Origin of the sequence: Bacillus sp. LJBS06 (assembly GCF_016924995.1) — a bacterium.
In the GTDB taxonomy this organism is placed as follows: Bacteria; Bacillota; Bacilli; order Bacillales; family Bacillaceae; genus Bacillus; species Bacillus stercoris.
This window is the reverse complement of record NZ_CP070483.1, coordinates 3,605,151-3,662,821: the sequence shown is the minus strand read 5'-3', so window position 1 is coordinate 3,662,821 and position 57,671 is coordinate 3,605,151. Positions and strand designations below refer to the sequence as shown.

At 42.8% G+C, this 57,671-nt stretch carries 57 protein-coding genes and 2 pseudogenes (2 of these 59 cut by a window edge); 34 read left to right on the top strand and 25 right to left on the bottom strand.

What is annotated here, in order from left to right:
• Together JQX68_RS18590 and JQX68_RS18585 are read right to left on the bottom strand one after the other, a co-directional pair.
• Positions 1 to 2,443: the 5' portion of a DEAD/DEAH box helicase gene (locus tag JQX68_RS18590; protein ID WP_148343273.1), read on the bottom strand. Its footprint begins 326 nt before the window's first position; the window shows 2,443 of its 2,769 coding nt (coding positions 1–2,443); it begins with the start codon at positions 2,441 to 2,443; its stop codon lies off the left edge, out of view.
• Complete coding sequence (locus JQX68_RS18585) at positions 2,430 to 4,040, bottom strand: SWIM zinc finger family protein (protein ID WP_014665653.1); 1,611 nt, start codon at positions 4,038 to 4,040, stop codon at positions 2,430 to 2,432. Before JQX68_RS18585 ends, JQX68_RS18590 begins: the two co-directional genes overlap by 14 nt.
• Before the next feature lie 202 nt (positions 4,041 to 4,242).
• Between JQX68_RS18585 and JQX68_RS18580 the strand changes: the two genes are divergently transcribed.
• From JQX68_RS18580 to JQX68_RS18500, 17 genes and pseudogenes are all read left to right on the top strand, one after another.
• Complete coding sequence (locus JQX68_RS18580; protein WP_003242876.1) at positions 4,243 to 4,386, top strand: YwzD family small protein; 144 nt, start codon at positions 4,243 to 4,245, stop codon at positions 4,384 to 4,386.
• 233 nt (positions 4,387 to 4,619) lie between these two features.
• Positions 4,620 to 5,366, top strand: coding sequence for a protein-tyrosine kinase activator TkmA (tkmA, locus tag JQX68_RS18575; RefSeq protein ID WP_205440373.1), 747 nt, complete (start codon positions 4,620 to 4,622; stop codon positions 5,364 to 5,366).
• The gene (gene ptkA, locus JQX68_RS18570; protein ID WP_040081589.1) at positions 5,356 to 6,072 is read left to right on the top strand and encodes a tyrosine-protein kinase PtkA; all 717 of its coding nucleotides are present in this window, start codon (positions 5,356 to 5,358) and stop codon (positions 6,070 to 6,072) included. Before tkmA ends, ptkA begins: the two co-directional genes overlap by 11 nt.
• Before the next feature lie 47 nt (positions 6,073 to 6,119).
• Positions 6,120 to 6,884 carry a tyrosine-protein phosphatase gene (locus tag JQX68_RS18565; RefSeq protein ID WP_014665650.1) on the top strand — a complete coding sequence of 255 codons (765 nt, stop codon included), beginning with the start codon at positions 6,120 to 6,122 and terminating at the stop codon, positions 6,882 to 6,884.
• Positions 6,885 to 7,078: 194 nt separating this feature from the next.
• Positions 7,079 to 8,401, top strand: coding sequence for a UDP-glucose 6-dehydrogenase UglF (gene uglF / locus JQX68_RS18560; RefSeq protein ID WP_103031136.1), 1,323 nt, complete (start codon positions 7,079 to 7,081; stop codon positions 8,399 to 8,401).
• A gap of 213 nt (positions 8,402 to 8,614) precedes the next feature.
• Complete coding sequence (locus JQX68_RS18555; RefSeq protein ID WP_014665648.1) at positions 8,615 to 9,400, top strand: YwqG family protein; 786 nt, start codon at positions 8,615 to 8,617, stop codon at positions 9,398 to 9,400.
• Between the two features lie 58 nt (positions 9,401 to 9,458).
• A pseudogene (locus tag JQX68_RS18550) lies at positions 9,459 to 9,569 on the top strand (hypothetical protein); the annotation flags it as partial.
• 219 nt (positions 9,570 to 9,788) lie between these two features.
• Positions 9,789 to 10,211, top strand: a complete 423-nt coding sequence (locus tag JQX68_RS18545) for a YwqH-like family protein (protein ID WP_147772628.1) — start codon at positions 9,789 to 9,791, stop codon at positions 10,209 to 10,211.
• Between the two features lie 8 nt (positions 10,212 to 10,219).
• Positions 10,220 to 10,480, top strand: a complete 261-nt coding sequence (locus JQX68_RS18540) for a YwqI/YxiC family protein (RefSeq protein ID WP_003227825.1) — start codon at positions 10,220 to 10,222, stop codon at positions 10,478 to 10,480.
• Between the two features lie 18 nt (positions 10,481 to 10,498).
• Positions 10,499 to 12,310 (top strand): ribonuclease YeeF family protein, encoded by a 1,812-nt coding sequence (locus tag JQX68_RS21900; RefSeq protein WP_147772627.1) that lies wholly within the window; start codon positions 10,499 to 10,501, stop codon positions 12,308 to 12,310.
• A 7-nt stretch (positions 12,311 to 12,317) separates the two neighbouring features.
• Complete coding sequence (locus JQX68_RS18530) at positions 12,318 to 12,836, top strand: hypothetical protein (RefSeq protein ID WP_014665644.1); 519 nt, start codon at positions 12,318 to 12,320, stop codon at positions 12,834 to 12,836.
• 13 nt (positions 12,837 to 12,849) lie between these two features.
• Complete coding sequence (locus JQX68_RS18525; protein WP_021480772.1) at positions 12,850 to 13,059, top strand: hypothetical protein; 210 nt, start codon at positions 12,850 to 12,852, stop codon at positions 13,057 to 13,059.
• A 131-nt stretch (positions 13,060 to 13,190) separates the two neighbouring features.
• A pseudogene (locus tag JQX68_RS18520) lies at positions 13,191 to 14,207 on the top strand (T7SS effector LXG polymorphic toxin); the annotation flags it as partial.
• Between the two features lie 13 nt (positions 14,208 to 14,220).
• Positions 14,221 to 14,772 carry an SUKH-4 family immunity protein gene (locus JQX68_RS18515; protein WP_147772626.1) on the top strand — a complete coding sequence of 184 codons (552 nt, stop codon included), beginning with the start codon at positions 14,221 to 14,223 and terminating at the stop codon, positions 14,770 to 14,772.
• A gap of 113 nt (positions 14,773 to 14,885) precedes the next feature.
• Positions 14,886 to 15,437: a hypothetical protein gene (locus tag JQX68_RS18510; protein ID WP_040082499.1), complete on the top strand. Its 552-nt coding sequence runs from the start codon at positions 14,886 to 14,888 to the stop codon at positions 15,435 to 15,437.
• Between the two features lie 76 nt (positions 15,438 to 15,513).
• Positions 15,514 to 16,167: a hypothetical protein gene (locus JQX68_RS18505; protein ID WP_014665639.1), complete on the top strand. Its 654-nt coding sequence runs from the start codon at positions 15,514 to 15,516 to the stop codon at positions 16,165 to 16,167.
• 106 nt (positions 16,168 to 16,273) lie between these two features.
• Positions 16,274 to 16,990: an endonuclease V gene (locus JQX68_RS18500; protein ID WP_069150457.1), complete on the top strand. Its 717-nt coding sequence runs from the start codon at positions 16,274 to 16,276 to the stop codon at positions 16,988 to 16,990.
• Positions 16,991 to 17,074: 84 nt separating this feature from the next.
• Here JQX68_RS18500 and JQX68_RS18495 read toward each other — a convergent pair whose 3' ends face one another.
• Positions 17,075 to 17,956 carry a LysR family transcriptional regulator gene (locus tag JQX68_RS18495; protein WP_147772625.1) on the bottom strand — a complete coding sequence of 294 codons (882 nt, stop codon included), beginning with the start codon at positions 17,954 to 17,956 and terminating at the stop codon, positions 17,075 to 17,077.
• A 122-nt stretch (positions 17,957 to 18,078) separates the two neighbouring features.
• On the opposite strand from JQX68_RS18495, the gene JQX68_RS18490 reads away from it, so the two are divergent.
• Together JQX68_RS18490 and JQX68_RS18485 are read left to right on the top strand one after the other, a co-directional pair.
• A complete protein-coding gene (locus JQX68_RS18490; protein ID WP_147772624.1) occupies positions 18,079 to 18,624 on the top strand; it encodes a flavodoxin family protein in 546 nt (181 codons plus the stop codon).
• A complete protein-coding gene (locus tag JQX68_RS18485; protein WP_014665635.1) occupies positions 18,621 to 18,842 on the top strand; it encodes a hypothetical protein in 222 nt (73 codons plus the stop codon). The genes JQX68_RS18490 and JQX68_RS18485 overlap by 4 nt, the downstream gene beginning before the upstream one ends.
• Before the next feature lie 26 nt (positions 18,843 to 18,868).
• Here the strand turns inward: JQX68_RS18485 and chrA are convergent, their stop codons facing one another.
• Genes chrA through chrS form a run of 3 tightly spaced genes read right to left on the bottom strand, consistent with a single transcriptional unit; the run spans position 18,869 to position 20,480 of the window.
• The gene (gene chrA / locus JQX68_RS18480; RefSeq protein WP_147772623.1) at positions 18,869 to 19,405 is read right to left on the bottom strand and encodes a chromate resistance efflux protein ChrA; all 537 of its coding nucleotides are present in this window, start codon (positions 19,403 to 19,405) and stop codon (positions 18,869 to 18,871) included.
• The gene (chrB, locus tag JQX68_RS18475; RefSeq protein ID WP_071581647.1) at positions 19,402 to 19,989 is read right to left on the bottom strand and encodes a chromate efflux transporter subunit ChrB; all 588 of its coding nucleotides are present in this window, start codon (positions 19,987 to 19,989) and stop codon (positions 19,402 to 19,404) included. Before chrB ends, chrA begins: the two co-directional genes overlap by 4 nt.
• Positions 19,990 to 20,003: 14 nt before the next feature.
• Positions 20,004 to 20,480 carry a chromate efflux transcriptional regulator ChrS gene (gene chrS, locus JQX68_RS18470; RefSeq protein ID WP_014665632.1) on the bottom strand — a complete coding sequence of 159 codons (477 nt, stop codon included), beginning with the start codon at positions 20,478 to 20,480 and terminating at the stop codon, positions 20,004 to 20,006.
• Positions 20,481 to 20,692: 212 nt separating this feature from the next.
• Here chrS and ggt point away from each other — a divergent pair, with 212 nt between their 5' ends.
• The gene (ggt, locus tag JQX68_RS18465) at positions 20,693 to 22,270 is read left to right on the top strand and encodes a gamma-glutamyltransferase (protein ID WP_147772622.1); all 1,578 of its coding nucleotides are present in this window, start codon (positions 20,693 to 20,695) and stop codon (positions 22,268 to 22,270) included.
• A gap of 2 nt (positions 22,271 to 22,272) precedes the next feature.
• On the opposite strand, the gene JQX68_RS18460 is transcribed toward ggt, so the two are convergent.
• The 3 genes from JQX68_RS18460 to JQX68_RS18450 all read right to left on the bottom strand — a co-directional run bounded on the left by JQX68_RS18460 (position 22,273) and on the right by JQX68_RS18450 (position 24,114).
• Complete coding sequence (locus tag JQX68_RS18460) at positions 22,273 to 22,617, bottom strand: DUF4181 domain-containing protein (RefSeq protein WP_014665630.1); 345 nt, start codon at positions 22,615 to 22,617, stop codon at positions 22,273 to 22,275.
• Positions 22,618 to 22,774: 157 nt separating this feature from the next.
• Positions 22,775 to 23,392: a flavin reductase family protein gene (locus JQX68_RS18455; RefSeq protein WP_147772621.1), complete on the bottom strand. Its 618-nt coding sequence runs from the start codon at positions 23,390 to 23,392 to the stop codon at positions 22,775 to 22,777.
• A 173-nt stretch (positions 23,393 to 23,565) separates the two neighbouring features.
• Positions 23,566 to 24,114 (bottom strand): CotG/ExsB N-terminal domain-containing protein, encoded by a 549-nt coding sequence (locus tag JQX68_RS18450; protein WP_147772620.1) that lies wholly within the window; start codon positions 24,112 to 24,114, stop codon positions 23,566 to 23,568.
• A 141-nt stretch (positions 24,115 to 24,255) separates the two neighbouring features.
• Here JQX68_RS18450 and cotH point away from each other — a divergent pair, with 141 nt between their 5' ends.
• The 3 genes from cotH (at position 24,256) to JQX68_RS18435 (ending at position 27,344) form a co-directional block, all read left to right on the top strand.
• Positions 24,256 to 25,344 carry a spore coat protein CotH gene (gene cotH / locus JQX68_RS18445; RefSeq protein ID WP_147772619.1) on the top strand — a complete coding sequence of 363 codons (1,089 nt, stop codon included), beginning with the start codon at positions 24,256 to 24,258 and terminating at the stop codon, positions 25,342 to 25,344.
• 127 nt (positions 25,345 to 25,471) lie between these two features.
• Complete coding sequence (locus tag JQX68_RS18440) at positions 25,472 to 26,608, top strand: spore coat protein CotH (RefSeq protein WP_147772618.1); 1,137 nt, start codon at positions 25,472 to 25,474, stop codon at positions 26,606 to 26,608.
• A 58-nt stretch (positions 26,609 to 26,666) separates the two neighbouring features.
• A complete protein-coding gene (locus JQX68_RS18435; protein ID WP_069150449.1) occupies positions 26,667 to 27,344 on the top strand; it encodes a DUF2642 domain-containing protein in 678 nt (225 codons plus the stop codon).
• Positions 27,345 to 27,398: 54 nt separating this feature from the next.
• On the opposite strand, the gene JQX68_RS18430 is transcribed toward JQX68_RS18435, so the two are convergent.
• Positions 27,399 to 28,727, bottom strand: a complete 1,329-nt coding sequence (locus tag JQX68_RS18430) for an arsenic transporter (RefSeq protein ID WP_069150448.1) — start codon at positions 28,725 to 28,727, stop codon at positions 27,399 to 27,401.
• A 210-nt stretch (positions 28,728 to 28,937) separates the two neighbouring features.
• Complete coding sequence (gene alsR / locus JQX68_RS18425; protein ID WP_147772617.1) at positions 28,938 to 29,846, bottom strand: acetoin biosynthesis transcriptional regulator AlsR; 909 nt, start codon at positions 29,844 to 29,846, stop codon at positions 28,938 to 28,940.
• Positions 29,847 to 30,002: 156 nt separating this feature from the next.
• Between alsR and alsS the strand changes: the two genes are divergently transcribed.
• The 3 genes from alsS (at position 30,003) to JQX68_RS18410 (ending at position 33,171) form a co-directional block, all read left to right on the top strand.
• Complete coding sequence (gene alsS, locus JQX68_RS18420; RefSeq protein WP_040081612.1) at positions 30,003 to 31,715, top strand: acetolactate synthase AlsS; 1,713 nt, start codon at positions 30,003 to 30,005, stop codon at positions 31,713 to 31,715.
• 61 nt (positions 31,716 to 31,776) lie between these two features.
• Positions 31,777 to 32,544 (top strand): acetolactate decarboxylase, encoded by a 768-nt coding sequence (gene budA / locus JQX68_RS18415; protein ID WP_014665621.1) that lies wholly within the window; start codon positions 31,777 to 31,779, stop codon positions 32,542 to 32,544.
• 99 nt (positions 32,545 to 32,643) lie between these two features.
• Positions 32,644 to 33,171, top strand: coding sequence for an NAD(P)H-dependent oxidoreductase (locus JQX68_RS18410; RefSeq protein ID WP_147772616.1), 528 nt, complete (start codon positions 32,644 to 32,646; stop codon positions 33,169 to 33,171).
• 37 nt (positions 33,172 to 33,208) lie between these two features.
• Here JQX68_RS18410 and JQX68_RS18405 read toward each other — a convergent pair whose 3' ends face one another.
• The 8 genes from JQX68_RS18405 to JQX68_RS18370 form a co-directional block, all read right to left on the bottom strand.
• Positions 33,209 to 33,505: a DUF3892 domain-containing protein gene (locus JQX68_RS18405; RefSeq protein ID WP_147772615.1), complete on the bottom strand. Its 297-nt coding sequence runs from the start codon at positions 33,503 to 33,505 to the stop codon at positions 33,209 to 33,211.
• 155 nt (positions 33,506 to 33,660) lie between these two features.
• Positions 33,661 to 34,197: an SH3 domain-containing protein gene (locus tag JQX68_RS18400; protein ID WP_147772614.1), complete on the bottom strand. Its 537-nt coding sequence runs from the start codon at positions 34,195 to 34,197 to the stop codon at positions 33,661 to 33,663.
• A 109-nt stretch (positions 34,198 to 34,306) separates the two neighbouring features.
• Positions 34,307 to 35,224: a ribose ABC transporter substrate-binding protein RbsB gene (rbsB, locus tag JQX68_RS18395; protein WP_069150446.1), complete on the bottom strand. Its 918-nt coding sequence runs from the start codon at positions 35,222 to 35,224 to the stop codon at positions 34,307 to 34,309.
• 12 nt (positions 35,225 to 35,236) lie between these two features.
• Positions 35,237 to 36,205, bottom strand: a complete 969-nt coding sequence (gene rbsC / locus JQX68_RS18390; RefSeq protein WP_147772613.1) for a ribose ABC transporter permease RbsC — start codon at positions 36,203 to 36,205, stop codon at positions 35,237 to 35,239.
• 1 nt (position 36,206) lies between these two features.
• Complete coding sequence (rbsA, locus tag JQX68_RS18385; protein WP_147772612.1) at positions 36,207 to 37,688, bottom strand: ribose ABC transporter ATP-binding protein RbsA; 1,482 nt, start codon at positions 37,686 to 37,688, stop codon at positions 36,207 to 36,209.
• A 15-nt stretch (positions 37,689 to 37,703) separates the two neighbouring features.
• Positions 37,704 to 38,099 carry a D-ribose pyranase gene (gene rbsD / locus JQX68_RS18380; protein ID WP_014665613.1) on the bottom strand — a complete coding sequence of 132 codons (396 nt, stop codon included), beginning with the start codon at positions 38,097 to 38,099 and terminating at the stop codon, positions 37,704 to 37,706.
• The gene (gene rbsK / locus JQX68_RS18375) at positions 38,096 to 38,977 is read right to left on the bottom strand and encodes a ribokinase (protein WP_041521433.1); all 882 of its coding nucleotides are present in this window, start codon (positions 38,975 to 38,977) and stop codon (positions 38,096 to 38,098) included. The genes rbsD and rbsK overlap by 4 nt, the downstream gene beginning before the upstream one ends.
• A complete protein-coding gene (locus JQX68_RS18370; RefSeq protein WP_147772611.1) occupies positions 38,970 to 39,959 on the bottom strand; it encodes a LacI family DNA-binding transcriptional regulator in 990 nt (329 codons plus the stop codon). Before JQX68_RS18370 ends, rbsK begins: the two co-directional genes overlap by 8 nt.
• A 783-nt stretch (positions 39,960 to 40,742) precedes the next feature.
• On the opposite strand from JQX68_RS18370, the gene pgsB reads away from it, so the two are divergent.
• From pgsB to pgdS, 5 genes are all read left to right on the top strand, one after another.
• Entirely contained in the window at positions 40,743 to 41,924 is a 1,182-nt protein-coding gene (gene pgsB, locus JQX68_RS18365; RefSeq protein ID WP_003227883.1) for a poly-gamma-glutamate synthase PgsB, read from the top strand.
• 14 nt (positions 41,925 to 41,938) lie between these two features.
• Complete coding sequence (gene pgsC / locus JQX68_RS18360; protein ID WP_003227889.1) at positions 41,939 to 42,388, top strand: poly-gamma-glutamate biosynthesis protein PgsC; 450 nt, start codon at positions 41,939 to 41,941, stop codon at positions 42,386 to 42,388.
• An 18-nt stretch (positions 42,389 to 42,406) separates the two neighbouring features.
• Complete coding sequence (gene pgsA, locus JQX68_RS18355) at positions 42,407 to 43,549, top strand: capsular polyglutamate synthetase PgsA (protein ID WP_069150442.1); 1,143 nt, start codon at positions 42,407 to 42,409, stop codon at positions 43,547 to 43,549.
• 14 nt (positions 43,550 to 43,563) lie between these two features.
• Entirely contained in the window at positions 43,564 to 43,731 is a 168-nt protein-coding gene (gene edmS / locus JQX68_RS18350) for an extrachromosomal elements maintenance protein EdmS (protein ID WP_014665607.1), read from the top strand.
• A gap of 140 nt (positions 43,732 to 43,871) precedes the next feature.
• Complete coding sequence (gene pgdS / locus JQX68_RS18345; protein WP_147772610.1) at positions 43,872 to 45,113, top strand: gamma-DL-glutamyl hydrolase; 1,242 nt, start codon at positions 43,872 to 43,874, stop codon at positions 45,111 to 45,113.
• Between the two features lie 232 nt (positions 45,114 to 45,345).
• Here pgdS and ywtE read toward each other — a convergent pair whose 3' ends face one another.
• Together ywtE and tagT are read right to left on the bottom strand one after the other, a co-directional pair.
• Entirely contained in the window at positions 45,346 to 46,206 is an 861-nt protein-coding gene (gene ywtE, locus JQX68_RS18340; protein ID WP_147772609.1) for a 5-amino-6-(5-phospho-D-ribitylamino)uracil phosphatase YwtE, read from the bottom strand.
• A 156-nt stretch (positions 46,207 to 46,362) separates the two neighbouring features.
• Complete coding sequence (tagT, locus tag JQX68_RS18335; protein ID WP_014665604.1) at positions 46,363 to 47,331, bottom strand: polyisoprenyl-teichoic acid--peptidoglycan teichoic acid transferase TagT; 969 nt, start codon at positions 47,329 to 47,331, stop codon at positions 46,363 to 46,365.
• A 332-nt stretch (positions 47,332 to 47,663) separates the two neighbouring features.
• On the opposite strand from tagT, the gene JQX68_RS18330 reads away from it, so the two are divergent.
• Positions 47,664 to 49,037 (top strand): sugar porter family MFS transporter, encoded by a 1,374-nt coding sequence (locus tag JQX68_RS18330; protein ID WP_040081624.1) that lies wholly within the window; start codon positions 47,664 to 47,666, stop codon positions 49,035 to 49,037.
• 36 nt (positions 49,038 to 49,073) lie between these two features.
• Here the strand turns inward: JQX68_RS18330 and JQX68_RS18325 are convergent, their stop codons facing one another.
• The 3 genes from JQX68_RS18325 to gerBA are packed head-to-tail and all read right to left on the bottom strand — an operon-like array spanning position 49,074 to position 52,755.
• Positions 49,074 to 50,198 (bottom strand): spore germination protein GerBC, encoded by a 1,125-nt coding sequence (locus tag JQX68_RS18325; protein ID WP_147772608.1) that lies wholly within the window; start codon positions 50,196 to 50,198, stop codon positions 49,074 to 49,076.
• Positions 50,195 to 51,298 carry a spore germination protein GerBB gene (gene gerBB, locus JQX68_RS18320; RefSeq protein ID WP_147772607.1) on the bottom strand — a complete coding sequence of 368 codons (1,104 nt, stop codon included), beginning with the start codon at positions 51,296 to 51,298 and terminating at the stop codon, positions 50,195 to 50,197. Before gerBB ends, JQX68_RS18325 begins: the two co-directional genes overlap by 4 nt.
• 5 nt (positions 51,299 to 51,303) lie before the next feature.
• Entirely contained in the window at positions 51,304 to 52,755 is a 1,452-nt protein-coding gene (gene gerBA, locus JQX68_RS18315; RefSeq protein WP_040081628.1) for a spore germination protein GerBA, read from the bottom strand.
• A gap of 264 nt (positions 52,756 to 53,019) precedes the next feature.
• Here gerBA and manA point away from each other — a divergent pair, with 264 nt between their 5' ends.
• Together manA and lytD are read left to right on the top strand one after the other, a co-directional pair.
• A complete protein-coding gene (gene manA, locus JQX68_RS18310; protein ID WP_014665598.1) occupies positions 53,020 to 53,970 on the top strand; it encodes a mannose-6-phosphate isomerase, class I in 951 nt (316 codons plus the stop codon).
• A 129-nt stretch (positions 53,971 to 54,099) separates the two neighbouring features.
• The gene (gene lytD / locus JQX68_RS18305) at positions 54,100 to 56,742 is read left to right on the top strand and encodes a beta-N-acetylglucosaminidase LytD (protein WP_147772606.1); all 2,643 of its coding nucleotides are present in this window, start codon (positions 54,100 to 54,102) and stop codon (positions 56,740 to 56,742) included.
• A 38-nt stretch (positions 56,743 to 56,780) separates the two neighbouring features.
• Here the strand turns inward: lytD and JQX68_RS18300 are convergent, their stop codons facing one another.
• Positions 56,781 to 57,671: the 3' end of a CDP-glycerol glycerophosphotransferase family protein gene (locus JQX68_RS18300; protein WP_205440650.1), read on the bottom strand. The gene runs 969 nt beyond the window's last position; the window shows 891 of its 1,860 coding nt (coding positions 970–1,860); its start codon lies off the right edge, out of view; its stop codon occupies positions 56,781 to 56,783.

The window sequence follows — 57,671 nt, the reverse complement described above, 5'->3', positions numbered from 1 at the left end:
TCCTCTGGAATTTCTCAACGAGTGTATCCCGCTCCTGCTTGGAGAGACTCCCGTTTAAAAATTGCACAGGTTCCCCGAACGTTTTTTCAAGCAGCCGCTTCATCATGTTCCCCATCTGAATGTATTGCGTGAAAATCAGGCAGCTTTCGTTTTGGGCGCGGATCGCTGTCATCAGTTCCAGCAATTTTTCGAGCTTGACTGATCTGCCAGCCAGCAGCTCGGTTTGCTCTTCCTTTAAATAGAGCGCGGGATGATCGCATATTTGCTTAAGCCGTCCGAGCATGCTAAGGATCAGTGCTTTTCGCTGCATGCCGGTCAGTGATGTCATATGGTCAAACGTGTCTTTGACAAGCTGCTCATAAAGTGATGCCTGTTCGGCTGACAGCGGGATAAATTCTTTTTCTTCCAGCTTCTCAGGAAGATTAAGCGCGACCTCTTCATCACGTTTGGTCCGTCGGAGAAGGAATGGCCGGATTAACTGCTGAAGCTGTCCAATTCTCTTTTCGTCCCGGTCTTTTTCAATCGGCAGCACATAGCGCTTATGGAAGCCTGTCAAACTGCCGAGGTAGCCTTTATTCATGAAGTCAAAAATGGACCACAGCTCAGTCAGACGGTTTTCCATCGGCGTGCCGCTCAGCGCGATATGATGAAGCCCCTTCAGCTTTCTGATTGCACGTGATTGCTTTGTATGCGCGTTTTTAATATTTTGCGCTTCATCAAGGCAAATCGTGTTCCAGGTCACAGAAGAAAGCTCTTCAGCATCGGCATGTGACAGCCCGTATGAAGTGAGCACCACGTCTGCGTTTTCGTAATGAGCGGCGAAATCATCACCCTTTATACGGCGCGGCCCATAATGGAGCGCGACAGACAGATCAGGGGCAAAGGTTTGAAGCTCCCGCTGCCAGTTGCCGAGTACGGATGTCGGCGCGATAATCAAATGAGGCGTTTTTTGCCGGCCGCTTTCCTTCACGTGCAGAAAATAGGCGATCATTTGAATCGTTTTCCCAAGCCCCATATCGTCTGCCAGACAGGCGCCAAAACCGCTTTCCCGCAGAAATAGCAGCCAGTTCATGCCGTATTTCTGATAAGGGCGGAGTGTCCCTTGGAAAGAAGGGCTGACTTCGTGCTCCGGCAGGTTTTCTGCGGCAGTGAGCTTTCGAATCAGTGACCTGAGCTGTTTGGACAGATCAAATTGAATACCGGCAAAAGCGGATGTATCAATCAGATCTGAATCCTCAAGCCCGCCTTCCCCCTGATCCATTAGTTCGCGCGCCAGAATATCAGACATGTGGAGTCCTTCCGATTCCGCTTTTTCCATCAGGCGTTTCATCTGTTTGATAAACTGCGGATCGATTTTTACCCATTGCCCCCGTATATTAACGAGGCGCCTGTTGCTGGCGACGAGCTCATTAAATTCAGCCTCGGTCAGCTCGATTCCATTTGTCGCAAACCGCCAATTGAAATCAAGCAGCGCATTCATGCCGACAAATGACTCGCCGCGCGGGGCCGACGACACTTTTGCCTTCAGCATCATGTTGCTGTCTCTGACGATCTGCCACCAGGATGGGAGCAGAATTTCAACGCCCATATCGACAAGCGTCTCACTTGCTTCTGATAGGAAGATCCAGGCTTCTTCCTCAGAGATCAGCGTTGTCCCTGAATCAAATGACAGCCACGGAACAGTTCTGTGAAAGCGGTCCTGCTCACGCGCAATTTTATCGCTGTACGCCTGCCACGATTTTTTGAGGCTCTTCAGCCCGTCAAAAAATTCTACAGCACCGCTCTTTTTATCACGTAAAAACATTTCGATTTTCCAATCGTCTCCGTCAAAGTCCGGTTCATTTAAGCGCAAGCCGACTGTAAATGGAGATTGATCGTCAATCCAGCCAATCCCCTCCAAAAAATCCTCTTCATCAAGAAAATGGCCGCGGAATGTCGTAACCGCAGGCGATTTCTCCTTGATGTGTTCCCATTTCTCCCGCAGGTCATCGTCATATTGGATGTAATCCTGAACGGCAGCGGAAAACCATTCCGCAGTAAAGCCTTCCAATATATTGTCGCGGTCCTTCCAGCGAAAAACACCGTTTGTCCATGCTTCATAGTCAGGCATAAAATCGCCGTCTGCGATAAATTCATAGATGGTCGATGCCGCCTCGATCAGCGGCTCCGTTTCTTTTGTAAGCTGCACGGAGCTGAATGAGTTGAACGAGTTTTTGCCGAGAAGCTCTACAGTCATCCATGGAGATAGCAGAACAGCAGTCGTCCCGATGAAGCTGACATCCTCAAGAAAAGTTCCATAAAATGAGGATTCATGCCATTGGAACAAATGCTTTTTCATATGGGTGTAGGGAAGAGGCTGCTCATTCTCATCAAAGGCCGAGAGCGTAAATGATCCATCTTCCATTTGTTCGACGTGGATGAGAATTTCTTTAAGACTCGCCATCAATCAACTTTCCTTTCTGCAGTTCTTCTTGAAGCGCGCGCAGGCGCTTGTAATGTGAGCTCAGCTGCTGAATATACCGCTCCCACACCTTCAGCTTCTTCGCTTTTCTGTACAGGGTGCGCAGTTTTTTCAAATACCGTGCGGCTTCCTTGTACGAGCTGCGGTTCTTCTGATCGATAAAAAAGGACACTTCTCTATGGTAAGCGGGTATAAGCGCCTCTGGGTCGCTCGCTCCAATTTCCTTCAGCATGATTTTATCCATTTCATTGATGGAAAAGCCGACAAGGCTGTGAATTTCAATCCACTCGGCATAGCGTTTTTTTTCATATAAATGATGGCTGTATTCTGTGAACGTATACGGCAGACAGCCCGCGGCATAGCGTTCAAACAGCGCTTGATCATTGGTTTGCTTCACATAGGCATTCAGCAGAAGGAACAGCTCGCCGATCACATCGCGAATCTCTTTAAACGGCTTATCCAGCTTCGTATAACCCATCGCAATCGGTTCAATTTGCTGGTACCATGTTTTAAGCCGTTTCCAGTCCTTCTTGGCAGTCATTTCACTCAGCCATTGGAACGTATAAGGGAGCGCTTCCGGCGGGAATTGATCAACTTCCGCAAAAATAACGTCATCATTCTTTTGCAGGAACTCCAAATGCAGGCGCCCGAATTGCAATTCAGGAGAAAAACGCCGTCCTGCTTCATTTTTCAATATCTCCTGTTCGCGTGTCACCCATTTTGGACGCGAAAGCAGCGCACTCCAAATTTCACCAAAGACACGGATGCGTTCATATTGGAAAATTTCTTCTTTCAACAGCAAATGCCGGATAACATCCGGTGTTTTATCCAAAAATGGATCGAGCGCAAAAGACAGTGCGTACGTTTTTAATTTATCAATAGAGCTGTAGATTGTATCCATCAGCTGTTCAACGTACGGATTGAGGGAATAAAAATCTTGTTCGGGGTTCAGCTTGCCTGCTTCGATCAATGTGAAGATGCGAAGCCAAACCGCAATCGCAGAATGAATCTGATACAGGCTTTTCAGCTCCGGTTTGTTCGGCGCATGTTTTTTTAATGCGGACAGGTAGCCGTAATAGAGGCCCTGCATGTTTTGGCTGCCTTCTGGCGTGCGTGCCTGCCAGAGAGAAAACTCTGAATCAAAAAAAGTGAGCCAGCTTGAAAGCGATTCTTCATTCGGCAGCACCTTTTCCTGAAACTGGCGGCGGACGAGCTCCTTGCTTTCCTCAAGCTTTTCCCTCTCCAGCCAATACTCTGTAAAAGTACCCACTCGCTCGAACATTGCATATACATATAAAAACACAGCCAGCATATGGCGGCAGATTCTTCCGGACGGACATGAACAGCCGCTTTTGACTATGACAAACAAGTTCAATGTGACCCGCACAGGCACAACATCCTGCACGTAAGCCGTAATTTCCGTCGGACTCACTGCTTGTAAACGATAGACTGAATCCTGCCGATATAAAATAAGGGCTTTTTTGATCAGCTGAACATTTTCCTCATTGTAAGGAAGAAGTTCCTTTAACTGTTCAGCAGATGCCAGCACATCGTCTTTGGAAATCATATTCTGAAGCATGATTATCGCTCCTAACCGAGTCACGTAATAAAAAGATCCAATTTCTCTATTATATCGCAACACATCGGCCTTAAAAAGTTTTTCCTAAAAAAGGACATAAAAAATGGGATGTGTCGAATGATGTATTAGAGATTGCAAATTGATAACCGGCATCATATAATAATCGTGTTTTCAACTTATGGAAGCTGAAAGGAAAAAAAAGATGAGTGAAAAGAAATTGAATCAAGAAGAATTTCTGAAAATTTTGATGCATGCACATGAAATTGGTGAGCAGTCATCTGAAATGACGACGAAGGAAATGCTTGAAAATTTGATTTCTCATATTAAAAATGGATATGCAACATAAAAATCCCGCACGCCTTTTGCGGGATTTTTTTATGCGAGATGACGTGACTGCCTGAATAAGAGAAAAAGAGGCAGCAGTGTCAAGACAGTTGGTGAAGCGCTTACATAAAATGAAGGAACATAACGTTTTGTAAAATAATGTCGAATTATGTCACGTGAAAAGCTTTAGAAATGCGGTTTCAACGTTGTATAATCGTAGATGGAAAAGGATGTTATAAGAGATTTGGAGGTATCATGGGAGAATCTACTAGCTTAAAAGAGATATTATCAACGTTAACAAAACGCATACTTTTGATTATGATTGTAACCGCAGCTGCCACTGCTGCAGGCGGACTCATTAGTTTCTTCGCACTTACACCCATCTATGAAAATTCAACTCAGATTCTAGTCAATCAATCGAAAAACGACCGAAAAGAAGTCCAATTTAACGATGTTCAAACCAACCTTCAGTTAATCAATACGTACAATGTCATCATTAAGAGCCCTGCCATCTTAGATGAAGTCATTAAAGAAATGGGCCTGTCGATGACATCCCAAGAACTGAATGACAAAATTACCGTATCCAGCGAACAGGACTCCCAAGTGGTCAACATATCGGTCAGGGATGAAAACGCGGAAACAGCGGCTCATATTGCCAATACTATAGCATCTGTTTTTCAAGACAAAATCACATCCATTATGAATGTTGATAATGTCAGCATTTTGTCAAAAGCCGAGGTATCAGAACATCCGTCGCCTGTATCGCCAAAGCCGCTTCTAAACATCGCCATCGCGTTTGCGGCCGGATTGGCGGGAAGCATCGGACTGGCCTTCCTGCTTGAGCATTTGGATAATACGATCAAATCGGAAGAGCAGCTCGAATCCCTGCTGGACATACCTGTTTTAGGGACGGTTTCCACCATTGCGAATGAGCAGAAAACAGCAAAGGCCATACAGGGTTTCAAATCTGAAAAAGCGGGGAGTGGACATTTTGGCGCTTAGAAAAAGCAGAGGCTCTTGGATGCGCAGGAATGTCATTGCAATGACAGAACCGAAATCCTTGAACTCTGAACAATATCGGACGATTCGCACGAATATCGAATTTGCTTCAGTGGACCGGCAAATGAAATCAGTTATGATCACATCGGCTTGTCCGGGGGAAGGGAAATCAACAACGGCCGCCAATTTGGCTGTCGTATTTGCCCAACAGGGAAAAAAAGTGCTCCTGATTGATGCTGATTTGCGGAAACCAACAGTACATACGGCCTTTTTTCTTGAAAACACGGTTGGCTTAACATCTGTTTTATTAAAGAAAAGCTCAATGGAGCAAGCTGTGCAAGCCTCAAATGAAAAACATCTTGACGTGCTGACGAGCGGCCCGATCCCGCCAAACCCGGCCGAGCTTCTCTCCTCGAAGTGGATGAAGGAGCTTGCTGACGAAGCGAGTGTGGCATATGATATGGTGATTTTTGATACGCCGCCTATTCTTGCCGTAGCAGACGCACAGATTTTAGGCAACGTGGCAGACGGTTCTGTTCTGGTTATTTCAAGCGGAAAAACAGAAAAAGAACAAGCCGCAAAAGCGAAAGAAGCACTTGAATCGTGCAATAGCAAGCTCCTTGGAGCGATCATGAACGGCAAAAAGCTTTCAAAGCACTCTGAATACGGTTATTACGGAAACAAAGACAATTTCATGCAAAATAAATAACGTGCATCGTGCCCGTTATTTATTTTTGTGAAAAAGGGGGCTAGGACATGATCGATATTCACTGTCACATTCTTTCGGCAATGGATGACGGGGCAGGTGATTCAGCTGACAGCATAGAAATGGCAAAGGCCGCTGTTCGTCAGGGAATCCGGACGATCATTGCGACACCTCATCATAAAAACGGTGTGTATGAAAATGAGCCAGCTGCAGTCAAAGAAGCAGCAGATCAGTTAAACAAACGTTTAATCAAAGAAGACATCCCTTTACATGTGCTTCCGGGACAGGAAATCAGAATCTACGGCGATGTGGAACAAGACCTTGCGAAACGCCAGCTTCTTTCGCTGAATGACACAAAATACATCTTGATTGAGTTTCCGTTTGATCACGTTCCCCGATATGCGGAGCAGCTTTTTTATGATTTGCAGCTGAAAGGATATATTCCGGTTATCGCCCATCCTGAACGCAACAGGGAAATTCGCGAAAACCCCTCCTTGCTGTATCATCTTGTGGAAAAAGGAGCAGCATCTCAGATGACTTCAGGAAGTCTTGCGGGGACCTTCGGCAAGCAGCTGAAAGCATTTTCTCTCCGGCTAGTTGAAGCCAATTTGATCCATTTCGTAGCCTCAGATGCCCATAATGTGAAAACGAGAAATTTTCACACTCAAGAGGCCCTTTATGTTTTACAGAAAGAATTCGGCCCGGACTTCCCTTACATGCTGACGGAAAATGCGGAGCTTCTCCTGCGGAACCAGACCATCTTCAGACAGCCTCCGCAGCCGGTCAAAAGAAGAAAATTGTTTGGTCTCTTTTAACAGCCGATTCTCATTTCACCACTTTCTTTTTGAGAGCGATATAATAGTGTATTGTATGATTGAATCACATTTCAGAAATCTGTACAGGCTGTACCCGACAGGCTATGCGGGAGATCATTCGCATTCATGATAGGATGTTCTCATACGATATTACGGAAGCTGCAAAGCAGCAATTTAACTGTTGGAGGGAAACAATGAATATTACAGTCATCGGAACAGGCTATGTCGGTCTTGTGACAGGTGTTTCTCTTTCTGAGATTGGACATCATGTAACCTGCATTGATATTGACGCTCACAAGATTGATGAAATGAGAAAGGGCATTTCCCCCATATTTGAACCTGGTCTTGAAGAGCTGATGAGAAAAAATACAGCTGATGGACGGCTGAACTTTGAAACGAGCTATGAGAAAGGCTTGGCACAGGCAGATATCATTTTTATAGCGGTCGGCACTCCGCAGAAAAGCGACGGACACGCCAATCTGGAGCAAATTACAGATGCGGCCAAACGCATCGCACAGCATGTCAAACGAGATGCCATTGTGGTAACGAAAAGCACAGTGCCCGTCGGGACAAACGATTTGATTAATGGACTGATCACTGAACATCTAGCTGAGCCTATCAGTATATCGGTCGCATCCAATCCGGAATTTTTGCGTGAGGGGTCGGCGATCTTTGACACGTTTCATGGAGACAGGATCGTGATCGGAACAGCCGATAAGAAAACAGCCGATACGCTTGAGGAGCTCTTCCGTCCGTTTCAAATCCCGATTTACAAAACGGATATCAGAAGCGCTGAGATGATCAAATATGCCTCAAATGCTTTTCTGGCCACTAAGATCAGTTTTATAAACGAAATTTCGAATATATGTGAAAAGGTCGGCGCCGATATCGAAGCGGTCGCCTACGGGATGGGACAGGATAAGCGGATCGGGAGCCAGTTTTTAAAAGCGGGCATTGGCTACGGCGGTTCTTGTTTTCCAAAGGACACAAACGCCCTCGTGCAAATTGCCGGCAATGTCGAGCATGATTTTGAACTGCTGAAATCGGTTATCAAAGTCAACAACAATCAGCAGGCGATGCTGGTTGATAAAGCGCTGAACAGGCTCGGCGGGGTGACGGGAAAAACGATTGCCCTTTTAGGCCTGTCATTTAAACCGAATACGGACGATATGAGGGAAGCGCCGTCAATTGTCATTGCAGACCGTCTCGCTGCGCTCGACGCCCGTATTAGAGCCTACGATCCCATTGCAGTTAGCCATGCAAAGCATGTTCTCCCGCAAGCTGTTGAATATAAAGAGACGATCGAGGAAGCTGTCAAAGGGTCCGACGCCGTCATGATTTTAACCGACTGGTCTGACATTAAACAATTCCCGTTAGAGGCTTATCCGGATTTGATGGAAACGCCGCTCATATTTGACGGCAGAAACTGCTACACATTGGATGAAGCTTTGGCTGCAGGAGTGGAGTATTATTCTGTCGGACGAAAGGCGGTTGTGCCGTCAGGTTTAATTCAATAATTGAAAAAGAAAGGCTGGTTGCGCACCAGTCTTTTTTTCGTCTATTGCGGGGTGCTGAATACATTTGCTACTATTTAACTATTGTTTGGAAAAGTATGCAGAATTAGGGCTTCTTTACACAATCGTTTGATAAAACATTAGAAGAAACGGAGAAAACCAGAAAATAAAATCTTTCAAAAATTATTGGAGATGCCGGAAAAGGAGAGTCATCTGATGAATCATCTGCCTGAAAAAATGAGACCGTACCGCGAATTGCTGGAGAAATCAGCGAAAGAATACGTAAAATTGAATGTCCGAAAAGGGAAAACAGGACGATATGACAGTAAAATTGCCGGTGATCCCTATTTCCCCAAGCATGAAACATACCCGACTGATGAAAATGGACAGCCGATGAAGCTTCTGGCGCAGATTAATTTCTCGCACATTCCCCAGCTTGACGGCTATCCTTCTTCGGGTATCCTGCAGTTCTACATTTCTGTTCATGATGATGTTTATGGCTTGAATTTTGACGATCGATGTGAACAAAAGGATTTCAGAGTGATCTATTTTGAAAATATCATAGAAAACGAAGACGAGCTTGTTTCTGATTTTTCATTTATTGGCACAGGCGAATGTGATTTTCCGATTTTATCAGAAGCAGCAGTTGAGCCTGTGAAATCTTCGGAATGGGTCCTGCCGACAGATTTTCAATTTGAGCAGTATACGGGCATGGAAATAATGGAGTTCTTTGGCCAGTTCGGAGAGGATGAAGAAGACGTTTATAATGAACTGGCTGAAAACGGATTTGGCCATAAAATTGGCGGATACGCTTCTTTTACCCAGCATGATCCGCGGGAATACGCATATAAAGAACACACCATCATGCTTTTGCAAATTGATTCAGACGATGATATCGATTCAATGTGGGGAGACGTCGGCATCGCCAATTTTTTCATCACACCTGACGATTTAAGAAAAAAAGACTTTTCAAACGTTCTGTACAACTGGGACTGCAGCTAATACAAGCTTTTGATCCAAAGGGTCATACCTGATCAGAAGCGGAAATAATATAAGCCAAATGACAAAATCAGACGTGGCCGAACCGATGAAGAACATAAACATGAACATGAACAGAGGCAGATCAACAACATCTGCCTCTTTCAAGTGCCTTTATTACTATGACTTTAGATATTTCCATTTTGTAAAACGCTTTTATTAGCTGTATAACGAACAAAAACAAGAGCATATACCTATGTTTTAAGAGTGTTATAAGCCTAAATTAAGCCGTTTACCCTATTTAAGCCGCCTTCTGGCTATTTTAAAATATAATATATGGAAATAAAGTATGGAAAAGTCTATCTTCATCAGCCCCTCCATACGACTTTTTGAGTATTAAGAGGTGATTCAGATGGGTTATGAAAGTATGCTGGCGAATATCAAAAGTTCGCTTAACGGAAAAATTTCCGACGTGGAAGACAAGATCGAAAAGCTGAAAAAAGCAAAAAAGGACATAGACACACTGCAAGAAGAGGCAATCACTGAAATCAAAGAAATTGTAAAACCAGAATTGGGCAAGCACTGGACGGGAACAAAAGCGGATGATTTCGACAAGGGAAGAGAAGAGGCGAAATCGGAAGCATCCAAGATTGTGAATGATAAATATAACGAGTATATGGCTTCGATTCAGATGGAGATTATTCATTTGGAATCTAAGAAATTTCTCTATGACAAAGAATTAAAGCTAGCGAATTTTGCTGGTCATACTCTTGCTAAGGGTGAAGAATTCTTGGAGGATGCTGTTAATCAAATTAAATCTATTAAATTGTGGTGATCATTTTTATGTCAGAAATTAAATTGAAATACGATACTGTAATCAAAACATTAGATTCTGTCAAAGATGCGCTTGCTGACGTATCAATCGGCGCCGCGGGGTCCAATGGAAAAAACAAACTCGATTATACGAAAAAATATCATGAGCGTGAGGAGAACATCAAAACCATGCTCGGAGATTACAAAAAAGCGGTACAGAAAAATATTGAGGATACAAAGGATAACGTAGATTCACTCAAAGAACAGGACGAGGCGATAGCTGTAAAATAGAACAGAAAGGGCAGTGCGATGAGTAAAGTATTTGAATCAAAATCTTTAATCGAAGAAGCGAAGAGCAGAAAAAAGCAATATGAGACGCTTGAAGAGCAGCTGAATACGCTGAAAAAAGCGTTTCAGGGAGTTGCCGATTTAGGCGACAATTTTAAAGGAAAAGGCGCGGATAATATTAAAGATTTTTTTCAGGGGCAGGCGGAAATCGTAGACAGCTGGCTGACGCTTGTCTCTGCTCAAATTGCGTTTTTAAATGGCATTTCAGGAGATATTAAAGATCAAGAACTGAATGATTCATATGTGGAAACTTCTTTTTTGGATCATGAGCTGCCCAATGGAGACCTGAAAGCCTCAGAGATAGTCTCCGCCCATAAAGAAGAAATCGATTCTATTTTGTCAGGCATCAGCGATATTATTGACCTCGACATGTATACGCTTGACGACTATGCAGATAAGATGGGCGATGCCCAAAAAATCAGACGTGACACGATCACAGCTGTCGATAAGCTTGATGAATCCCTGACAACTGAATATCAAAATTTAGAATCTCTAGACAAAGCAGTGCTCACCAAATATTCCGTTCTCATGCAGGCCACCAGCAACGGGAAGAGCGCATCCCCTATGTACTATGACAAAAAAGCCTTCCACAGCAATGAAGTCTACAAAAGCGTCATTGAATTAGAAAATCAAGGAACAACCTATATCGATGCAAAAACCCAGCAAGCAGAAGCAAGACGTCTCCAGGAAAAAGCCGAGGAAGAAGCAAACAAACCATGGTACGAAAAAACATGGGATGGAGTTTGCAACTTTACTGGAGAAGTCACTGGCTATTATGATTATAAAAGAGCAACCGAAGGCGTTGATCCGGTTACCGGAGAAAAACTCTCCACCGCAGAACGTGTGACAGCAGGAGCTATGGCCGCTGCCGGATTTATCCCAGTTGTCGGCTGGGCAGGCCGGGCCTTCAAAGGCGGAAAAGCCATCTACAAAACCGGAAAAGCAGCTATCGCTGCTGAACATGCTTTAGACGCCTACAAAACAGGCAAATCCTTAGACATTCTCAAAATGACAGAAATGGGTGCATACGGCCTTGTTGCGTCAAACGGATTCTCAGAAGCTGTCACAGGACGGGATATGTTTGGAAACAAAGTGTCTGAGGAGAAGCGGAAACAGGGGGCGCTCGAAGCGGCATTGAGTTTGGTTGGTGCAGGGGCACTGGCGAAGTCGGTTGACAATACGTTATCGATGGGAAGAAATCTTGACAAGAGTTATTCTTTTTCTAAAATTAAGCAAAGTGGTCATATAAATAAAGAACAGATTGTTACTTCGACTGGCCATACATTTGACTTAAAGCCAGAGAAGAAACAATTATATACGAAAAAAGTGAATAATGATAAGTTACAATCAAGTGAAAAATCTGTCGATCCTCTTGAACACTCAGTAAGTTATTACAGAGTTCAAGGAGGAGGAGCAGGAAATAAAACAAGTCAGTATAGAATTAAAGTAAATAGTGACGGAAGCATTACTATTCCTATTAAAAATGCTGATTTAAACATAAGTGCTTACAATTTAGAACACGCTAAATATTATCGAGATGTAGCAAGACCAGGCGGAGAAATTGTAGAATTTAAGGTGCCTAAAGAGGTTGATGATTTAATTAAGGAGACAGTCATTGATCAGTATGGATATACTAAAAACCCTCGTAACCAGGGAAGGACTGCTCCAAAGCTTGTTGATCCTACCACACCAGGAGTTAGTTATGAACTTCCGGCGGAACCATGGATAGAGTGGTTAGAGGAATATGGGCATTCCGCCAAAAAAATAGAATGAGAAAGTGGTGTTTTCGTTGTTATTAAAACCGGAGTATGCCCAAAATATAATAGTCGGGGTAAAGGCTTCTTCTCAATTCTCATGGTATCTAACAGAAAGAGATGTTTGGATACTAGATATCATGAAATATAAAGAAGCCTATGAAAAAAACGGGTTTAGTTTTGATATGGACTTTGCTCTTTCTCTAAGAAATAACATTTTAGTTGTAAATGAAGATAATTATCGTCTTTATTTAAAAGAATATACTGACTACATTATCCCGTCTTCAGAATTAAAAAAGTTAGTTGAACATCAGGATTATGAAAGTACTATTCTAGAATTAAGGCCATCATTATATATAGACTTTAATCAAAAAATGCTTCTTTCGCTGTATCCTGAGTTATTACCTTTTGAAAATTATGTTCCTAATAATTGGACAGGGGTTCGGGAAGACTTTACTAGTTATATTCCTGAAGAGGATAGATACTGGATTTTTGATGATGTAAATTATATAGACAAAGTTTTTAATGAGAAAGAAAGAGAGTAAAGGAGAAAATAAAATGTCAAAAGATGATAGCTTGGTAATAATAAATGAAAGTTTTAAAAAGGAGGGTAGTGAAGAAGATATAGAAGGATTAACAATAATGATTGATGGGGTTATAAAGCAGGTTTTTAATAAAATTAGAAATGAAAGAAATTATAACAGTAATAATGAAGTTATGAGAGATATTATATTTGAAGGAATTAATAGTATTGTTAAAAAATCTTAAGGCATTATTAAAAACAAATAAACGCTTCGAGTTGGTTTGATTTTCTACCTTGATTGGCACTGAAGCCTTTCAAGGTTTTTTTATTAGATTGTTGTCTTCTGTTTTATATAGCGTAAATAAGTATAGGCTTTGAACGCGTCATAGCCAGCGCCATGGCCGCAGCCAGATTCATATCGGTCGTTGGCTGGGCAGGCCGGGCCTTCAAAGGCGGAAAAGCCATCTACAAAACCGGAAAAGCAGCTATCGCTGCTGAACACGCTTTAGACGCCTACAAAACAGGCAAATCCTTAGACATTCTCAAAATGACAGAAATGGGTGCATACGGCCTTGTTGCGTCAAACGGATTCTCAGAAGCCATCACAGGCCGGGATATGTTCGGAAACAAAGTGTCTGAGGAGAAGCGGAAACAGGGGGCGCTCGAAGCGGCATTGAGTTTGGTTGGAGCCGGTGCATTGGCGAAACACATTGATAAAGGCATCCCGCTTGCAACCCATTCAAAAGTTCAAACAGCTAACAAGACATTAGAAAAAGTAAAACAATTCAAAGTCCCAACAAACGTCCGCGTGTACGCAGAACGCCCTGTAACTCCGGATGGCTTCACATTCGGAATCCCGACAGTCCGTGTCGATGTGGAAAAGACGGCTGTTAAGGATCTTGGGATTGTGAAGATGGCGAGTAGATGGAGTAATGATGGTGAATATGATCGGATTAGAGGATATAAAGGCAGAGATCTTTCAAAATACGATGATAAGTATTTAATTGATCCTAGGCTTGTAGTAGAGATGAATTTTAAGGGGAAAGGCAAATCTGGAACAAATGCAGCTGGCTGGGAAAGAAATGCGAAAAAATTCTTCAACACGTTACTTAAAAATAATCCTGAGTTTTGGAGTGCTGAAAATACTGCTAATATTAAAAGAGGAAGAGTTCCAGTAGTTGATGAGCAATTTATAAAACATTTTCCACAGTATGCAGATTATTTAAAAGACCCTATGAGGCATCATCATATTGGAGAAGGAGGTCAAGCAGCAGCTTTACCTAAAAGCTTGCACCCTGGATATGGCGGTATTCATAATGTCGAAAAAGAATGGGGAATTACCGGAGTAGATGATCAAATTGCAAATAGACTAGAAACATTCGGAAAAGAATGAGGAAGGTGACAAGATGTTATTACCAGAAGAATTTAATAGAAACTGGGATGTTAATAAAAATGGTCCGTTATTAAAGTTTCCATATGATGATCTAATAGAGGTTCCTTTTTCAGAGAATTTTAAGCAATTTTTATCTATAGGGGGCTTACCTGAAACACCCCCACCTTATTTGGATTTTACTTCCTCTCAAACATCATTTAAACCAATAACTAGTATTTTTGATATGTCTGAAGCATTTCGAAAATATTGGTTGTTGGGATCCACTGGTTCTGGAGATCCAGTGTGTATCGTTGAAAGTAACGAGAGAATCGTTTATTTAGATAATGGTAATGAATATAAAGAAGTATTTATTAACTCTTCAATAAATCAATTTGCTGAATGTATATTACTTTTCTCAGAAATGATTGATAAGGCTATACACATAAATGGTGAGGATGCATTTATTGATAATGATATTCCGGAAGATGTAATCGAATGGTTAAAAGAAGAACTCAAAAGAGTAGACTCTAATTGTACAAGAGAAGGAAGTTTTTGGGGTACTGAAATAGAAAATTTATATGAATAATGAAGAGAGCTAACAGCCTAAAATGGGATATGGAAGTCCCTAAAATAATGAACTTCGTATAAACGTTTAGATTGTTTAAATAATTAAGTTTAATAGTTGGAATGGTTAAAACTATGGAACATGGAATCAGATTTATTAATGAATACCCTGAAATCGGTGAATTGCTTCATCGTCTATTTGTAAATAGGGAATTAGACGAATGGTACAAGAGCAAATGCGCAGAGAAAATAAAAGTACCTGATGAATTTAATCAAATAAAAGGTTTGAAAAAAATTGAAGTTAGAGATTTAAACAATCCTTCAGGAGAAATTGATATCCATTTGCAAGGTCTTTCTGGGGAAAATGGTTTTCATTTAGAACAGCAAATCAATATGAAAGTATCTAAATTGGTTCCTGTTTATGTATTAGATTATAGTTATTCCCTAAGACACGATTTAATCGATGGCGCTTATGACATTGTAGGAACCGCTGAATCTTTAGAATTCATTCAGGGAACGAACTATATTAATAAAATAATGCAAGAGAAAGGGTTTATTGAACTCAGTTATTTGTATGATTATTACGATACTGTGTATGAGTGGAGTGAATTGCCGCATATACAGCCTTTCAACAGGAGATTAACATTAGGAGATGCCTTGTTTACTGATGTATTAGAATTGCTATAGTTAAAAACTTGCCGTGTGGTCATCGTCAAGTTTTTTTATAGAAAGTATAACAATGTAGAGTGCAAGGAGAAGCGGGATGAAAAGAGACCATATTTCTCAATTGCAGCCATTAAAAATCTGTAATGGCTGGTCTGTAGTACTGAACAATTTATGTTCAGAAAAAAGAATGCAAGAAAAATGTGAATTACTAATACTGCAAAATGAAAAACGTAAGGCCTTTATTAAGGTAAGTTATGAAAATAATCAATACTATATCAAAGTAGCTGGCTTACATACAGATAAGATTTATGAAGATGAGTCTTTTAATGAGATAGAACAATTATTAGTTGAGTTAGAATATCAAATCTGGAATGTGGGAAGCGGGGTTTTAGAAAATTTGCAGCCGCTAACCCAACAGATTCCCAATTTCTTAAGGCTTAAGATACCGGCGGGTTGGACTGTTGATTATATTACATTAAAAGATACTGATCCTAAGACTCTAGAGGCAAATGATGATGCTTGGTTATTTGACTTTAATCAAGATCTCCTTCAGATTTCTCATAAGACTAAAAACTTGCTGCTTGATGTAGGGTGGTACCCAGAAGGGGATTCAACCGGAAGTTATGGAATTGAACTGATAAAAAACGAAGATTGGGAAAATCCTTTAGAGGATATTATGTGTACTGAACTTAAAGAATTAATTAAACAGTTGGATTATATTTTTATGAAAGAAATGAAAAATGAATATTAATAAAAAAGCAGATTATACTATCTGCTTTTTTCAATGATATAATTTGGAGTCATTGCTAAAATCGACATGCAGAACAATTGAGCGCGAAAAGAGGGAAACAAGTAAAATGGAAATACATCAAATTCACGATTTTGAACAAAAAGATGAATCGGATTTTGTTCAAATACAACAATCCCTTAGAAATCGTATCAACCTATCCCACACGATCCATCCAGACTCCATCAACACCTGCGCAGGCGTCGATCTCGCCTATTGGGAGCAGAACGGAGAACCATACGGGGTGTGCAGTATTATCGTGGTTGACGCTGATACAAAAGAAGTCATTGAAAAAGTGCATAGCATGGGGAAAATCAGCGTACCGTACGTTTCGGGTTTTCTTGCGTTTCGTGAGCTGCCTTTGATCATCGAGGCAGCGAAAAAGCTGGAGACGGAGCCGGATGTCTTCTTGTTTGATGGCAACGGATATCTGCATTACAATCATATGGGCGTTGCCACCCATGCGGCTTTTTTTCTGGGTAAGCCGACGATTGGGATTGCGAAAACCTATCTCAAAATCAAAGGCTGTGATTTCGTGATGCCTGAAAATGAAGTAGGCGCATACACCGATATTCTCATTGACAGCGAGGTATATGGCCGAGCGCTGCGGACGCGGCGGGACGTGAAGCCTATTTTCTTGTCTTGCGGTAATTATATTGATTTAGAAAGCAGCTATCAGATCACGATGAGCTTAATCAATCAAGAAAGCAGGCTGCCGATCCCTGTCCGCCTGGCTGACCTTGAAACACATGTCTTGCGAATGTTTTATCAGAAAAATCACGGGTAACACTTGGGGCTCTAAGCCATCAAGTGTTTTTTTGTATGCTGTGTGCTTTCCTGATCCCAAAAACCTTGTCCTTGTGGAAAGATTTTATTTGAATGTTTTCCGCGTCAAATCGATAAAAGCCTTTAATGGCACAGACATCCACTTGTCCTTATGCCATGCTAATTGAGTGAAAACGGGGCAATCGCTCTGCCAATTGAGTTCTTTCATTCGGCCTGCTGCAATATCATCTTTTACTGTCATTTCAGGCAAGATTCCAATCCCAAGTCCGGCCATCACGCATTGTTTGATGGCTTCTATGCTGACGAATTCCAATTTGTTAGGATAGACACCGTAGTCATGCAAATTGTTCTCAAAGAGCGTGCGGTACGAGCAGCCGTCCTCTGTCAGCAGAAGAGTTTCGTTTTGAAGATCCTTCAATGTTACTGGTAAATCCGCAGGAAAAGGATGGTCATTAGCAGCCACCATTTTGATCTCATCCTGAATCAAAGATTCAACGTGCAGTGCGTCTTCCGTCCGGTTTACATCCAAGATGAAGGTGATATCAAGCTGGCCCTGTAAGAGCTGTTCTTTCGCTTGTTCATTGGAGATATATGGTTTGAATATGAGCTTTACTTGGGGAAATGCCTGTTTAAATTCTTTTATGATAGGCGGCAGGCGGTATGTGCACTGGCTTTCCGTCGCCCCGATTTTTAAGGTTCCGGTTGTTTCTTTTACTTGATTTGCGGCCATTTTCGCTTCTTCTGTTAACGCAATAATCTTCTGTGCATAAGATTTGAACGTTTTTCCTGCTTCTGTCAAGATAAGCCGCTTGCCGAGCCGTTCAAATAAAGGTGTCCCGATTTCTTCTTCAAGTGATTTGATCTGAGAGGTAACGCTTGATTGTGCATAATTAAGCATTTTGGCGGTTAGGGTGAAGTTTACATGTTCTGCCGCCGTAATAAAGGTGATCAGCTGCTTCAATTCCACTTGTTCTCTTCCTTTCTAAATCGGTTTTAGCGATTGGATTAATCGAAATAATCATCTGTATTGATTGATGAATCCATTATAAAATGAAGAAAATCATTCGTAAACAAAGGAGCAGATGCATCATGAAAATTGCGGTTATAAATGGCGGAACTCGGTCTGGCGGAAATACGGATATTCTTGCGGAGAAGGCTGTTCAAGGATTTGATGCAGAGCACATTCATTTGCGGAAATATCGAATCCAGCCAATTGAAGATCTGCGCCACGACCAAGACGGCTTTCGTCCTGTTCAAGATGACTACGATTCTATCATTGAGCGGATATTGCCGTGCGATATTCTTGTATTCGCCACCCCAATTTATTGGTTTGGCATGTCAGGGACATTAAAGCTGTTTATTGATCGCTGGTCACAGACGTTGAGAGATCCGAGATTTCCTGATTTTAAACAGCAAATGTCAGCGAAACAGGCATATGTAACAGCAGTGGGCGGAGACAACCCAAAAATAAAAGGGCTGCCGCTGATTCAGCAATTTGAACATATTTTTCATTTTATGGGAATTCCATTTAAAGGTTATGTGCTGGGAGAAGGCAATCGTCCAGGCGATATTCTTCGTGATCATCAGGCGCTGTCCGTTGCGAGCCGCTTACTGAAAAGAAGCGATGCGATATGAAGTTTTTGCTGTCGGTCATTGCTGGCATGCTGATTCTTGCATTCTTTTTATTTTGGAAGGTCCAGCCTCCTGTTTGGATACATGTTGAAACCGATTCACCCCAGTTGAAGAAATCTGTGAGAATGGCAGGAACCACGCTGCAAGTCAAGCACATCATCAAGAGTGACGCAGGAGAAGAAACAGCTGTCATATCGAACGGCATTTCTGGTCCAAAATAAAAAAGCACCTTTCAGGGTGCTTTTTTCTACAAATGAGGAATTACAAGGCCTCCATATAAAAACGCCGCAATAATCAAAAATGCCGGATGCATTTTGAATTTTGTCATGGCAAGGAGGGAGATCCCCGCAATTACAATAGATTGGATCCATCCGATTGCTTTGATGCCGTCTGCGCCGATTTGCCAGGTAAGAATGAGCATCATGACCGCGATGACAGGCTGAACGGACAGTGTCATGCCTTTGATAACAGGGGATTGACGGAAGCGCTGGATGATGCGCAGCAGGACGATCAATGCGAGCGCCGACGGTACGATGGTTGCAATCAGGGCAATCAGGAAGCCGGGCCAACCGCCTGCGCTGTAGCCGACATACGCGGCGATTTTGGTGGCGATGGGGCCCGGCAATGCGTTCGCAAGTGCGAGCATATTTGAGAATTGATCGTTTGAAAGCCAGCTGTATCTGTTTACGACTTCTTCAAACATTAGCGGGATAGATGCAGGTCCGCCGCCATATCCCAGTAGGTTTGCGATAAAAAACGCCATAAATAAATAGATCGATATCATGAGGCCGACATTCCTTTATCATGTTTATTTGTGACTTTGTCTTTCAGTTTAAAATGAAATGCCCCGTACGCTAAGAAAATGATAATGACAAGGCCGGGATTGATCTGAAACGTTTGCAGGCCGATAAAAGCGATGATAAAAAACAGGATTCCGGTGACCCAGCCGAAACCTTTAAGCGCTTTTTGGCCAAACTCGTACGCCATAATTCCGAGCATTACTGCAATCACCGGCGTGACGGCGCCTATCATGCCGGCAACAACTGCTGAATGGCTTAACACATTTACTGCCGCAAACAAGCCCACCATCGCAAGACATGTAGGCAGAATGTGGGCGAGTGTCGCCACAATGGCACCTAATGTGCCTTTAAGCTTGAAGCCCAGATACGCAGCCATTTTTGTGGCAATCGGCCCGGGAAGCGCATTAGCGATTGCTAATATTTCTCCGAATTCATCATCATCAATCCATTTATATTTATTGACCGCTTCATGGCGGATCAGCGGAATCACGGAAGGTCCGCCGCCGAATCCTAATATGCCGGTGCGCACCATCGCGGCCGTCATATCCCGATAAGGATGGTTTTTCATTTTGTTTCTCTCCTTTACAGCTTCATTCCCATACGGCTTTTGTATCGTTTGATCAGCATCTGGCAATCAACACTGACGACGCCTCGCAATGGATACAGCCGTTTTGTTAAAAACTCTTCCATTTCTTGATCGTTGGCAAAGATCCCATGCATATGCAGCTTGCTCGGACCTGTCATGTGATAAAGACTGGTGACCGCAGGCTCTTCCTCAAGCTTAAGAGCGACCTCTTCTAAAAATTGCGGTTCCACCTCGACATTGAAAAACACGGATACATGGATGCCGATTTTAGCGGGATTGATGACCGCGGTGAATTTTTCAATAACGCCGGCTTCAATTAATTGGTTGATACGAGACTGGACGGCGACTCGGGACAAATCGACTCTTTTGCCAAGATCCGTATAAGAAATTCTGCCTTCTTCATGCAAAATCGTGAGAATTTGTTTATCAGTCTCATCAAGTACAAGGTTGGGGATTTGATATTCATGACTCAATTGCTCCACCTGCTTTCGTAGCCTTTTAGCCATCATTTTATCATAAAAAGTTACGTTTCGAACGAAAAAATTTTATTTGTTTTCGAAATGAACGAATAAATATCTTATTGTTTGCGAAAAGAAGAAAGTTCGTCAGTTTTTCTGCCGGATCAGTAGATGTGAAAAATCAGGCTCCCTATACTGAAGAAAATCTCTTAAAAAGGGGACTTGTGATGAACAAATCTGTCATCGGTACAAAGCAAATGGTCGTTAGTCCGCATTATCTTGCTTCTCAGGCCGGAAACCGCATACTGGACAAAGGAGGTAACGCATTTGACGCCGCCGTTGCGGTGAGTGCTTGCCTGGCGGTTGTGTATCCGCATATGACCGGACTTGGCGGGGATGCCTTTTGGCTGACCTTTCATCAGAAAACAAAATCAGTAAAAGTCTACAATGGCACCGGACGTTCAGGAAAAAACGTAACGAGAGATGTATATAAGGGAAAAAGCGTGATTCCGCTGCGGGGAATTGACAGTGCCATTACTGTGCCCGGGATGGTTGATAGCTGGGATGCGGTACTGAAGGAGTATGGTCGCATGTCTCTTGAGGACGTGTTGGAGCCAGCACACGATTATGCCCAAAATGGGTTTCCTGTATCAGCCGATCAGTGCCGTCACACAGAAACGAATCTTGAACTGCTCGTCTCCACGCCTTACACAGCCGACATTTTTACAAGAAGAGGCAAAGCACCTATTCCGGGAGAGCGGTTTGTGCAAAAAGATCTTGCAGAGAGCTTGAACATGATTGCCAAAAAAGGAAGAAGCGCATTTTATGAAGGAGATATTGCTCAGCGGATTGTCTCGTATTTACAAAATAACGGCAGTTACATGACACTCGATGATTTTAAAGCGCACCGGGGCGAGTGGACGGAGCCTGTATCAAGTGATTATCGAGGATACAGTGTGTATCAGGCGCCGCCGAATTCTCAGGGATTTACCGGTTTATTAACACTGAACATTTTGGAAAACTATGATTTCACCAAAATCGAACATGGATCTTTTACGTATTATCATGTGCTTGTGGAGGCATTGAAAAAGAGTTTTCTAGATCGGAATGCCGTCCTGACTGATCCGGCGTTTGCAGACATCCCGCTTGAAAGGCTATTGGACAAAGGTTATGCAAAACGATTGGCAGAAGAAATCGGCTATCTCGCAGTACCGGCTGCAAGCAGACCGGTGGGAAGTGATACGGCATATGCGGCCGTAATCGATGCGGATGGCAACGCAGTGTCATTCATTCAAAGCTTGTACTTTGAATTTGGCTCGGCAGTCACTGCCGGTGATACATGCATTTTGCTGCAAAATCGCGGGTCATTTTTCTCATTGGATGAACATCATGTCAACACACTTGAACCGGGAAAGCGCACCTTCCATACGCTGATGCCGGCTATGGTCTGTAAAGGCGGAAAGCCGAAAATCCTGTACGGAACACAAGGCGGCGAAGGCCAGCCGCAGACCCAGACGGCCATCATTACCCGAATGCTGGATTACGGAATGGATCCACAGCAGGCAATCAGCGAACCGCGCTGGGTATGGGGCAGAACGTGGGGAGAGGAATACGAAGGCCTCAGAGTCGAGGGCAGATTCACAGAGAAAACAATCCAAAAACTGAAAGACAGCGGACATCTCGTGGAGGTTGTCGGTGACTATGATCCGCTGATGGGACATGCGGCAGCAATCAAAGTTGATGAAGAAGGATTTCTCCAAGGCGGAGCTGATCCCCGGGGAGACGGAGCGGCTGTGGGGGTTTGAGATTAGAAGAAAACACAAATATAAATAAGAATAACTAGAAGTGTGGCGGCACCAAATAAATAGTGTACATATTGTTTTTCTTCCTGCCTATATTTCCATTCCATAAATGTACGCAAACAATTCGACAAGAGCAGAAATAAAATAAGCATCTTCTCGGGAGGAAAGTGAAACAAAGAAAAACCTAATAAAATGAGCAAGATGATGTCCAGTAATCCTTGTGTAGTATTTACAGGTTTATACCACCGAGGTGGTTTAGGGATTCCAAGTTTTTTTCGGGCATAGGTATAAAAAGCAATATTGGTAAATAACATGACCAGTATCACAATCAAAAAATGAGTGCCTTCCATTCTAATCCCTCCTCTTTATCTTTTATACGAAGAAAAAGGAAAAACGTTTCATAAAAGAACACCCGAAGCTTTCTCCGGGTGTTCTTTTTTTATAGGTAACATTATGTAATAACAAGGTCTTTTTGACTAGTTTCTTCTATTTAAATAGTCCTTCTGTTCAGCTGGGACGAATCAGTGTGAATTCTTCCCCGAGCTTGGCATAATGGTTTCCCGCCAATCGTGAGGCTGGCTTTAATTCATCTGTCAAAATATATCCCTTTTCTGCATCATACACCTTTTCGTCTAGGTGGAAGCAGACAACTCTTCCGATGAGCAGATCTGCTGTAGTGACTCCTTGATCATTGTTAAAGGTAATATGCCGCTCTAATGTGCACTCAAAGCGAACACAGGCTTCCTGAATGCCGGGAACCGAAACAGCGTTGCTTTCAACAGGGTGAAGCGAGGTGCGCGTAAGCTCGCTTTCATCCGGCCCTAAGTTTGCAGCCGTTTCATTGATATCTTCAATGATGGCTTCATCACTGACATGAACGACAAATTCTCCGTTTTCCACTGCGTTTCGCGCTGTATCTTTTTGGCGTCCTCCCGCCCTGTTCACAGAAATACTGAGGAGCGGAGGATCTGAGCTGACGACGTTATAAAAGCTGAAAGGCGCGGCATTTACCGCTCCTCCTGAAGAAAGTGTTGTCACAAATGCAATGGGGCGGGGAATAACGGTACCTGACAATAGCTTGTATGTGTCTTTGGCACTAAGCTGGTCAGCTTGAAATATGTACATGGCAACAACCGCCTTTATCGTTAGGATATCTTGATTATAACGAAATGGTTTCGAGGAAACCAAATGATGCGGGTTGCATATGTTATGTCATGACATATATCTAATACAGGGGAAATGAAAAAATAGGCTTCCGTACCTCAGCCGGCAGCCTATTGAAACAATGGAAACTTAAATTATTTGTATTTCTTTTTGACTACCCAGCAATTGCCGTCTTTCCAGTATTCTTTTTTGCTGTCATAATCATCGTGCTTTTTGCAGTGTTTCTTATGGGAACGGTAAGATTTTTTGTGTGTGCGGCATGATTTTTTAAAGCTGCGAGATCTTTTCTTGTGAGAACAGTATGACTTTTTGTAGCTGCGGGATTTTTTGTGAGAACGGCAAGATTTTTTATGGCTGCGAGATTTTTTGTGAGAACGGTAAGATTTTTTGTGGCTGCGAGATTTTCTGTGAGAACGGTATGATTTTTTGTGGCTGCGAGATTTTTTGTGAGAACAGTAATATTTTTTGTGGCTGCGAGATTTTTTGTGAGAGCAGTATGATTTTTTGTGGCTGCGAGATTTCTTGTGAGAGCAGTATGATTTTTTATGGCTGCGAGATTTTTTGTGCGACTTTTTATGACTGCGTTTTTTTCCATGAGGCTCTTGGTATAAATAATCCTTTAAACCTTCTTTTTTAGCGGATTTCACCGCTTCTTTGATGTCAGAATGGGAGTAGTGGCCCAATTTGAAATCCTCCTTTTTAAAAATATGTTAAGGATGAAGATCCTTACTACCCTCATAGTACGCGCGGTTTTAAAAAGTGTATAAGTGTTCCGCTGAGATCGCATAAAAATAAACGCCTAAAATTTGTAAGGGGGATTATGGATGAAGAATCAATCCAATTTACCGCTTTATCAGCTGTTTGTTCATCCAAAAGATTTGCGTGAATTAAAAAAGGATATATGGGACGATGATCCGGTGCCGGCTGTGATGAAGGTAAACCAAAAAAGGCTGGATATTGATATCGCGTATCGGGGGTCACATATCAGAGACTTCAAAAAGAAGTCATACCATATTTCCTTTTATCAGCCTAAGTTATTCCGCGGCGCACGAGAGATTCACTTAAATGCGGAGTATAAAGATCCTTCTTTGATGAGAAACAAATTGTCTCTGGATTTTTTCTCAGATCTAGGGACACTGTCTCCAAAGGCAGAGTTTGTGTTTGTAAAGCTGAATGGGAAGAATGAAGGGGTTTATCTTGAACTAGAATCCGTTGATGAATATTACTTAGCAAAAAGGAAGCTGGCGGACGGTGCGATTTTTTACGCGGTGGATGATGATGCTAACTTTTCTCTGATGAGCGATTTGGAAAGAGAAACGAAGACCTCGCTGGAGCTTGGATATGAAAAGAAGACAGGGACTGAGGAGGATGATTTTTATTTACAGGATATGATTTTTAAAATTAATACTGTCCCTAAAGCTCAGTTTAAATCAGAAGTGACAAAGCATGTGGATGTCGATAAGTATTTGCGATGGCTTGCCGGTATTGTATTCACCTCAAACTATGACGGGTTTGTCCACAACTACGCATTATACAGAAGCGGGGAAACCGGATTATTTGAGGTGATTCCTTGGGATTATGACGCGACCTGGGGCAGGGATATCCATGGAGAGCGGATGGCTGCCGATTATGTAAGGATTCAAGGATTTAATACACTAACCGCCCGGATATTGGATGAACCCGATTTTCGCAGGTCTTACAAGCGCCTGTTAGAAAAAACGCTCCAATCTCTTTTTACAATAGAATATATGAAACCGAAAATCATGGCGATGTATGAACGAATTAGGCCGTTTGTCCTGATGGACCCGTATAAAAAGAATGATATTGAGCGTTTTGACCGTGAGCCGGATGTGATCTGCGAGTATATTATAAACCGTTCACAATACCTCAATAATCATTTAAGTATTTTATAAATGTGTGAAAATGGGTATTCGCTGAAAAAGCGACAATTAGGCTATTGAATTAGTTCAACAAATAAATGTGACACGTATATATGCAGTATGTTTATCATCTATGTATAAGTGACTAGGAGGAATTTGAATGAGCAAGAGGAGAATGAAATATCATTCAAATAATGAAATATCTTATTATAACTTTTTGCACTCAATGAAAGATAAAATTGTTACTGTATATCGTGGAGGTCCGGAATCTAAAAAAGGAAAATTAGCAGCTGTAAAATCAGATTATATTGCTTTACAAGCTGAAAAGAAAATAATTTATTATCAGTTGGATCATGTGAAAAGCATTACTGAGGATACCAATAATAGCACCACAACAATTGAGACTGAGGAAATGCCCGACGCTGATGATTTTCATAGCTTAATCGGACAATTAATGAACCAATCAGTTCAATTTAATCAAGGGGGTCCGGAATCTAAAAAAGGAAGATTAGTCTGGCTGGGAGATGATTACGCTGCGTTAAACACAAATGAGGATGGGGTAGTGTATTTTGCTATCCATCACATCAAAAGCATAAGTAAACATGAGCCCGATTTGAAAACAGAAGAACAGACGCCAGCGGGTGTCCTGGAAGCTGATGAATTAAGCGAGGTTTTTAAGAGCCTAACTCATAAATGGGTTTCCATTAATCGTGGAGGTCCGGAAGCAATTGAGGGTATCCTTGTAGATAATGCTGACGGCCATTATACTTTAGTGAAAAATCAAGAGGTGCTTCGCATCTATCCTTTTCACATAAAAAGCATCAGCTTAGGTCCAAAAGGGTCGCACAAAAAAGAGGATCAAAAGAATGAGCAAAACCAAGAAGACAATCATGATAAAGACAGCAGTTCGTTCATTTCATCAAAATCATCTAAACGATCACTAAAATCTTCAGATAATCAATCATCCAAATCTGGTCGTTCGTCACGTTCAAAAAGTTCTTCAAAATCATCTAAACGATCACTAAAATCTTCGGATTATCAATCATCAAAATCTTATCGTTCGTCACGTTCAAAAAGTTCTTCAAAATCATCTAAACGATCATCAAAATCTTCAGATTATCAATCATCAAAGTCTTACAGCTCATCAGGTTCAAGAAGTTCATCAAAATCATCTAAACGATCACCAAGATCATCAGATTATTCAAGTTCCTTCAAAAGTTCAGGAAGACAAAAAGAAGATTATAGCCATGAAACGATTGTCAGAACGATAGACTATCACTGGAAACGCAAATTTTAATTGATAACGGGGAGCATCAGATTGAGTGATGCCCTTTTTCAGTTAAAGGAGGAGAATAGTGAAAGGTTTGAATCAATTACTTGACACAGATATTGAGGTTGTCATTTCAGGAGATACAAGGTTTGTTGGCACCCTCATAGATGTCGGACAGGATATTTTTGTTATATTTGATGGCTGCAATTATCTTTATATTCCATTATTGCATCTTCATCAAATGAACAAGGCGAAAATTATGACCAGCAATAAGAAATCAATTTTGATCAATCCGGAAGATCCAATGACGGAGGCAGAAACTCAAGCTTTTTCATATAGAAATACATTAAACAAGGTCAAAGGCCAATTTATTGAAGTTTATGTAACTGGGGGTCGATCGATACATGGGTATGTTACAAACATTTTAAACGATTATATTGTATTTTTCTCACCCGTATTTAAAATCCTTTTTATATCTATGCATCATTTAAAATGGTTTACCCCTTATTCAACTGAACAAACACCGTATACTCTTGATAACTCACAATTGCCTGTCGTGCCTTCCAATGTTCCTCTTGTCCGTAATTTTGAGGAGCAGATCAAAAAATATATTGGTGAATTGGTCATCTTCGATATGGGAGAGGTGCCAGAAAAAGTCGGACTATTAAAAGATGTTTCCAATAATATAATTGAGCTGATTAACGCAAGTGGAGAGCCGATCATTTGGAAGTTGAATCATCTAAAGACAATGCATCTTCCCTAGTTTATAAGAACTGCCCTCTTGAATAGCGGAAGGCAGTTTTTCATTCCATACTGGCTAAAGAAATAACCAACTGATCCAAACATATAAACATGTCAACGTAAAAAGAACGGTCAGCGGAATGATGATAATGGTCGTTTTGATATATTCGCCCCATGAAATACTTTCATCATGCTGTTTTAGTATATGCATCCAAATAAGTGTTGCCAAGGTTCCTATAGGCAATAATAATGAACCGATATCACTGCCGATAATATTTGCCAAGTAGATGATTTTTGTTGTTGAAGGATTCAGTGGCATTTCAGTTAAGGTAAAAGTACTGATCATTAAAGCTGGATGGTTGTTAAATAGATTAGAAAAGACTGAAGTAGAGATACCCGATGCGAAAGTTGCATGGGCGAGGCTTCCAGAAACCACTGGTTCAAAATAGCTCACAAGTAACTCAGTGAATCCGATATTATGCAGACCATAAATTAAGACATACATAGTAAAAGCGAATATAAAAATGTGCCAAGGAGATTTGTATAACAAGTCTTTTGGGGAGGTTTTGAAATAAATCCATCTCCAGCCCAAAAGAATAAAAGACCCGATGACAGCGACAAGAGGAACAGAAATACCAGTATATGATGCTGCAAATAGACTTAATCTGACGAGAAAAACAAATGCAAGCACAAACAGCATGATTTTTGTTTGATTTCGTTCTCGTAAAGGAGCTGACGGCGAATGAAGAGGATGGTACCTTCTATGCTGCAGAGACTGAAAATGGCCCGGTATATCTGGCAGGCTCTTGGGAAGACGTTTATAAAAGAACATAAACAGTAGACAAGTCATAAAAATGAGTCCCATCATACTAGGGACAAACATCATGGCGGTATGAAGATAAAGATCCATTCCAATGATTTTGAGAGAAATTAAATTCACAATATTACTTACGCCAATCGGTGCGCTAGAGGCTGTGGCTATTAAAACACCGCTTAATAAATATGGGGTTTTTTGATGTTTTTTTAAACCTAAATATTTTAGTACAAGCAAAAGGATTGGGGTTGTAATCAAAACGCTCCCATCATTATTTAGGAAAATGGTCATGAGAAAGCAGAGCAAATTGGTTAGCCAAAAAAGCTTGATGCCAGAACCCCTGGATTGTTGGAGCAGTTTTGCAGCCACCCAATAAAAGAAACCAAAGCTCTCCAGTGCAATGGCCATAATCATAGTGGCAAGGATTGTAACCGATGCACCCGTGACTTTTGTTCCTATTTCCCCTAAGTCTGCCAATGACACACTTCCGCACAATAAAACCATTAAAGCGCCTAATGTTGCGGGGATAGCTTCATTTAGTCCTTTTGGCCTCCAGTAAATAAAAATCAGTGTTGCGAAAAAAGCGAGCAATGTTAATATGCTGGTGAACTCAATAATTTACTTCACCTCTCTATCTTTCATTATTAAAATCAGACGATTGTCATGCGCTTACTAATGTCCTTGCCAACTATTTGTACTGTATGTATACGTATACTGATATGAAGTTGTACTAAGCGATTATATTAAATTAATAAAAATTCCATAAGAATCCCAAAAGAAAAAAGAGATTGCAAGTAACGTTCATGTACCTGCATCACTCTCTTTAGTTCTTGTCTGCTGACAATTTGAAATATGAATAAAGTGCTTTAAAAGCGGATTATGATTGTCTTTGCGGTAAGCGATAACCCATTCTGCATTAAGCTGTATTTGGTCCATATTTCGATAAGTTACATCCAAATTAAATAATTTTTTGGCTGAGGAAGGAACAAATGTAATACCAATTCCAGCACTGACTAAACCAATCACCATTTGGTATTCTGTAGCTTCCTGGACGATGTTGGGTTTGAAGCCCGCTTGCTCACAGAACTGAATAAAATCCATGTATAGAGTAGGCCATGCTTCTTTAGCTACAGTAATAATTGGTTCATCTTTTAAATCCTCAATCGTAATTGATTCCTTAGAAGTCAATGGGTGCTGCTTAGGCAAAGCTAAAACACAAGGGCTGCTTTGGGCGGTTTCGATATGCAAAGCTGTATGCTGTAAGGGAGGATGAAGTATACCAATATCAATGTTGCCCTTTAGTAGCTCCTCCTGCTGCCTAGACGAGGATATTTCACGTAACTCTATTTTTACAGATGGGAATTTTTTGCGGTATTCCCGGACAATCGGCGGCAGAAATTCATATGTAGCTGATCCGACAAAACCGATTACGAGATGGCCGTGCTCGCCTCGGGCCGTCCGCCGTGCCAGTTCAATTCCTTGTCCGATTTGCATCAATGCCATGCGGCAATGATTTAAAAAGATTTCTCCTGCTGCGGTAAGCTCGACAAATCGTTTTGTCCTTTTCAGAAGCGTCACCCCGACTTCTTCCTCCAGCTGTTTGATCTGCTGGCTGAGAGGAGGCTGCGTCATGTTCAGCCGTCGGGCAGCCTTTCCGAAATGAAGCTCTTCGGCTACCGCGATAAAGTATTGAAGATGGCGAAGCTCCATTAAATATGCATTCCTTTCCATAGGTTAATAATTCGTATTACATATTAATCATAAGGCGAATCGATATTGGAGGTCAATTTCCAAAGAGTGTATAGTGAAACGTATCACAAGTCATTTAAAATTTTACGTTAAAATGCATAATAAGGAGTGAGGGTGTTGACAAAAGCAACAAAAGAACAAAAATCCCTTGTGAAAAACAGAGGGGCGGAGCTTGTTGTTGATTGCTTAGTGGAGCAAGGTGTCACACATGTATTTGGCATTCCGGGTGCAAAAATTGATGCGGTATTCGATGCTTTACAAGATAGAGGACCTGAAATTATCGTTGCCCGGCACGAACAAAATGCAGCATTTATGGCGCAAGCAGTCGGCCGTTTAACTGGAAAACCGGGAGTCGTGTTAGTCACATCAGGGCCGGGTGCATCTAACTTGGCAACAGGTTTGCTGACAGCGAACACTGAAGGAGACCCTGTCGTTGCGCTTGCTGGAAACGTGATCCGTTCAGATCGTTTAAAACGGACACATCAATCTTTAGATAATGCGGCGCTATTTCAGCCGATTACAAAATACAGTGTAGAGGTTCAAGATGTAAAAAATATACCGGAAGCTGTTACAAATGCATTTAGGATAGCGTCAGCAGGGCAGGCTGGGGCCGCTTTTGTGAGCTTTCCGCAAGATGTTGTGAATGAAGTCACAAATACGAAAAACGTGCGCGCTGTTGCAGCGCCAAAACTCGGTCCTGCAGCAGATGATGCAATCAGTGCGGCCATCGCAAAAATCCAAACAGCAAAACTTCCTGTCGTTTTAGTCGGCATGAAAGGCGGCAGACCGGAAGCGATTAAAGCGGTTCGCAAGCTTTTGAAAAAGGTTCAGCTTCCATTTGTTGAAACATATCAGGCTGCCGGTACCCTTTCAAGAGATTTAGAGGATCAGTACTTCGGCCGGATCGGTTTATTCCGCAACCAGCCTGGCGATTTGCTGCTTGAGCAGGCGGATGTCGTTCTGACTATCGGCTATGACCCAATTGAATATGATCCGAAATTCTGGAATGTCAATGGAGACCGGACAATCATCCATTTAGACGAGATTATTGCTGACATTGACCATGCTTACCAGCCGGAACTTGAATTGATTGGTGACATTCCGTCCACGATCAATCATATCGAACACGATGCTGTAAAAGTGGACTTTGCAGAACGTGAGCAGAAAATCCTTTCTGATTTAAAACAATATATGCATGAGGGTGAGCAGGTGCCTGCAGATTGGAAATCAGACAGAGTGCATCCTCTTGAAATCGTTAAAGAATTGCGTAATGCAGTCGATGATCATGTTACAGTGACCTGTGACATCGGTTCACACGCGATTTGGATGTCACGTTATTTCCGCAGCTACGAGCCGTTAACATTAATGATCAGTAACGGTATGCAAACACTCGGCGTTGCGCTTCCTTGGGCAATCGGCGCTTCATTGGTGAAACCGGGAGAAAAAGTGGTTTCTGTCTCTGGTGACGGCGGTTTCTTATTCTCAGCAATGGAGTTAGAGACAGCAGTTCGACTAAACGCACCAATTGTACACATTGTATGGAACGACAGCACATATGACATGGTTGCATTCCAGCAATTGAAAAAATATAACCGTACATCTGCGGTCGATTTCGGAAATATCGATATCGTGAAATATGCGGAAAGCTTCGGGGCAACTGGCTTGCGCGTAGAATCACCAGACCAGCTGGCAGATGTTCTGCGTCAAGGCATGAACGCTGAAGGTCCTGTTATCATTGATGTCCCGGTTGACTATAGTGATAACATTAATTTAGCAAGTGACAAGCTTCCGAAAGAATTCGGGGAACTCATGAAAACGAAAGCTCTCTAGCACTCTGCGCATCACGACACTGTTTTATGAACAGCACTAATTAAAAGGAGTGAAGGGAAATATGAAACGCGAAAGCAACATTCAAGTGCTCCACCGCGGCCAAAAAGATCAGCCTGTGAGCCAGATTTATCAAGTATCAACAATGACTTCTCTATTAGACGGAGTATATGACGGGGATTTTGAACTGTCAGAGATTCCGAAATATGGGGACTTCGGTATCGGAACCTTTAACAAGCTTGACGGAGAGCTGATTGGGTTTGACGGGGAATTTTACCGTCTCCGCTCAGACGGAACCGCGACACCGGTCCAAAAAGGGGACCGTTCACCGTTCTGTTCATTTACATTCTTTACACCGGACATGACGCACAAAATTGATGCGAAAATGACACGTGAAGAATTTGAAAAAGAGATCAACAGCATTCTGCCAAGCAAAAACTTATTTTACGCAATCCGTATTGACGGACTGTTTAAAAAGGTGCAGACAAGAACGGTAGAATTGCAAGAAAAACCTTACGTGCCAATGGTTGAAGCGGTCAAAACACAGCCGATCTTCAACTTCGACAACGTGAGAGGAACGATCGTAGGTTTCTTGACACCAGCTTATGCAAACGGAATCGCCGTTTCTGGCTATCACCTGCACTTCATTGACGAAGGACGCAATTCAGGCGGACACGTTTTTGACTATGTGCTAGAGGATTGCACGGTTACGATTTCTCAAAAAATGAACATGAATCTCAGACTTCCGAACACAGCGGATTTCTTTAATGCGAATCTGGATAACCCTGATTTTGCGAAAGATATCGAAACAACTGAAGGAAGCCCTGAATAAAAGAAAAAAAGAAAGCCCCTTTTTGCAGGGCTTTCTTTTTATTTGGCTCTTTTCCTGATTTTAGATAAAATAACATCAAAACAGTAAGGGTGTGGTCTGATGAAAATATTGGTTTTGGCAGTTCATCCTCATATGGAGACGTCAGTTGTTAATAAGGCGTGGGCTGAAGAATTGAGCAAACATGACAATATCACAGTACGGGATCTTTATAAGGAATACCCGGATGAAGAAATAGATGTTGCGAAGGAACAGAAGCTGTGCGAGGAATACGATCGGATTGTCTTTCAATTCCCGCTATATTGGTACAGCTCTCCGCCGCTCTTGAAAAAATGGCAGGATCTTGTGCTGACTTACGGCTGGGCTTTTGGTTCAGAAGGAAATGCTTTGCATGGCAAGGAGCTGATGCTGGCTGTATCAACAGGAAGCGAAGCGGAAAAATATCAAGCCGGCGGCGCCAATCATTACTCGATCAGTGAGCTATTGAAACCATTTCAGGCCACGAGTAATCTGATCGGTATGAAGTATCTGCCTCCATATGTGTTCTATGGCGTGAATTATGCAACTTCAGAGGATATTTCTCTCAGTGCAAAACGATTAGCCGAATACATCCAGCAGCCTTTTGTTTAAAAGAAAGCCCTGCCCGACATGGCAGGGCTGTTTGTGATTAAAAATCCGGCAGTTCAGACAGGTTATTTTCCCTCGTGCCGTCCGGTTCACTTCGCAAAATGTCACGCCCGTATTTATGAAAGACATCAACATGAGCGAGCTTTCCTGCTTTTGCTTCTGACAGCGCTGTAGGGTAATCGAGCTCTCTTCCTGTATTGGTTTTCACTGCAATAATATTGTCTTCCTCATTTCTTCTAACCGCAATAATTTCTTCTTTTCCAGATGGAACATTTTCCTGATCGGCAGTTGTTTGCCGGGCTTTATACGATTCATATGCTGCTTCAAATTGATCCATATTTACACCTCCGCTTTTTAGCGTGAACAAAAATGTCGATGATCATGTAAGGTTTTGACACAGCATACGACAATATTTCCTGAGAAATATCTTGGGAATGTGACAAATCCATTCATAATAAAAGGGATTCCGCACAAATACGGAATCCCTCTCAGTTATTTTGTCATGTGTAAATCCTGTGTATTCATATAACCTGTCGCACCGCCGTAATCAACGAATACCCAATCAAAATCAAAACCGCCTTTATTCGTTTTACTCCAGCCTAAAAAAGAAACGCTTGTGTTTGCTGGGAGAGTCTTGATGCTCTTTCCGTCAGCGGATGTGTATACTTTCGTTTTTGTTTTGGTTTTTACTGTTGTTGCTGCTTTTACAATGTAATGAGTGGAGACAAAGCCTGTTTTTCCGTTTTTATAATGAACCTTTGCCCAGTCAGCATTTGAGAAGGAAATCAGCTTTAAGCTATCGCCTAAGTGCAGTGTATCGGCTTTCTGGCTTGATGCGGAAGCCTTCGTTCTGACATTTAGAGCCTCTGCTGACACCAAATAAGAATCAATCGGATAACTGTATAAATCGTCAATGCTTACAGTTGTTTCTGGCTGTTGAGCATGGATCGTGTCAGCGCCGCCTGCAGCAGCCGCAGTCATTCCAGCCGCAAGTGCTAAAGTTGAAAATATTTTTATTGGTTTGTTCATGTCGTTCCTCTCCTCACGTAAGAGAAATAATTCACTCTATATCCCTATTCACGTTATCGCAGGTTTCTAAACATGAAAAAGGATCAGATAAAAATCTGATCCTTGACTATTACTTTTGTGTTTCTAGTTTGAGAGGCGCGGATATTGATTTTTTTACTTTTTTTCCGTGCAAAATGTCATCTGCTGCTTCTGTAGCCAGTTTACCGATTAATTCAGGCTGCTGAGCGACTGTGGCTGATAGCTTTCCGTCTTTAATGGAAGCGAGCGCATCTTTATTGCCGTCAAAACCGATCACCAATATGTCTTTCCCCGAACTGTTAATTGCCTCGAGGGCACCGAGCGCCATTTCATCATTGTGAGCAAAAACAGCTTGGATATCAGGATGACCCTGCAACAGATTTTCCATGACTGTCAGGCCTTTGGTGCGGTCAAAGTCAGCTGATTGTTTTGTGACGACATTGAGCTTTTTGTCTGCGATGTGATGGAATCCGGAGCCGCGTTCCCGTGTGGCAGAGGCGCCAGGCACGCCTTCTAGCTCTGCTACCTTTGCTCCTTTTCCAAGTTTGTCGGCAATAAACGCCGCGGCCATTTCACCGCCTTTTATATTATCGGAAGCAACGAGAGTTTCAACTTTTCCTTGTTCGGCGGATCGATCGATTGTGACGACGGGCACACCGACTGCGTTTGCAGATTCTACTGCCGTTGAGATCGCCGAAGAATCAGTCGGGTTGATTAATAATGCATCAACGCCTTGCTGAATTAAATCTTCCACGTCACTTGTCTGTTTCGATGAATCATTTTGTGCATCCACAATGATCACTTTCATTCCCCGTTTTTCAGCTTCTTTTTCGATGCCCTTTTTTAATGAGACAAAAAAAGGATTATTAAGCGTTGAGACGGACAAGCCGATGGTGAATTCCTTTTTGTTCCCCGAGTTTGATGGCTTTGCCCATTGGGGAGGCTCAAGCGAACAGGCGGTTAACAAAAATAATGATAACGTTAAAATGACGGATACAGCCTTTTTCATGTAAAAACCCTCCTATGCTGACTTCTTGCGGTCTAACAATACCGCGATTAAGATAACAATCCCTTTGACAACCAGCTGATAAAATGATGAGACGCCAAGCAGATTAAGCCCGTTATTAAGTGTGCCGATGATCAGCACCCCGATTAACGTGCCGACAATGCGGCCGCGGCCGCCGGAAAGACTTGTCCCGCCTAAGACGACTGCCGCGATAGCATCAAGTTCGTACGATTCCCCGGCAGTCGGCTGGGCTGAATGCAGGCGGGAAGTCAATATGGCACCTGCAAGAGCGGACAAAAGTCCGGCTAAAGAATAGATTATCACTTTCACGCGTGTCACTTTGATGCCTGAAATGAGCGCGGCTTTTTCGTTGCCGCCGATAGCGTATGTTCGGCGTCCAAATGGTGTTTTATGAAGAAGCACCCAAAGGATGACAAAGGCAAGAACCATCGTAATTGCCGGTACAGGAATGCCTAAAAAGTAACCGCGTCCGAACATCTGAAAAGCGTAGGTTGTGCCAAGTCCGGTAATTGGATTTCCGTCAGTATACACAAGCGTCAGTCCGCGAAACACAGTCATAGTCGCAAGTGTGGCGATAAAGGGCGCCATTTTTCCTTTTGTGATCAATAATCCGTTGATCATGCCGAGCATGGCACCAATGATACAGCCAAGGATGATCGCGAGAACCGGATCAACACCGGATACAATCATTCCCGCAACTAAAGCGCTGGACAGAGCAAGAATAGCGCCGACAGAAAGATCAATGCCGCCTGTCAAAATCACAAACGTCATGCCGAACGCGATTAATCCGTTAATGGCGACCTGGCGAAGCAGGTTTAATATATTCAGCGGTTCAAGAAAGCTGGGATTTAAAATAGATACAATGATTACGAGAATAAATAAACCAAGAAACGGGCCGAGTTTTTGCATGACTCCGTCGAAGTGAATCCGTTTGTGTTCTGTTTGCAGTTGTTCCGTTTTCATATTACCGCCCTCCCGTGGCAAGTGTCATAATTCGTTCTTGTGTTGCTTCTCGCGCATCGATTTCTCCGCTGATTCTGCCTTCATGGATCACGATAATCCGATCGCTCATTCCGAGAATTTCCGGCAGCTCTGATGACACCATGATGATAGCGACGCCGCGTTCGGTCAGCTCATTCATCAGCGTATAAATCTCTCGTTTGGCTCCAACATCCACACCTCTGGTTGGCTCATCCAAGATAAGCACTTTCGGTCCGATGCCGATCCACTTGGCTATCACCACTTTTTGCTGGTTTCCACCTGACAAATGGCGTGCGTGCGTTTCCGGTGATGCTGTTTTGATAGTCAGGCGTTTGATTAACAGATCGACAAATTCAGCCTCCCGCTTGTGATCAATCAGACCCTTTGGTGAAAAGCTGGACAGATTGGGCAGGGCAATATTCTCGCGAATCGAGGTGTCGAGCAGAAGCCCTTCATCCTTGCGGTTCTCTGTAATAAAGCCGAGTCCTTTTTTCACCGCTTCCTGCGGGTTCTTAATAGCTGTCTTTTTCCCAGCGATCCATATCTCACCCGTGTCCAGCCTGTCAACGCCGAACAGCGCTCTCATCATTTCTGTCCGGCCGGCTCCCATTAATCCTGATACACCGACGATCTCACCGGAACGAACATAAAAGCTGACATCTTCAAACCTCCCTTTTATAGAGGCATTTTTCACTTCAAATACTTTGTCACCGAGAGAAGGAGCGCGTTTTGGATATCGTTCAGTCAGCTCCCGTCCGACCATTTTTTTGACGACGTCATCAAAATCAGTTTCTGAGATGTTTGTTGTATCCACCGTTTTTCCGTCACGCATGATGGTAATTCTGTCGCAAATCGCAAAAATTTCTTCCATGCGATGAGAAATATAGACAATGGAGACGCCGTTCTTTTTTAATGCTGTAATGACCTCAAAGAGCTTGCTGATTTCTCGTTCGGTCAAAGCAGCGGTCGGCTCATCCATAATGATCACTTCGGCATTTGTCATAAGCGCTTTTGCGATTTCAATCATTTGCTGCTGTCCAACAGAACATTCACCAGCTTCTTGATCTAGCGAAAGAGAGACAGAGAGTTTATCAAATTGCTCTTTTGCTAGCGCTTTCATTTTTCTTGTTTGTAAAACGCCCAGCTTGGAGGATATCTCCTTACCGATAAATAGATTCTCCAGAACAGTCATTTCCGGCCAGATATTCAATTCCTGATGGATAAAGGCTATCCCATGCTGTTCCGCTTCTTTTGGATTGGAAAAGTACGTTTCGTTTCCATTTATGCTGATTTGGCCTTGATCCGATTTGTGCAGGCCTGTCAGAATGTTCATAAGCGTGGACTTGCCAGCGCCGTTTTCTCCCATTAACGCGTGAACCTCGCCAGGTAAGAGCTGAAAGGAAACGCCTGATAGCACCTGGTTTTTTCCAAATGCTTTATGAATGTCTTTCATTTCAATCTGCATGTTTTCTCCTCCTTTCTAGAAAAGCACACCCGCCTGCAGGATGCAGTTGGCATATGGTGTAAATTCACCCGTTCTTATGATGGCTTTTGCTTCTTTTGTCAGCAGCTTAAACTCCTCGTGCGAAAGGTATTCAATCTTTTGTTTAGAGAAAAGATTTTCTAGAAATCTCGCATTCTCTTGATTAGATGTTTTTATTTCAGCTGCGGCAATGACTTTTTCGACGACCATCTCGTCAGCGAGCACTGCCGCTGTATCTTGGAAAGCCGGGAGACCCGGCTTTAATGAAAGATCAATTTTCAAAACGCCGTCAGGGACCGGCAATCCGGCATCTGCAATGACAACTTTATCAGTGTGGCCAAGGTCAGCTAAAAGCTTGGCAAGATGGCTGTTTAGTATACCGTGTTTTTTCATGACAGCAGCTCCTCTACTTCATTTCTTGTCGGCATGCCGCCTTGGGCACCGAAGGAACAGACAGAAAGGGAAGCTGCACGATTGGCAAACCGCAATGCAGCTTCAATGTCTTTTCCTTCAGCCAGAGCCACGGCAAACGCTGCGTTAAACGTATCACCGGCTCCGGTTGTATCCACGGGCTCAACAGGGAAGGACGGGATGAGCACCTCTTTGCTGCCAGCTGAATAGCGGACGCCTTGTTTTCCTTCTGTAATAAAGAGTTTTGCCGGATAAAGCGCCAGAGCTTCAGAAATGGTAAGCTCAGGGAATAAGAGCGAAGCCTCGTGTTCATTCGGCGTGAGATAGGTGGCGTGATCAATTGTTTCTTGCTTCAGCGGGCGGGCCGGTGCCGGGTTTAGCATGATCGGGATATCGTGGGAATGGCAGTATTTGCACACCTCATCAACCGTTTCCTCTGGGATTTCCTGCTGAATCAGGACCATATCGACCTTTTCAATCTGTTCAAGCGCATGTATCGCATACGCTGGAGTGATGTCATCGTTCGCGCCTTTGACAACGACAATGCTGTTATCACCTTCAGCAAGCACAATGTGGGCGGTTCCGCTTTCTTTGTGTGTAACCGGTTCCATATAGTCAATGCGAACACCGTTTGCTTTTAAGTTATTCAAAATAGCTGTTCCATAATGATCGTCTCCAACCTTCCCGACCATAAATACTTGAGCCCCAAGTCTTGCTGCGGCAACCGCCTGATTTGCTCCTTTGCCGCCCGGCACAGTTTGAAACGACGTGCCAAGAACCGTTTCACCGGCTTTTGGGCGTTTGTCCGAGGTGACCACTAAATCCATAGAACAACTTCCAATCACACAAATATTACGCATCATCATCTTCCTTTCTTGTCGTCTTTCTTCCTATATAGGTGACAGGCATTTGAATGGCCGTTTCTGCCAGCGGCTGTTTTTTGATGATACGCAAAAGCAGTCTGGCTGCTTCTTTCCCCATATCATATGATGGCTGTTTAATTGTAGACAGTGGCGGGAACAGCAGCTCGCTTTGCGGAATGTCATCATAGCCGATAATTTGAATGTCCTCCGGCACTTTTTTTCCGCGCCGCAATGCTTCATGTAAAACTGCAGCGGCTTGAATATCGTTACTCGCGATCACACCGTCTGTCGCTGGATAAGCGGCAAACAGCTTTTCCGCCATTGATTGTGCATCTTGAATAGAAAACGAAGCCGTCTCAATCACCTGAAAATCAACTTCAGCCTGCTGTAAGATTTCCAAAGCGCCGTTAAAGCGGTCCTGAGCGGTCGGCAGGTGAGCGGGGCCTCTCAAGAGCGTAATGCGCCGGCTTTTTCCGTTAATAATAGCTTCGGCGGCTAACTTTCCTCCTGTAAAGCCATCACTGGACACAGAAGGGGCCCCTTCAAGAGTTCTGTCCAGAAAAACGACCGGATAATTCATGCCGCTGTATTCCTCAAGATCCGGGTAATTCGTTGCGGCAATAATGCCTGCAACATGGTTTTGCTTAAATGTTTGAAGGTACTCAAGTTCCTTTTTCAATTCCTCGTCACTGTTGCCGAAAATAAGGCGATAGCCCTCCTGGTTCAATTCATCCTCCGCACCGCGGGCAAGCTGGGGGAAGAAAGGGTTTGTGATATCCGGGAGCAAAAGTCCGATCAGCCGGGATTCTCTTTTATATAAAGATCTGGCGACTTCATTCGGGTAATAGTTCAGCTTCTCCATCGCCGCTATGACACGGGTTCGCGTTTCTTCGTGTACATAGCCGTTATCATTCAGGACGCGGGAAACCGTCGCAACTGAAACGCCCGCCGCTCCGGCGACATCTTTAATTGTAGCCAAAACAGCTCCTCCTCGTTTATGTAACCGTTTACATAGATAGATTATCATGGGTGATCCGAAGTTGGCAATAAAAATATCAAAAGAAATCTATTTGTAAATTGTATATATAATTGAAAAATTTAAGGTTTTCACTCTTTTTTTGACAAAGTCTTCACAAATATGGATGAAGATTTCTTGAACAAATATTAAGTTTTATTAAAATTGTTTCAATGTCATGCGTTTAGACCTGTAAATGAAAAGAAACAGGAAAGACTATCAGCCCAGAAAATGTTTAATTATGTTAGAGAATTCGGACTCGTAAATTTAGCGTTTTCATCTTGGAACTCCTTAGTCATTTTGGAATGGGCCTCATATTGCTTATTCCATGCAGAAAGGATGACATTATGACCTTATCCTTAAGAAACAGGATCAAACTATTTTGTGTTCATAAGAACCGGAAACATGCATGAGAGCGGGAGAAGTTTGATAATACAGGCTGAAAAAAAGATTGATTTGAAATGCATATTAAATTTAAACAGCAGGCTGTGACTATACGTACAGAAGGATATCAGAAGAAAAATGAAAGCGCATTCCTTTTGATTTTTAAAAAAAGAGATAAGGTATAAGTCCTGCTGTTTACCAAAAATAGAAAACAGTTTGTAGGTATAAAATCTCTTTCAAAAGAGAATTTTGGCTTAGTCGATGAGGGGAGATTATGTTACATAATGCCGATTGAGAATTCATAGTGATTCTATATACTGATGAATGAATTTACAACAATATAGAAGGAGATGTCGAAAAGCAATGTGGTTACTCATTATAGCCTGTGCTGTCATACTGGTCATCGGAATATTAGAAAAACGACGACATCAGAAAAACATTGATGCCCTCCCTGTTCGGGTGAATATTAACGGCATCCGAGGAAAATCGACTGTGACAAGGCTGACAACCGGAATATTAATAGAAGCCGGTTACAAGACTGTTGGAAAAACAACAGGTACAGATGCAAGAATGATTTACTGGGACACACCGGAGGAAAAGCCGATTAAACGGAAACCACAGGGGCCGAATATCGGAGAGCAAAAAGAAGTCATGAGAGAAACTGTAGAAAGAGGGGCTAACGCGATTGTCAGTGAGTGCATGGCTGTTAACCCGGATTATCAAATCATCTTTCAGGAAGAACTTCTGCAGGCCAATATCGGCGTCATTGTTAACGTTTTAGAGGATCATATGGATGTCATGGGGCCGACGCTGGATGAAATTGCGGAAGCGTTTACCGCTACTATTCCTTATAATGGCCATCTTGTCATTACAGATAGTGAATATACCGAGTTCTTTAAACAAAAAGCAAAAGAACGAAACACAAAAGTCATCATTGCTGATAACTCAAAAATTACAGATGAATATTTACGTAAATTTGAATACATGGTATTCCCTGATAACGCTTCTCTGGCCTTGGGTGTGGCTCAAGCACTCGGCATTGATGAAGAAACAGCATTTAAGGGAATGCTGAATGCGCCGCCAGATCCGGGAGCAATGAGAATTCTTCCGTTGATCAGTCCGAGCGAGCCTGGGCACTTTGTTAATGGGTTTGCCGCAAACGACGCTTCTTCTACTTTGAATATATGGAAACGTGTAAAAGAAATCGGTTACCCGACCGATGATCCGATCATCATCATGAACTGCCGCGCAGACCGTGTCGATCGGACACAGCAATTCGCAAATGACGTATTGCCTTATATTGAAGCAAGTGAACTGATCTTAATCGGTGAAACAACAGAACCGATCGTAAAAGCCTATGAAGAAGGCAAAATTCCTGCAGACAAACTGCATGATCTAGAGTATAAGTCAACAGATGAAATTATGGAATTATTAAAGAAAAGAATGCACAATCGTGTCATATATGGCGTCGGCAATATTCATGGTGCCGCAGAGCCTTTAATTGAAAAAATCCACGAATACAAGGTTAAGCAGCTCGTAAGCTAGGGGGAAATGCAGACATGTTCGGATCAGATTTATACATCGCACTCATTTTAGGTGTACTACTCAGTTTAATTTTCGCGGAAAAAACAGGGATCGTGCCGGCAGGACTGGTTGTACCGGGATATTTAGGACTTGTGTTTAATCAGCCGGTCTTTATTTTACTTGTTTTGCTAGTGAGCTTGCTCACGTATGTCATTGTGAAATACGGTTTATCCAAATTTATGATTTTGTACGGACGCAGAAAATTCGCTGCCATGCTGATAACAGGGATCGTACTGAAAATCGCATTTGATTTTCTATACCCGATTGTACCATTTGAAATCGCAGAATTTCGAGGAATCGGCATCATCGTGCCAGGTTTAATTGCCAATACCATTCAGAAACAAGGTTTAACGATTACGTTCGGAAGCACGCTGCTATTGAGCGGAGCGACCTTTGCTATCATGTTTGTTTACTACTTAATTTAATGTAAGGTGTGTCAAACGATGAAAAAAGAACTGAGCTTTCATGAAAAGCTGCTAAAGCTGACAAAACAGCAAAAAAAGAAAACCAATAAGCACGTATTTATTGCCATTCCGATCGTTTTTGTCCTCATGTTCGCTTTCATGTGGGCGGGAAAAGCAGAAACACCGAAGGTCAAAACATATTCTGACGACGTACTCTCCGCCTCATTTGTCGGCGATATTATGATGGGCCGCTATGTTGAAAAAGTAACGGAGCAAAAAGGGGCAGACAGTATTTTTCAATATGTTGAACCGATCTTTAAATCCTCGGATTATGTAGCAGGAAACTTTGAAAACCCGGTAACCTATCAAAAGAATTATAAACAAGCAGATAAAGAGATTCATCTGCAGACGAATAAAGAATCGGTGAAAGTATTGAAAGATATGAATTTCACGGTTCTCAACAGCGCAAACAACCACGCCATGGATTACGGCGTTCAGGGGATGAAAGATACACTAGGAGAATTTGCGAAGCAAAACCTTGATATCGTTGGAGCGGGGTACAGCTTAAGTGATGCGAAAAAGAAAATTTCGTACCAGAAAGTCAATGGGATAACGATTGCGACGCTTGGCTTTACCGATGTGTCCGGGAAAGGCTTCGCAGCTAAAAAGAATACACCTGGCGTGCTTCCCGCAGATCCTGAAATCTTCATCCCTATGATTTCAGAAGCGAAAAAATATGCGGACATCGTCGTTGTGCAGTCACACTGGGGCCAAGAGTATGACAATGATCCAAACGACCGCCAGCGCCAGCTTGCAAGAGCCATGTCCGATGCGGGAGCTGACATCATCGTCGGCCATCACCCGCACGTCTTAGAACCGATTGAAGTATATAACGGAACCGTTATTTTCTACAGTCTCGGAAACTTTGTCTTTGACCAGGGCTGGACGAGAACGAGAGACAGTGCACTTGTTCAGTATCACCTGAAGAAAAATGGAACAGGCCGCTTTGAAGTGACACCGATCGACATCCATGAAGCGACACCTGCACCTGTGAAAAAAGACAGCCTTAAACAGAAAACAATTATTCGTGAACTGACGAAAGACTCTAATTTCGCTTGGAAAGTAGAAGACGGAAAACTGACGTTTGATGTTGATCATAGTGACAAACTAAAATCTAAATAATCGGAGTGATAAAGATGAAATTTGTCAAAGCCATCTGGCCGTTTGTTGCCGTAGCCATCGTGTTCATGTTTATGTCAGCTTTTAAATTCAATGATCAGCTGACAGATCAGGAAAAACAGAAGATTGATACAGAGATGCATAAAATCCAACAGCAGGAAGAAACGGCTAGCACCAATAAATAATTCAAAAAAGAGAGTGTCTGATGAGACACTCTCTTTTTATTTGCCCAGCATACTCATTCTGTAAAAATTTCAAAAAGTTACTTAACATATTCAAAAAAATACCGATGTTAAAACTGCAAAAAGAGGAGGAGATACGAAAAGTGAACTCACTGGCAAACTGGAAGAAGTTTTTGCTTGTGGCGGTTATCATTTGTTTTTTGGTTCCCATTATGACAAAAGCGGAGATTGCGGAGGCTGATACATCATCTGAATTGATCATCAGCGAAGCAAAAAGCCTGCTTGGTTATCAGTATAAATACGGCGGTGAATCGCCGAAAGAGGGCTTCGACCCTTCAGGATTAATACAATATGTTTTCAGTAAGGCTGATATTCATCTGCCGAGATCTGTAAACGACCAGTATAAAATCGGAACAGCTGTAAAACCGGAAGACCTGAAGCCGGGTGATATTTTGTTTTTCAAGAAAGAGGGGAGCAGCGGCACTGTTCCGACACACAACGCTCTCTATATCGGAGACGGCCAAATGATTCACAGTACACAGTCAAAAGGGGTTATCATCACCAATTACAAAAAAAGCAGCTATTGGAGCGGGTCTTATATCGGGGCGAGACGAATCGCTGCCGATCCGGCAACGGCTGATGTTCCTGTCGTTCAGGAGGCTGAAAAATATATCGGCATTCCATATGTGTTTGGCGGCAGCACGCCGTCAGAGGGCTTTGATTGCTCGGGACTTGTGCAATATGTGTTTCAACAGGCACTCGGCATTTATCTGCCGCGATCAGCCGAACAGCAGTGGGCAGTGGGCGAGAAGGTAGCCCCTCAGAATATAAAGCCCGGTGATGTCGTCTATTTCAGCAATACGTATAAAACAGGTATTTCACATGCAGGCATTTATGCGGGCGCGGGCAGGTTTATCCAGGCAAGCCGATCAGAAAAAGTAACCATTTCCTATTTATCAGAGGATTACTGGAAATCGAAGATGACGGGCATTCGCCGATTTGACAACTTGACGATCCCGAAAGAAAATCCGATTGTATCCGAAGCTACGCTTTATGTCGGAGAAGTACCTTACAAACAGGGCGGAGTGTCTCCAGAGACAGGATTTGATACAGCTGGATTTGTCCAGTATGTATACCAGAAAGCAGCCGGTATTTCCCTGCCTCGATACGCAACAAGCCAGTACACAGCCGGCACTAAGATTGAGAAGGCGGACCTGAAGCCGGGAGACATTGTGTTCTTCCAATCAACAAGCTTAAATCCCGCCATCTATATCGGAAACGGACAAGTTGTTCATGTCACATTATCAAACGGCGTGACCATCACCAATATGAACACGAGCACGTATTGGAAGGATAAATACGCAGGAAGTATACGGGTGCAATAAAAAAAAGACTCCAATCCTTGGAGTCTTCAGCGTGTTGACAAACCCTCGCATTCGTTGTCAAGCCTGCGCGTCGGTGCTCACGAATTAGAATATTCGCTCCGCTCCAATGCTCGCCTTTCCTAGACTTCAAAGGTTTTCAATCACGCTGAAAAGATGACAAAATCCTAAAACTAAAGTCGTTTTAGGATTTTGTCAACAATTTAAAGACTCCAGAATCTCTGGAGTCTTTTCTTTATGCATATTGGCCGGAAAGCAGCCGGTCTATAAAGTAGGCCACACCATTTTCGTCATTGCTTTTTGTGACAAAGGTGCTTTTTTCTTTTAATTCATCAATCGCATTTTCCATGGCGATACGGTGTCCGGCGACTTCAAACATGGACAAATCGTTCGGACTGTCGCCGATCGCATAGATATCCTGTGTTTCAATTCCGTATATGTCAGCCAGCTTTGTTAACGCGCGTCCTTTTCCTGAAGAGGCCGGCAGGATTTCGATAATATGTTTTCCGGAAGAGGTTTGCGCCAGTTTGTTATGATGCTTCAGCTCTTCCTTCGCTTGTTTCAGCTTGTCCATATCAAAGGAGAAGCAAAGAAGCTTATAAATGTTTTCACCGCCCTCAAAAACAGATTCGATATGAGGGATTGGTTTAATGCCAAACTGCTTGAATTGAGTCATGGCCCCTTGCCACAATTCATCTGTCTGTTCGTTTGGATTTGCGCTCTTTAGAATGTCTAGCTCCGCGTGCAGCTTAGCTTCGCCGTCAAAAGGAGAAAGCAGATGGTCATCTGTATATACCTCAAAGTAAATGTTTTTTGACAGTAAGTAATCAGCAATCGCTTTGCCGGCTTCCTGATCCATTAATGTCCGGCTGATCAAACGGTAACCCGTGTCGTGGATCGTGCCGCCATTAGCCGCAATGATTGGGATGTCCAAGTCATCCAGCAGCGCTTTTACATCAAATGTTGCTCTTCCCGTGCAAATGGTGACGAGAATGCCGGCATCAACGGCCCGCTTGATCGCCGCTCTGTTTTCCGCAGAAATGACGCTTTCTTTATTCAACAATGTTCCATCTAAATCAATCGCAATACATTTCATATGTAGGGGGAACCTCCTTAAAAATGAAGCTGCTTCGTGTAGTATGTTCAGCTTGCCTGCGAAACATAATCCATATAAACCAAGGCTAAACGTTACTTTGAAAATTTTCAACAAGGAAATATGTAAAACGGGATGGCGTAATCGCCATCCCGTTCATTATACACCTAAATCATTTTGCAGCTCTTTTTTCACTTCCTGCAGCTTTTGCTGATCCAATTTGAAATAATAAACGCCGGCAGGTTCGTAATCATAACCCGTCAGCTGAATAGACTCAACTGATTTCAATGAAGTGATGAACGGGAACAGGCCGATGGCATCTTTAAGAGATAAGTTCATTTTTAAATTTTGCCCCATCGTATCCACAATATCATCATAAGCCGGAATTGAGCTCAATGATTTTGATTTATCTATAATAGCGCTCAGCACTTCCATTTGTCTTTGCCCGCGTAAAAGGTCACTGTCCGCTTTACGTGTTCTTACGTAAGCGAGCGCTTCTTCCCCATCAAGCGTATGTGTTCCTTTTTGAAGAACGACTTTGCCTTTTGTATCTTTTTTGATTTGCTGAATGACCTTATCGCTTTTTACTGTTACTTTGACGCCATTTAACTCGTTTACGACGTCTTCAAAAGCCGTGAAATTGCTTTCTACGACATAATCCACGGGAATATCCAGCATCTCTTCAACTGTTTTCACAGTCAGATCAACGCCGCCGTAGGCGTGAGCATGTGTGAATTTATCATACCCGTGGCCTGGGATGTTTACATAGGCGTCACGAGGAATGCTCAGCATTTTAGCTGTTTTTTCTTTCCGATTAAATGTAACCAGCACATTCGCGTCACTTCTTGCCTGATCGACGGTCTCGCCGTTTTTCTCTCTGGCATCAATCCCTAAGAGCAATACAGAAAAAGAATCCTTTCCAGGATCAAATTCTTTAATCCGTTTTACTGATTGTTCTCCGCGTGCTAGGCTGACGTGCGCTTCTTTAGAAGCATTGTTCAGCTTTACAAAAGCATAGGCGCCGACAGAGCCTGCCGCAATGACTAAGAAAGCCATTAAACCGACAACGACTTTCACCCATTTTCTCAGTTTTCTCTTTTTCTTTCTGCGCTGTGATCGTTCTTCCATATATCAATACCTCACGTTTCTTTAATATTTGAAGCGTACCATTCATTTTGCCATGGGGCAACTCCTCGAAAGACATTTTCCGATAAATATTCCTATATTTATAATTTCTTGTTTTTGAAAATTGATAACGATGATGTGCTGAATCACCTTATATTGGACGCTGGAACAGGTAAAATGTTTCGGTGACATTGAAAAAAATCCAAGTAAATGATTGGAAGACTCATGATCTACAAAATTAAAAGGTTTAATGACCGGAAAAAGAGGCTAAAAGATTTCTAAAAAAATCCCACAGACTATCTCATTGCAGCTGATGGAGAAAGGGAGTCATTTTTATGAAAAAGCAGTCAAATATATGGCTTTATTTTTTCGGAGCTCTTGGTGGCGCGTTATATGGCTATGATACCGGAGTGATTTCCGGAGCTATTTTATTTATGAAAAAGGAATTAGGATTGAATGCGTTTACAGAAGGGCTTGTTGTCAGCTCCTTACTGGTTGGGGCGATACTAGGCTCGGGAGCGGCCGGCAAGCTGACTGACCGTTTCGGAAGAAAAAAAGCAATTATGGCGGCCGCGCTGTTGTTTTGTATAGGCGGTCTTGGTGTGGCACTGGCCCCAAATACGGGAGTCATGGTGCTGTTTCGCATCATTTTGGGACTTGCAGTCGGAACATCGACAACAATCGTGCCGCTTTATTTATCTGAACTGGCGCCAAAGCATAAGCGCGGGGCGCTGTCATCACTGAATCAGCTGATGATCACGGTCGGCATCCTTCTTTCTTATATTGTCAATTACATATTTGCCGATGCTGAAGCGTGGCGCTGGATGCTTGGATTGGCTGCTGTGCCGTCACTGCTCCTGCTCATTGGCATTTTGTTTATGCCGGAGAGCCCGCGGTGGCTGTTCACGAATGGCGAAGAAAACAAAGCGAAGAAAATTCTTGAAAAGTTGCGTGGCACAACAGATATTGATCAGGAAATACATGATATAAAAGAAGCGGAAAAGCAGGATGAAGGCGGCCTGAAGGAGCTGTTCGATCCATGGGTGCGCCCAGCCCTGATTGCCGGTTTGGGATTGGCATTTTTGCAGCAATTTATCGGAACGAATACGATCATCTACTATGCGCCAAAAACCTTTACAAACGTCGGATTCGGAAACTCCGCTTCAATTTTAGGAACGGTCGGAATCGGCACAGTCAATGTTCTCATGACATTAGTAGCGATTAAAGTCATCGACAAGATCGGAAGAAAGCCGTTATTGCTATTCGGGAATGCGGGGATGGTGATCAGCTTGATCGTTCTCGCTCTAGTAAATCTCTTTTTCGGTGACACTCCGGCTGCCTCATGGACGACCGTCATTTGTTTAGGTGTGTTTATCGTTGTTTTTGCGGTCAGCTGGGGGCCGGTTGTCTGGGTGATGCTTCCTGAATTGTTCCCGCTTCACGTCAGAGGAATCGGGACGGGCGTTTCGACCTTAATGCTGCACGTTGGGACACTCATTGTTTCACTAACCTATCCAATGTTAATGGAAGCGATCGGAATCAGTTATTTATTCCTGATTTATGCTGCAATTGGTATCATGGCCTTCTTATTTGTCCGATTTAAAGTGACAGAGACAAAGGGAAAAAGCCTTGAAGAAATTGAGCAGGATTTGCGGGACAAAAACGGACAGGGAGGACAGGCCGGAAAACAGCAAACGGTCGGAACATAAAAAAAGGTGCGCGATCACGCGCACCTTTTTGATTGCTCATTTTCCAACCGAGCCAAAGTTAATGATTTTAAAAGAAATATTGTACCTAAAATCAGCTTCAGTAAATATTTCATCCCAATGCCCTTTTACTTTATTCCAGTAGTCAGGATATTGAATCCTTATATGGTCTGAGAAAAAGACTGGATCGGTTTTATACTCGTGCTGCAGTTTTTCCATCACCTGCTTTACATCTCGCTCAAGCTTTTTCTCAAAAATCTTTTCCAGCCTGTGCAAATATCTTTTGCTGAAGGAATTTTCATTCGGGTTTTGGTCTTCTGTCAGGATGCCCTTCGTTTTAACAGTAATCTGAAAGACAGGCTTTCCGTTTTCAATGACCGGCTTAATTTTCGTTTTCGATTTTTTGATCTCAAACGTAATCGGATGTCCTTTATCTGTCGTCGGCATGACACCGCCTTGGATCGTCCCCATGACCCATGTCAGTGTCTGGGTTTCATCAGCTGAAAGAAATCCAACGAGTTTATTGCTGCCTCTTTTGATAATGCCTGCTCCGTCATACTTGGCTTTTCCCTTTTCGTTTTTCACGGCTTGAATAAGATAACTGTACCCGTTCTGAGAGTAGACGGAAGCTCTTCCGATGCGCAGCGGTATCATAATCTTACCGTTATATCCGCTGTGAGTTGTCAAATCAATTAGTTTTTCTGAAGGCATTGGCTGCTGCTGATCGGGGTTTCCTTTTGTAAAGATATCAGCCGCCTTCCCTCTGGCTGCCATCAAATAGCTGCTTCGCCGCAGCTCATCATCCCGGATAAAGTGGTTGAAGACTTGGTCAACATTTTGATTCCTCATCAGTTTTTCTCCCAGAAGAATCACTTTTAAATGATCGCTGTAAACAGGAGGGTCCTTGATGGCTACATCACTGACTGCTTCCAGGATCGTCTTCCCGTGGGACGTCACATTAACGAATTCGGGTTTCCCGGATGATTGGCTGTCTTCGCTTTGGGGAAGAAGGTTTTGATACGTCAGTTTGTACTGGTGATCATCTGTCTCATCGATTGCCAGCCCTCTGGCAAAGGATAGTTTCTCGATATTTTTGACATCCCAGCACCCGCAGAGGGCCAGCAGCATAAAAAACATGACTGCGAGCTTTGTGGCTGTTTTCATTGCTGACCCCTCCCTAATTTTTTCTGTATCCAGCTTAAAAACCAGACGAAGAATGGAATTGTAATCACAATTAAGAAAGCATATCCAAGAAGTGTCCCGTAATAAAACACGTCATTCAAGTCCTTGGGATACATCGTTATGAAAAACGTCGCAGCCAGCATTGCAGTCAGCAGCCATGCATTGTTTTTATTTTTCAGATGAAAGATTTCCGTTAACCCGATATGGGCGCCTTTGAAGGATCCGAGCATACAGGCAAATTGCTGGGCTGTCCAGGTCAGCTGTAAGAACAAATCAAATCGTTCAATAAAAATACCCGGAACCTCTAATGCGTGAATAAGGGAAATGGTCGGCCATGTCACCGTTTTTGCCTCAGCCACAGTCATACAGCCAATCACAATGAGCAAAGTAATGCTGTAGAACACTGTGGAAATCGCGATGCCCAGAGCAACAGCCTTTTTCACTTGCTTCGGATCTCTCATAAAAGGGACCAGGTAAAAAATGATTTCAAATCCTGAGAAATATAATAGTGTTTTTGGGAATAAAGAGAAAAAGCTTTGATAGCCTCCTTCAAAAACCGGCCGGATAAAATCAAGCTGGAACAAGCGAAAGCTGAACATTAGAAGCATCATAAAAATAATAAGGGTAATGGGAAAAATATAAGCGTATACCTTTCCAATGGAATAAACGCCTCCGCCCACATGATAGATGGCAACTGCAAGAAATATAAACACCACAACTGCCATTGGCGTATTTTTCAACAAAAAGAAACCGACAACCTCCCCTAAAATCCGTGCTTGATAGCCGACAATCCCAATGAAATAAAGACAGATATACAAATTTAATAGAAGGCCGATGAATTTTCCAGCTACAATGCTGTTGAGCTTAAAAAGGGTTTTTCCGCTGTTTTTTTGAAGAAAAGGCAAAAAAAGCAGAACGATGATAATAAAAATAACGCCCTGGATCAGTATCATTAGCCATCCGCTCGGACTGTCGGTTTCGGCGGCTGAGCGGGGAAGGGTCAGCACCCCGGCACCGATCAATGTGCTGCTGATCATAATGAGCGTCTGCATAAATGTCAGTTTATGTTCTGATTTCCTCATAGCCATCACCTTTGTCTGATGTTATCTTCGGGATCGTTTCGTGTCGGTCTTCTTTTTAAAAACATCGTGGGAATACGGATGACCGTGTCTTTCAAATCCTGTCCAGGCTGCGCCATGATCGGGATAATGTAATCCTCGCCAAAGCTTTTCAGGCGCATTAAGTGACCGATTACAAACAGAAAGACCATAATGACGCCATACATGCCAAGTACTGCTGCGCTGATCATTGCTGCTATGCGTATCAGCCGCAGCGGAAAGTTATAAGCGTATGAAGGAACAGTAAAGGATGCCAGTGCAGTGACAGAAACGACAATGACCATAAGGGCACTGACGATTTGCGCCTGAACAGCTGCCTGCCCAATGACAACGCCGCCGATAAGGCCAATCGTCTGTCCAATCGGTTTAGGAAGCCTTAATCCGGCTTCTCGAATCAATTCGATCGTAAAGATCATGATAAAGGCCTCTACAAAAGGCGGGAATGGTACGTTAAGCCTGCTGCCTGCAATGGAAATGGCCATTCTAGTCGGCAATAGCCCGGTGTGAAAAGAAACGAGAGAAATATACAGGCCGGGCAAATAAATGGTGATCAGAACGCTGGAATAACGAAGAAGGCGTACAACTGACATTGGAAGCCAGCGCTGACTGTAATCATCGGGAGAATGAATAAATTCGTCAACCGTAGCCGGCACAATCAAAGCAAACGGCGTACCATCCACTAATATGGACACTCGTCCTTCTAACAGTGCAGCCTCTACACGATCTGGCCGTTCTGTGCTTAAAATCGTAGGGAAAATTGAAAATGGTTCATCTTCAATCAGCTGTTCAAGCGTCCCCGATTCTGGCAAATCATCTATATTGACTGATTTCAGCCTTTTAAACACTTCCTTGGTGACATAATCTGGGGCGATATCCTGAATATAAGCGACAGCGACTTTCTTTTTCGTCCTTTTTCCGAGTGTCATTTCCTTGATGATAAGGTTAGGATCACTCGTCCTTTCCCGCAAAAGCGCCGTGTTTGTCCGCAGGTTTTCAATAAACCCTACTTTAGGACCGCGTTCCACAACTTCGGAGGAGGGTTCTTCAAGACTGCGTGTTTTAACTGACTTTGTGTCAAAAGCTAATCCTCCGCGATAGCCATCAGCTAGCAAAATGGCTTGCCCTGTAAAAACGAGCTGCTCTATTTCTTTCATTGTTGAAACAACGCTATGATGAAAGCCGAAAAAAAAGGCAGATAAGTCTTCAATCGAGCATTCCTTATGGGCTAAAGCCTCTTTTTGTAAAGGAGAAATGACATATTGCGCCAGCATTTTATTCTCTGTCAGACCGTCAATATACAGTAAACACGCCTTCCGTCTGCTATCTCCGAAAGCAAATGTATAAAACATCATATCGTCGTTTTGTCCCAATGTTTTTTTCAGTGTGTCTAAATTGTTCTGGAGATCAGAGTCGATTTGCATAGTTTCTCTCCTTCATAAACAGATTGACGGTTTTTATTAATTTGTATCAAAAAAGGAGAATTATTCTTATCGAGGAAAAGGCTGAAACAAACCTTCTTTTCAACGTGATATAATAGAAAGGAAGCGTTTTCTTTGAAGGGGTCATGAAAAGATGATGCTTTGTACATATGTTGACATCTGAAAAAAGCAGCTTATACGGGCGTTTGTAAGAGGGGCGCACCGGGAAAATGATGATCAGTTATTTACAGGGGAGGGGTACGGATCATGACGCAATCACCAATTTTTCTAACGCCTGTGTGTAAAGAAAAAATCTGGGGCGGAACCGCTTTACGAGATAGATTTGGATACGGTATTCCTTCAGAATCAACGGGGGAATGCTGGGCCATTTCCGCTCATCCAAAAGGACCGAGCACTGTTGCGAATGGCCCCTATAAAGGAAAGACATTGATCGAGCTTTGGGAAGAGCACCGTGAACTATTCGGCGGCGTAGAGGGGGATCGGTTTCCGCTTCTGACAAAGCTGCTGGATGTGAAGGAAGATACGTCAATTAAAGTTCACCCTGATGATTACTATGCCGGAGAATACGAAGAGGGAGAACTCGGCAAGACGGAATGCTGGTACATTATCGACTGTAAGGAAAACGCGGAAATCATTTACGGTCATACGGCCCGCTCAAAAACCGAACTTGTCACAATGATCAACAGTGGTGACTGGGAGGGCCTGCTGCGAAGGATCAAAATTAAACCGGGTGATTTTTATTATGTGCCAAGCGGAACGCTGCACGCATTGTGCAAGGGAGCACTAGTTTTAGAGACTCAGCAAAATTCAGATGCCACATACCGGGTGTACGATTATGACCGTCTTGATAGCAACGGGAATCCGAGAGAGCTTCATTTTGCCAAAGCGGTCAATGCCGCCACAGTTCCCCATGTGGATGGGTATATAGATGAATCGACCGAATCAAGAAAAGGAATAACCATTAAAACGTTTGTTCAAGGGGAATATTTTTCGGTATATAAATGGGACATCAATGGCGAAGCTGAAATGGCTCAGGATGAATCCTTTCTGATTTGCAGCGTGACAGAAGGAAGCGGTTTGCTGATGTATGAGGGCGAAACTTGTCCGTTCAAAAAAGGCGATCACTTTATTTTGCCTGCTCAAATGCCCGATTTTACGATGAAAGGAACTTGTACGCTTATCGTATCTCATATTTAAACTTAATCTCACTTCGAGATTAAGTTTTTTTTATTAGAAAATGGAAGTGATTCACCTATAAATGAAGCATGCGCGTGCCGATAAATAAACTAGTTTTATATACTCATAGAAGAAGAAAGAGGAGAAGGAATGAAAAAGAGATTAATCGCACCTATGCTTCTATCCGCCGCGTCCCTTGCCTTTTTTGCCATGTCTGGTTCCGCCCAGGCCGCCGCGTATACCGACTACTCCATATATAAGGTAGAGCCGTCGAATACGTTCAGTACAGAAAGCCAAGCCTCACAAGCTGTCGCCAAACTGGAAAAAGATACTGGCTGGGATGCATCCTATCAGGCTTCAGGCACAACAACGACCTACCAAATTTCCGCCTCAGGCATTCATAGCGACTCAGAAGCGAAAGCAATACTGAGCGGACTCACCAAACAGACATCGATTACCGGAACGTCAAGTCCTGTCGGAAGCAAACAGCCATATGTCACCATCTCGTCAGGTGCCATTTCCGGAGAAAAACAGGCCAACACAATCCTGGCAAAGCTGAAGCAGGAGACGGGAGTAGCTGGCGCTGTAAAAGCGTACGGAGCACCTCAGCCCTATATGAATGTCATGACATCAGACATTGCTGATGAGACAAAAGTCAAGGCGCTTATCCAGAGCCTGGCTAAGCAAACGGGGATTAAAAGCTCGTATCAGCCCATCACACACTCGGTGTCTGTCACAACCATCCAGTCAGGCACAATCGTCGGAGACAGCAGAGCAGCGCAGATCAAAAGCGCCTTTCAAAAGGAATCGGGGCTGCAGGCATCATTAAAGGAAACGGTGAAAGGACAAGCCTATTATACGTTTACAACTGCCGCCATTTCAGGTGAAGCGAATGCCAAAACTCTATTGCAGCAGCTGAAACAAAGCACTGGCATCACAGGCAGCTACAAGTCAATCAATCAAAAAACAACCGTTGAGTCATACAATGTCCAATCAGCTTATTTCAAAGGCCTGAATACAGTAAAGGACGCCATCAGCCAGATCAAGAAAAACACCGGCTTATCAGGCAGTTACCAACAGGTTGGAAAAAGCACATCATATACCGTGAATATGAAGGGGATAACAAAACAGCAGCTCCAAAAAGTAGATACTTTCTTTAAAAAGAAAAAATGGCATTATACGTCATCCAGCGTCAAAAAAACAACAACGTCTGCGGCTTACCAAATCACGACAGCAAAGATGTTAGGCGAGCAGCAAGCAAACAAAGCAGCAGCCTTCTTTGCTCAGAAAAAAGTAAAAGCCACAAAAACAACAGCTGGAACTACAGCAGAAAATCAATATCAACTCATCTCAGAAGAAACATCAGACCAATCAAAAGTCACAAAGGGATTGAACTTATTAAAGAAAAATCAGCTGAGTGCTTCTGCGAAATCAGTCAAAAAACAAATAGCTGACACATTCAAGATCACAACTGAATCTCTGCTTGATCAAACGAAAGTCAATCAGGCACTCACGTTTTTCAAGTCGAATCATATATCAGCAGCAAGCCAGAAAACCGGCCAGTCGGCAGCAAGCAGCTATCAAATCACAACTGAAGCCATCATCAGCCAAGAAGACATTGACCGCGTTTTAGCATTTTTTAAACAAAACAATACCTCCGGCACAACGGCAAAAACAAGTGAAACGGCATATACACAATACAAAATCGTGACAGCCCAGCTCAGCAGCAAAACTGCATTGAACAATGGGTTAACCTATCTTAAATCGCAAGGTATAACTCCGAGCTACACAACGAAAAGCAATACGCTTTATAAAATCAGCGTAAACGAACAGTTCACAGGCAATGATACAGCTGCTGCGGCATCATCGAAGCTAAAACAATTATACGGATGGGCATCATCTATCGTGAAAGTCAAAAACGGCCCGCAAATCATGAAAACAAATTACAATCTCTCGCTTCGTGATATGGTCCAAAAACAAATGACAGTAAGTCCGCAAACAGACGGGGCGGCTTACGTATCGCTCACGTACATTAATACAGCAACATCAACCGTTACGGCTGATGCACTAAATATCCGGTCAACGCCGGAAGTCAGCCCGACGAACGTGATCGGCCAATTTAAAAAAGGCGATAAGGTAAAAATCATCGGCCAGACAAACGGCTGGGCCAAAATTAATTTAGGCTGGCGAAACGCAAGCAGTGATGAAGTGGTTCAATACGTGGACCCGAATAACTTTTCCAGAGACAGCAAATACTACTTCCAATTTCTCAAGCTGTCACAGACGGCCGGACTAAACGCTACTGAAGTCAATCAGAAAGTGCTTGCGGGTAAAGGCATCCTGACAGGGAAAGCAAAAGCATTTATCGATGCCGCCAATAAATACGGCATCAACGAGCTGTACTTAATCTCACACGCTCTCCTTGAAACAGGCAATGGAACATCTGATTTAGCCAATGGGTTAACCTATAACGGAAAAACCGTATATAACATGTACGGAATTGGCGCTTACGACAGCAACCCGAATTACTACGGAGCTAAATATGCGTACGAGCAAGGCTGGTTCACACCAGAAGCGGCCATTATCGGCGGAGCCAAATTCATAGGCTCATCGTATATTCACAACACAGCCTACAATCAGGACACACTGTACAAAATGAGATGGTCAGCTACAGCGGCACACCAATACGCAACAGACATCGGCTGGGCGTACAAACAAGTAAACCGCATGTACAGCCTGTACTCGTTGCTGGACGGTTACACACTTTACTTTGATGTTCCGGAATATCAATAAAAAAAACACCTTTTGCGGCTGCAAAAGGTGTTTTTGATTTATCTCTTAATGACTTTATTGTCTGATGGCTCTTCTTCCTGAGGGAAGACAATTTGATCAACGACACGCTCACTTGCTTTTCCATCAAGGTCATCGAAGAAATAATGAACAAATGAATCAATTTGTTCAAAGTTATACTTTTCTTCTTTAATGATCGAAATCATTTGCTCAGACGTTTTCGCAAGCGGACCAGGAATAAAGTCAAAGTAATCGTAATAGAAATCACGTTTGCGAATATAATCATCTACATCATAGCTGAAGAAGATCATTGGTTTATTTAATAAAGCATACTCAAAGCAAACAGAAGAGTAATCCGTTATCAGAACATCTGTTATGAGCAATAGCTCGTTAATTTCCCTAAACGAAGAAAAATCATAAAAGAAATCGCTGTACTGATAAGGAATATTGGCATCGTTCCGTACGAAGGGATGAATTTTGAACAAGAAGATATATTCATCCTTTAACTCACGATACAGACGGTCAAAATCAAGCACTTCAAAAGGATAATGGGCTGATTGCTGACCGTTTCCGCGGAAGGTAGGTGCAAAAAGAATGACCTTTTTGTCCTTCAGAAACGGATATTCCGTATAAAGACGTTCTTTTACAAATGCCTTCTTCGCTTCATCAAAGAAAAAGTCTGTTCGCGGTACGCCCGTAGCAATAACGTTCTCAATGTCTACGCCAAAGCCCTCTGCGTAGTGCTTCCGTATATTTTCAGAACTGACAATAACCTTCGTGTAGTTTCTATGGTTTTTCGAATGCGGCGACGGTCCTCCCGGCAGCCCGATTCGGCTGTAGCCGAATGTCTTAAAGGCGCCGACAGCATGCCACAGCTGGACAAGGTCTGCATTTTTACGGATTTTTAACGGATAAATAATCGGATAAAAATC

What these genes read in the sequence shown, in the direction of transcription:
- JQX68_RS18515 (WP_147772626.1), top strand. Translation starts at nt 14,221, where the DNA reads ATGTTATTACCAGAAGAATTTAATAGAAACTGGGATGTTAATAAAAAT.
- rbsC (WP_147772613.1), bottom strand. Translation starts at nt 36,205, where the DNA reads ATGAAAACGGAACAACTGCAAACAGAACACAAACGGATTCACTTCGAC.
- JQX68_RS18580 (WP_003242876.1), top strand. Translation starts at nt 4,243, where the DNA reads ATGAGTGAAAAGAAATTGAATCAAGAAGAATTTCTGAAAATTTTGATG.
- JQX68_RS18455 (WP_147772621.1), bottom strand. Translation starts at nt 23,392, where the DNA reads ATGTACATATTTCAAGCTGACCAGCTTAGTGCCAAAGACACATACAAG.
- tagT (WP_014665604.1), bottom strand. Translation starts at nt 47,331, where the DNA reads ATGGAAGAACGATCACAGCGCAGAAAGAAAAAGAGAAAACTGAGAAAA.
- rbsA (WP_147772612.1), bottom strand. Translation starts at nt 37,688, where the DNA reads ATGCAGATTGAAATGAAAGACATTCATAAAGCATTTGGAAAAAACCAG.
- JQX68_RS18325 (WP_147772608.1), bottom strand. Translation starts at nt 50,198, where the DNA reads ATGAAAACAGCCACAAAGCTCGCAGTCATGTTTTTTATGCTGCTGGCC.
- JQX68_RS18525 (WP_021480772.1), top strand. Translation starts at nt 12,850, where the DNA reads ATGTCAAAAGATGATAGCTTGGTAATAATAAATGAAAGTTTTAAAAAG.
- JQX68_RS18490 (WP_147772624.1), top strand. Translation starts at nt 18,079, where the DNA reads ATGAAAATTGCGGTTATAAATGGCGGAACTCGGTCTGGCGGAAATACG.
- JQX68_RS18545 (WP_147772628.1), top strand. Translation starts at nt 9,789, where the DNA reads ATGGGTTATGAAAGTATGCTGGCGAATATCAAAAGTTCGCTTAACGGA.
- alsR (WP_147772617.1), bottom strand. Translation starts at nt 29,846, where the DNA reads ATGGAGCTTCGCCATCTTCAATACTTTATCGCGGTAGCCGAAGAGCTT.
- JQX68_RS18585 (WP_014665653.1), bottom strand. Translation starts at nt 4,040, where the DNA reads ATGCTTCAGAATATGATTTCCAAAGACGATGTGCTGGCATCTGCTGAA.
- chrA (WP_147772623.1), bottom strand. Translation starts at nt 19,405, where the DNA reads ATGATATCGATCTATTTATTTATGGCGTTTTTTATCGCAAACCTACTG.
- JQX68_RS18555 (WP_014665648.1), top strand. Translation starts at nt 8,615, where the DNA reads ATGAATCATCTGCCTGAAAAAATGAGACCGTACCGCGAATTGCTGGAG.
- pgsB (WP_003227883.1), top strand. Translation starts at nt 40,743, where the DNA reads ATGTGGTTACTCATTATAGCCTGTGCTGTCATACTGGTCATCGGAATA.
- JQX68_RS18440 (WP_147772618.1), top strand. Translation starts at nt 25,472, where the DNA reads ATGAGCAAGAGGAGAATGAAATATCATTCAAATAATGAAATATCTTAT.
- JQX68_RS21900 (WP_147772627.1), top strand. Translation starts at nt 10,499, where the DNA reads ATGAGTAAAGTATTTGAATCAAAATCTTTAATCGAAGAAGCGAAGAGC.
- rbsK (WP_041521433.1), bottom strand. Translation starts at nt 38,977, where the DNA reads ATGCGTAATATTTGTGTGATTGGAAGTTGTTCTATGGATTTAGTGGTC.
- rbsD (WP_014665613.1), bottom strand. Translation starts at nt 38,099, where the DNA reads ATGAAAAAACACGGTATACTAAACAGCCATCTTGCCAAGCTTTTAGCT.
- JQX68_RS18565 (WP_014665650.1), top strand. Translation starts at nt 6,120, where the DNA reads ATGATCGATATTCACTGTCACATTCTTTCGGCAATGGATGACGGGGCA.
- JQX68_RS18330 (WP_040081624.1), top strand. Translation starts at nt 47,664, where the DNA reads ATGAAAAAGCAGTCAAATATATGGCTTTATTTTTTCGGAGCTCTTGGT.
- JQX68_RS18540 (WP_003227825.1), top strand. Translation starts at nt 10,220, where the DNA reads ATGTCAGAAATTAAATTGAAATACGATACTGTAATCAAAACATTAGAT.
- JQX68_RS18510 (WP_040082499.1), top strand. Translation starts at nt 14,886, where the DNA reads ATGGAACATGGAATCAGATTTATTAATGAATACCCTGAAATCGGTGAA.
- budA (WP_014665621.1), top strand. Translation starts at nt 31,777, where the DNA reads ATGAAACGCGAAAGCAACATTCAAGTGCTCCACCGCGGCCAAAAAGAT.
- JQX68_RS18500 (WP_069150457.1), top strand. Translation starts at nt 16,274, where the DNA reads ATGGAAATACATCAAATTCACGATTTTGAACAAAAAGATGAATCGGAT.
- JQX68_RS18405 (WP_147772615.1), bottom strand. Translation starts at nt 33,505, where the DNA reads ATGGATCAATTTGAAGCAGCATATGAATCGTATAAAGCCCGGCAAACA.
- pgsA (WP_069150442.1), top strand. Translation starts at nt 42,407, where the DNA reads ATGAAAAAAGAACTGAGCTTTCATGAAAAGCTGCTAAAGCTGACAAAA.
- manA (WP_014665598.1), top strand. Translation starts at nt 53,020, where the DNA reads ATGACGCAATCACCAATTTTTCTAACGCCTGTGTGTAAAGAAAAAATC.
- uglF (WP_103031136.1), top strand. Translation starts at nt 7,079, where the DNA reads ATGAATATTACAGTCATCGGAACAGGCTATGTCGGTCTTGTGACAGGT.
- JQX68_RS18460 (WP_014665630.1), bottom strand. Translation starts at nt 22,617, where the DNA reads ATGGAAGGCACTCATTTTTTGATTGTGATACTGGTCATGTTATTTACC.
- JQX68_RS18485 (WP_014665635.1), top strand. Translation starts at nt 18,621, where the DNA reads ATGAAGTTTTTGCTGTCGGTCATTGCTGGCATGCTGATTCTTGCATTC.
- edmS (WP_014665607.1), top strand. Translation starts at nt 43,564, where the DNA reads ATGAAATTTGTCAAAGCCATCTGGCCGTTTGTTGCCGTAGCCATCGTG.
- JQX68_RS18400 (WP_147772614.1), bottom strand. Translation starts at nt 34,197, where the DNA reads ATGAACAAACCAATAAAAATATTTTCAACTTTAGCACTTGCGGCTGGA.
- pgsC (WP_003227889.1), top strand. Translation starts at nt 41,939, where the DNA reads ATGTTCGGATCAGATTTATACATCGCACTCATTTTAGGTGTACTACTC.
- lytD (WP_147772606.1), top strand. Translation starts at nt 54,100, where the DNA reads ATGAAAAAGAGATTAATCGCACCTATGCTTCTATCCGCCGCGTCCCTT.
- chrB (WP_071581647.1), bottom strand. Translation starts at nt 19,989, where the DNA reads ATGAAAAACCATCCTTATCGGGATATGACGGCCGCGATGGTGCGCACC.
- ggt (WP_147772622.1), top strand. Translation starts at nt 20,693, where the DNA reads ATGAACAAATCTGTCATCGGTACAAAGCAAATGGTCGTTAGTCCGCAT.
- gerBB (WP_147772607.1), bottom strand. Translation starts at nt 51,298, where the DNA reads ATGAGGAAATCAGAACATAAACTGACATTTATGCAGACGCTCATTATG.
- JQX68_RS18410 (WP_147772616.1), top strand. Translation starts at nt 32,644, where the DNA reads ATGAAAATATTGGTTTTGGCAGTTCATCCTCATATGGAGACGTCAGTT.
- tkmA (WP_205440373.1), top strand. Translation starts at nt 4,620, where the DNA reads ATGGGAGAATCTACTAGCTTAAAAGAGATATTATCAACGTTAACAAAA.
- cotH (WP_147772619.1), top strand. Translation starts at nt 24,256, where the DNA reads ATGAAGAATCAATCCAATTTACCGCTTTATCAGCTGTTTGTTCATCCA.
- JQX68_RS18505 (WP_014665639.1), top strand. Translation starts at nt 15,514, where the DNA reads ATGAAAAGAGACCATATTTCTCAATTGCAGCCATTAAAAATCTGTAAT.
- rbsB (WP_069150446.1), bottom strand. Translation starts at nt 35,224, where the DNA reads ATGAAAAAGGCTGTATCCGTCATTTTAACGTTATCATTATTTTTGTTA.
- ywtE (WP_147772609.1), bottom strand. Translation starts at nt 46,206, where the DNA reads ATGAAATGTATTGCGATTGATTTAGATGGAACATTGTTGAATAAAGAA.
- gerBA (WP_040081628.1), bottom strand. Translation starts at nt 52,755, where the DNA reads ATGCAAATCGACTCTGATCTCCAGAACAATTTAGACACACTGAAAAAA.